Source organism: Thioclava sp. SK-1 (assembly GCF_001705665.1).
Taxonomy (GTDB): Bacteria; Pseudomonadota; Alphaproteobacteria; order Rhodobacterales; family Rhodobacteraceae; genus Thioclava.
In genome coordinates this window covers 229,031-286,701 of the sequence record NZ_MDHA01000032.1, presented here as the reverse complement: position 1 = coordinate 286,701, position 57,671 = coordinate 229,031, and the positions used below count along the sequence as shown (strand labels likewise).

General features: G+C 57.0%; 52 protein-coding genes and 1 riboswitch (2 of these 53 running past the window's edge). Of the genes, 33 read left to right on the top strand and 19 right to left on the bottom strand.

All coding sequences use genetic code 11. From position 1 onward, the window contains the following. On the top strand, positions 1-919 hold the 3' portion of the coding sequence (locus BFP70_RS07520; RefSeq protein WP_369820193.1) for an NAD(P)/FAD-dependent oxidoreductase. 398 nt of this gene lie to the left of the window's left edge; the window shows 919 of its 1,317 coding nt (coding positions 399-1,317); the start codon falls outside the window, past its left edge; it ends in the stop codon at positions 917-919. Then, on the top strand, positions 916-2,310 hold the full coding sequence (locus BFP70_RS07515; RefSeq protein ID WP_066010734.1) for a VOC family protein: 1,395 nt from the start codon (positions 916-918) through the stop codon (positions 2,308-2,310). Before BFP70_RS07520 ends, BFP70_RS07515 begins: the two co-directional genes overlap by 4 nt. A gap of 60 nt (positions 2,311-2,370) precedes the next feature. Here BFP70_RS07515 and BFP70_RS07510 read toward each other — a convergent pair whose 3' ends face one another. The 5 genes from BFP70_RS07510 to cyoA form a co-directional block, all read right to left on the bottom strand. Next, on the bottom strand, positions 2,371-3,093 hold the full coding sequence (locus BFP70_RS07510) for an SURF1 family protein (protein WP_066010733.1): 723 nt from the start codon (positions 3,091-3,093) through the stop codon (positions 2,371-2,373). Between the two features lie 84 nt (positions 3,094-3,177). Further along, positions 3,178-3,588, bottom strand: a complete 411-nt coding sequence (cyoD, locus tag BFP70_RS07505; protein ID WP_066010732.1) for a cytochrome o ubiquinol oxidase subunit IV — start codon at positions 3,586-3,588, stop codon at positions 3,178-3,180. Then, entirely contained in the window at positions 3,588-4,217 is a 630-nt protein-coding gene (cyoC, locus tag BFP70_RS07500; protein ID WP_369820192.1) for a cytochrome o ubiquinol oxidase subunit III, read from the bottom strand. The genes cyoD and cyoC overlap by 1 nt, the downstream gene beginning before the upstream one ends. Continuing rightward, positions 4,214-6,211 (bottom strand): cytochrome o ubiquinol oxidase subunit I, encoded by a 1,998-nt coding sequence (gene cyoB, locus BFP70_RS07495; protein ID WP_066010731.1) that lies wholly within the window; start codon positions 6,209-6,211, stop codon positions 4,214-4,216. Before cyoB ends, cyoC begins: the two co-directional genes overlap by 4 nt. Continuing rightward, positions 6,211-7,284, bottom strand: a complete 1,074-nt coding sequence (cyoA, locus tag BFP70_RS07490) for a ubiquinol oxidase subunit II (RefSeq protein WP_255356633.1) — start codon at positions 7,282-7,284, stop codon at positions 6,211-6,213. Before cyoA ends, cyoB begins: the two co-directional genes overlap by 1 nt. A 724-nt stretch (positions 7,285-8,008) precedes the next feature. On the opposite strand from cyoA, the gene BFP70_RS07485 reads away from it, so the two are divergent. The 3 genes from BFP70_RS07485 (at position 8,009) to BFP70_RS07475 (ending at position 10,976) form a co-directional block, all read left to right on the top strand. Continuing rightward, a complete protein-coding gene (locus tag BFP70_RS07485) occupies positions 8,009-8,749 on the top strand; it encodes a siderophore-interacting protein (protein WP_066010729.1) in 741 nt (246 codons plus the stop codon). A gap of 151 nt (positions 8,750-8,900) precedes the next feature. Beyond that, positions 8,901-9,560, top strand: coding sequence for a response regulator transcription factor (locus tag BFP70_RS07480; protein ID WP_066010728.1), 660 nt, complete (start codon positions 8,901-8,903; stop codon positions 9,558-9,560). A 36-nt stretch (positions 9,561-9,596) separates the two neighbouring features. Further along, entirely contained in the window at positions 9,597-10,976 is a 1,380-nt protein-coding gene (locus tag BFP70_RS07475) for a HAMP domain-containing sensor histidine kinase (protein WP_176715512.1), read from the top strand. Here BFP70_RS07475 and BFP70_RS07470 read toward each other — a convergent pair. The 6 genes from BFP70_RS07470 to ectA form a co-directional block, all read right to left on the bottom strand. Continuing rightward, positions 10,973-12,034 carry a hybrid-cluster NAD(P)-dependent oxidoreductase gene (locus tag BFP70_RS07470; protein WP_066010726.1) on the bottom strand — a complete coding sequence of 354 codons (1,062 nt, stop codon included), beginning with the start codon at positions 12,032-12,034 and terminating at the stop codon, positions 10,973-10,975. The two genes, BFP70_RS07475 and BFP70_RS07470, sit on opposite strands and share 4 nt — an antisense overlap. A gap of 4 nt (positions 12,035-12,038) precedes the next feature. After that, positions 12,039-13,274: an aromatic ring-hydroxylating dioxygenase subunit alpha gene (locus tag BFP70_RS07465; RefSeq protein WP_066010725.1), complete on the bottom strand. Its 1,236-nt coding sequence runs from the start codon at positions 13,272-13,274 to the stop codon at positions 12,039-12,041. Between the two features lie 258 nt (positions 13,275-13,532). After that, the gene (locus BFP70_RS07460; protein WP_255356632.1) at positions 13,533-14,966 is read right to left on the bottom strand and encodes an aspartate kinase; all 1,434 of its coding nucleotides are present in this window, start codon (positions 14,964-14,966) and stop codon (positions 13,533-13,535) included. Positions 14,967-14,973: 7 nt separating this feature from the next. Continuing rightward, a complete protein-coding gene (locus BFP70_RS07455; RefSeq protein WP_066010724.1) occupies positions 14,974-15,381 on the bottom strand; it encodes an ectoine synthase in 408 nt (135 codons plus the stop codon). A gap of 86 nt (positions 15,382-15,467) precedes the next feature. Next, positions 15,468-16,736 (bottom strand): diaminobutyrate--2-oxoglutarate transaminase, encoded by a 1,269-nt coding sequence (ectB, locus tag BFP70_RS07450; RefSeq protein WP_066010723.1) that lies wholly within the window; start codon positions 16,734-16,736, stop codon positions 15,468-15,470. Positions 16,737-16,830: 94 nt separating this feature from the next. Continuing rightward, positions 16,831-17,403 carry a diaminobutyrate acetyltransferase gene (gene ectA / locus BFP70_RS07445; protein ID WP_066010722.1) on the bottom strand — a complete coding sequence of 191 codons (573 nt, stop codon included), beginning with the start codon at positions 17,401-17,403 and terminating at the stop codon, positions 16,831-16,833. A gap of 258 nt (positions 17,404-17,661) precedes the next feature. On the opposite strand from ectA, the gene BFP70_RS07440 reads away from it, so the two are divergent. The 8 genes from BFP70_RS07440 to BFP70_RS07405 all read left to right on the top strand — a co-directional run bounded on the left by BFP70_RS07440 (position 17,662) and on the right by BFP70_RS07405 (position 25,301). After that, positions 17,662-18,123, top strand: a complete 462-nt coding sequence (locus tag BFP70_RS07440) for a MarR family winged helix-turn-helix transcriptional regulator (RefSeq protein ID WP_066010949.1) — start codon at positions 17,662-17,664, stop codon at positions 18,121-18,123. A gap of 202 nt (positions 18,124-18,325) precedes the next feature. Next, positions 18,326-19,510, top strand: a complete 1,185-nt coding sequence (locus BFP70_RS07435; protein ID WP_066010721.1) for a M24 family metallopeptidase — start codon at positions 18,326-18,328, stop codon at positions 19,508-19,510. Then, entirely contained in the window at positions 19,510-20,664 is a 1,155-nt protein-coding gene (gene argE / locus BFP70_RS07430) for an acetylornithine deacetylase (RefSeq protein WP_066010720.1), read from the top strand. Before BFP70_RS07435 ends, argE begins: the two co-directional genes overlap by 1 nt. Positions 20,665-20,757: 93 nt before the next feature. Beyond that, on the top strand, positions 20,758-20,895 hold the full coding sequence (locus BFP70_RS07425) for an entericidin A/B family lipoprotein (protein WP_066010719.1): 138 nt from the start codon (positions 20,758-20,760) through the stop codon (positions 20,893-20,895). 180 nt (positions 20,896-21,075) lie between these two features. Further along, complete coding sequence (gene metG, locus BFP70_RS07420; RefSeq protein WP_066010718.1) at positions 21,076-22,788, top strand: methionine--tRNA ligase; 1,713 nt, start codon at positions 21,076-21,078, stop codon at positions 22,786-22,788. A 139-nt stretch (positions 22,789-22,927) separates the two neighbouring features. Further along, on the top strand, positions 22,928-23,962 hold the full coding sequence (gene queG / locus BFP70_RS07415; protein WP_066010717.1) for a tRNA epoxyqueuosine(34) reductase QueG: 1,035 nt from the start codon (positions 22,928-22,930) through the stop codon (positions 23,960-23,962). 129 nt (positions 23,963-24,091) lie between these two features. After that, positions 24,092-25,039 carry a DMT family transporter gene (locus tag BFP70_RS07410; RefSeq protein ID WP_066010716.1) on the top strand — a complete coding sequence of 316 codons (948 nt, stop codon included), beginning with the start codon at positions 24,092-24,094 and terminating at the stop codon, positions 25,037-25,039. A gap of 70 nt (positions 25,040-25,109) precedes the next feature. After that, positions 25,110-25,301: a hypothetical protein gene (locus BFP70_RS07405; RefSeq protein WP_066010715.1), complete on the top strand. Its 192-nt coding sequence runs from the start codon at positions 25,110-25,112 to the stop codon at positions 25,299-25,301. A 68-nt stretch (positions 25,302-25,369) separates the two neighbouring features. On the opposite strand, the gene BFP70_RS07400 is transcribed toward BFP70_RS07405, so the two are convergent. Beyond that, positions 25,370-26,239, bottom strand: coding sequence for a branched-chain amino acid aminotransferase (locus tag BFP70_RS07400; RefSeq protein ID WP_066010714.1), 870 nt, complete (start codon positions 26,237-26,239; stop codon positions 25,370-25,372). A gap of 153 nt (positions 26,240-26,392) precedes the next feature. Between BFP70_RS07400 and BFP70_RS07395 the strand changes: the two genes are divergently transcribed. The 6 genes from BFP70_RS07395 to BFP70_RS07370 all read left to right on the top strand — a co-directional run bounded on the left by BFP70_RS07395 (position 26,393) and on the right by BFP70_RS07370 (position 31,476). Beyond that, positions 26,393-26,893, top strand: coding sequence for a MarR family winged helix-turn-helix transcriptional regulator (locus BFP70_RS07395; RefSeq protein WP_066010713.1), 501 nt, complete (start codon positions 26,393-26,395; stop codon positions 26,891-26,893). After that, a complete protein-coding gene (locus tag BFP70_RS07390) occupies positions 26,893-27,603 on the top strand; it encodes a response regulator (RefSeq protein WP_066010712.1) in 711 nt (236 codons plus the stop codon). The genes BFP70_RS07395 and BFP70_RS07390 overlap by 1 nt, the downstream gene beginning before the upstream one ends. A gap of 296 nt (positions 27,604-27,899) precedes the next feature. After that, a complete protein-coding gene (gene petA / locus BFP70_RS07385; protein ID WP_066010711.1) occupies positions 27,900-28,460 on the top strand; it encodes a ubiquinol-cytochrome c reductase iron-sulfur subunit in 561 nt (186 codons plus the stop codon). Between the two features lie 11 nt (positions 28,461-28,471). After that, on the top strand, positions 28,472-29,785 hold the full coding sequence (petB, locus tag BFP70_RS07380; RefSeq protein WP_066010710.1) for a cytochrome b: 1,314 nt from the start codon (positions 28,472-28,474) through the stop codon (positions 29,783-29,785). Positions 29,786-29,802: 17 nt separating this feature from the next. Continuing rightward, entirely contained in the window at positions 29,803-30,582 is a 780-nt protein-coding gene (locus tag BFP70_RS07375; RefSeq protein WP_066010709.1) for a cytochrome c1, read from the top strand. Between the two features lie 147 nt (positions 30,583-30,729). Further along, positions 30,730-31,476, top strand: a complete 747-nt coding sequence (locus tag BFP70_RS07370) for an NYN domain-containing protein (RefSeq protein WP_141693127.1) — start codon at positions 30,730-30,732, stop codon at positions 31,474-31,476. Here BFP70_RS07370 and BFP70_RS07365 read toward each other — a convergent pair. Together BFP70_RS07365 and BFP70_RS07360 are read right to left on the bottom strand one after the other, a co-directional pair. Beyond that, a complete protein-coding gene (locus BFP70_RS07365; RefSeq protein ID WP_066010707.1) occupies positions 31,473-32,123 on the bottom strand; it encodes a TetR/AcrR family transcriptional regulator in 651 nt (216 codons plus the stop codon). The two genes, BFP70_RS07370 and BFP70_RS07365, sit on opposite strands and share 4 nt — an antisense overlap. Before the next feature lie 57 nt (positions 32,124-32,180). After that, entirely contained in the window at positions 32,181-32,792 is a 612-nt protein-coding gene (locus tag BFP70_RS07360) for a glutathione S-transferase family protein (protein ID WP_255356631.1), read from the bottom strand. A 91-nt stretch (positions 32,793-32,883) separates the two neighbouring features. Here BFP70_RS07360 and BFP70_RS07355 point away from each other — a divergent pair, with 91 nt between their 5' ends. Next, complete coding sequence (locus BFP70_RS07355) at positions 32,884-33,594, top strand: YafY family protein (RefSeq protein WP_066010705.1); 711 nt, start codon at positions 32,884-32,886, stop codon at positions 33,592-33,594. On the opposite strand, the gene aroC is transcribed toward BFP70_RS07355, so the two are convergent. Then, positions 33,591-34,691, bottom strand: coding sequence for a chorismate synthase (gene aroC, locus BFP70_RS07350; protein ID WP_066010704.1), 1,101 nt, complete (start codon positions 34,689-34,691; stop codon positions 33,591-33,593). The genes BFP70_RS07355 and aroC overlap by 4 nt on opposite strands. A 198-nt stretch (positions 34,692-34,889) precedes the next feature. Between aroC and BFP70_RS07345 the strand changes: the two genes are divergently transcribed. The 4 genes from BFP70_RS07345 (at position 34,890) to BFP70_RS07330 (ending at position 39,609) form a co-directional block, all read left to right on the top strand. Continuing rightward, complete coding sequence (locus BFP70_RS07345) at positions 34,890-36,206, top strand: dicarboxylate/amino acid:cation symporter (RefSeq protein ID WP_083217410.1); 1,317 nt, start codon at positions 34,890-34,892, stop codon at positions 36,204-36,206. Between the two features lie 82 nt (positions 36,207-36,288). Further along, positions 36,289-36,391, top strand: a riboswitch (TPP riboswitch). A 35-nt stretch (positions 36,392-36,426) separates the two neighbouring features. After that, a complete protein-coding gene (gene thiB, locus BFP70_RS07340; RefSeq protein WP_066010702.1) occupies positions 36,427-37,416 on the top strand; it encodes a thiamine ABC transporter substrate binding subunit in 990 nt (329 codons plus the stop codon). Continuing rightward, positions 37,392-38,930 (top strand): thiamine/thiamine pyrophosphate ABC transporter permease ThiP, encoded by a 1,539-nt coding sequence (locus BFP70_RS07335; RefSeq protein WP_066010701.1) that lies wholly within the window; start codon positions 37,392-37,394, stop codon positions 38,928-38,930. The genes thiB and BFP70_RS07335 overlap by 25 nt, the downstream gene beginning before the upstream one ends. Beyond that, positions 38,914-39,609: an ATP-binding cassette domain-containing protein gene (locus BFP70_RS07330; RefSeq protein WP_066010700.1), complete on the top strand. Its 696-nt coding sequence runs from the start codon at positions 38,914-38,916 to the stop codon at positions 39,607-39,609. Before BFP70_RS07335 ends, BFP70_RS07330 begins: the two co-directional genes overlap by 17 nt. Positions 39,610-39,722: 113 nt before the next feature. On the opposite strand, the gene BFP70_RS07325 is transcribed toward BFP70_RS07330, so the two are convergent. Next, complete coding sequence (locus tag BFP70_RS07325) at positions 39,723-40,055, bottom strand: hypothetical protein (RefSeq protein WP_066010699.1); 333 nt, start codon at positions 40,053-40,055, stop codon at positions 39,723-39,725. Positions 40,056-40,404: 349 nt separating this feature from the next. Here BFP70_RS07325 and BFP70_RS07320 point away from each other — a divergent pair, with 349 nt between their 5' ends. The 3 genes from BFP70_RS07320 to BFP70_RS07310 all read left to right on the top strand — a co-directional run bounded on the left by BFP70_RS07320 (position 40,405) and on the right by BFP70_RS07310 (position 47,899). Next, positions 40,405-41,598 carry an efflux RND transporter periplasmic adaptor subunit gene (locus BFP70_RS07320; RefSeq protein ID WP_066010698.1) on the top strand — a complete coding sequence of 398 codons (1,194 nt, stop codon included), beginning with the start codon at positions 40,405-40,407 and terminating at the stop codon, positions 41,596-41,598. Between the two features lie 10 nt (positions 41,599-41,608). Then, positions 41,609-44,677 carry an efflux RND transporter permease subunit gene (locus BFP70_RS07315; protein ID WP_066010697.1) on the top strand — a complete coding sequence of 1,023 codons (3,069 nt, stop codon included), beginning with the start codon at positions 41,609-41,611 and terminating at the stop codon, positions 44,675-44,677. A gap of 282 nt (positions 44,678-44,959) precedes the next feature. Further along, positions 44,960-47,899 (top strand): methyl-accepting chemotaxis protein, encoded by a 2,940-nt coding sequence (locus tag BFP70_RS07310; RefSeq protein ID WP_066010696.1) that lies wholly within the window; start codon positions 44,960-44,962, stop codon positions 47,897-47,899. A 70-nt stretch (positions 47,900-47,969) separates the two neighbouring features. Here BFP70_RS07310 and BFP70_RS07305 read toward each other — a convergent pair whose 3' ends face one another. From BFP70_RS07305 to BFP70_RS07295, 3 genes are read right to left on the bottom strand one after another with little or no spacing between them, the layout of a single operon-like run. Continuing rightward, positions 47,970-48,998: an ABC transporter substrate-binding protein gene (locus BFP70_RS07305; protein ID WP_066010695.1), complete on the bottom strand. Its 1,029-nt coding sequence runs from the start codon at positions 48,996-48,998 to the stop codon at positions 47,970-47,972. Further along, positions 48,995-50,437 carry a sensor histidine kinase gene (locus BFP70_RS07300; protein ID WP_255356630.1) on the bottom strand — a complete coding sequence of 481 codons (1,443 nt, stop codon included), beginning with the start codon at positions 50,435-50,437 and terminating at the stop codon, positions 48,995-48,997. The genes BFP70_RS07305 and BFP70_RS07300 overlap by 4 nt, the downstream gene beginning before the upstream one ends. Next, positions 50,430-51,101 carry a response regulator transcription factor gene (locus tag BFP70_RS07295; RefSeq protein ID WP_066010693.1) on the bottom strand — a complete coding sequence of 224 codons (672 nt, stop codon included), beginning with the start codon at positions 51,099-51,101 and terminating at the stop codon, positions 50,430-50,432. Before BFP70_RS07295 ends, BFP70_RS07300 begins: the two co-directional genes overlap by 8 nt. 179 nt (positions 51,102-51,280) lie before the next feature. Between BFP70_RS07295 and BFP70_RS07290 the strand changes: the two genes are divergently transcribed. The 6 genes from BFP70_RS07290 to BFP70_RS07265 all read left to right on the top strand — a co-directional run. Then, positions 51,281-52,267, top strand: a complete 987-nt coding sequence (locus BFP70_RS07290; RefSeq protein WP_066010692.1) for a tripartite tricarboxylate transporter substrate binding protein — start codon at positions 51,281-51,283, stop codon at positions 52,265-52,267. A 109-nt stretch (positions 52,268-52,376) separates the two neighbouring features. Next, on the top strand, positions 52,377-52,808 hold the full coding sequence (locus tag BFP70_RS07285) for a tripartite tricarboxylate transporter TctB family protein (RefSeq protein ID WP_066010691.1): 432 nt from the start codon (positions 52,377-52,379) through the stop codon (positions 52,806-52,808). A gap of 12 nt (positions 52,809-52,820) precedes the next feature. Continuing rightward, a complete protein-coding gene (locus tag BFP70_RS07280; RefSeq protein WP_066010690.1) occupies positions 52,821-54,353 on the top strand; it encodes a tripartite tricarboxylate transporter permease in 1,533 nt (510 codons plus the stop codon). Positions 54,354-54,482: 129 nt separating this feature from the next. Then, entirely contained in the window at positions 54,483-55,799 is a 1,317-nt protein-coding gene (locus BFP70_RS07275; RefSeq protein ID WP_066010948.1) for a 3-deoxy-D-manno-octulosonic acid transferase, read from the top strand. A 147-nt stretch (positions 55,800-55,946) separates the two neighbouring features. Next, positions 55,947-56,447 (top strand): DUF1178 family protein, encoded by a 501-nt coding sequence (locus BFP70_RS07270; protein ID WP_066010689.1) that lies wholly within the window; start codon positions 55,947-55,949, stop codon positions 56,445-56,447. Positions 56,448-56,565: 118 nt separating this feature from the next. Next, a protein-coding gene (locus BFP70_RS07265; protein WP_066010688.1) for an aspartate kinase crosses the window boundary here: on the top strand, positions 56,566-57,671 show its 5' portion. Its footprint extends 154 nt past the window's final position; the window shows 1,106 of its 1,260 coding nt (coding positions 1-1,106); its start codon is at positions 56,566-56,568; its stop codon lies off the right edge, out of view.

The window sequence follows — 57,671 nt, the reverse complement described above, 5'->3', positions numbered from 1 at the left end:
CCATGCGCCCGCCGCAGTGGTCGAGCTGCACGACCGGCAACGCCAGTCTGCCCAGACAGGGCGGCAACTGGAAATCCTGTCGGCCGCGCAAACCCGGCAGATCACCGGATCGCAGCTGTTTCACAGTGGCTTATACGACCCTGGCGCAGGCACCATCCAACCGCTTGCATATGTCCGTGGTCTGGCGCGTGCAGCGCAGCGTAGGGGTGCATATATTTTTCAACATAGCCCCGTAACCCGCTTTAAATCCGGGCGCGACGGTTGGCGGCTGACCGTGCGCGGACATCAGCTGCGCGCCGATAAGTTGTTGATCGCAACCAATGCCTATCACGAAGGATTCGACGATCCACAGCCACCGAAATTTGTTCCCATAAGCTATAGCCAATTCGCCACCGCCCCGTTGTCCGCGGACCTGCTTCAGACGGTTTTGCCCACACTGGCGGGATGTTGGGATACAGCTCTGGTGATGTCCTCGTTCCGGTTGGATCAGGCAGGGCGGCTGATTTTGGGAGCGATTGGCAATTTGCACGGGGCCTGCGGGCGCATTCATCATGACTGGGCGCGGCGCAAATTGGCGCAGATTTTTCCACAACTGGCGGGGCAACGGTTCCAGCACAACTGGCGGGGCACCATCGCCATGACCCGCGACCACCTGCCGAAGATTCTGTCGATTGGCCACAACGCTTACCGTGTGTTTGGCTACTCTGGGCGCGGCATCTGCCCCGGAACGTTGTTTGGCACAGCATTGGCCGAAGCGCTGCTGATCGATAGCACCGCACCCCTGCCCCTGCTGCCCACCCGTAGCCATACCGAACCCTATGCCCGGCTGCGCGGCCGCTACTATGAGACGGGCGCAACTGCAATTCACGCCCTTAGCCCGGCGCCATGGTCGCGCCCCCCTCGATCGGAGCCCAAATGACCCACCTGTCCAGCGACGCGATCCGCAGCCTGTTTTCGGCTGCAATGTCGGAAATGTATCGCCAAGAAGTGCCGCAATATGGCACGCTGATCGACCTTGTGCGCGATGTGAATGACGCAACCTTGGCCGCCAATCCCGCCTTGCGCGCGCAGATCTCTGCCGCTGATGAGATGGCACGACTGGATGTCGAACGCCACGGCGCTATCCGCCTTGGCACCCCGCAAGAGCTGTTCTTAATCCGCCAGATGTTTGCAGTGATGGGGCTGCATCCCGTCGGCTATTATGATCTGTCGGTCGCAGGACTGCCTGTGCATTCCACCGCGTTTCGCCCGATTGACAGCGCCGCGTTACGGGCCAATCCGTTTCGTGTCTTTACGTCATTAATCCGGCTGGAACTGTTGGAGGATCAAGACCTTGCTGCGCAGGCTGCACAGATCTTAGCCAAGCGCGACATCATCACCCCCCGCGCCAAAGAGCTGATTGGGATCGCGCAGGCACAAGGCGGGCTAAACAAGGAACAGGCGCATGATTTTGTCGCTCAGGCGCTGGAGACATTTCGGTGGCACGCCCATGCCACCGTCAGCGCCGACACCTATCACCGCTTGCATGACGCCCACCGCCTGATCGCAGATGTGGTCAGCTTTGCCGGGCCCCATATTAATCACCTGACCCCACGCACCTTGGATATTGACGCGGTCCAGCGGATGATGCCTGAACGCGGCATCACACCCAAGGCAGTGATCGAAGGGCCGCCCAAACGCAGCGTGGATATTTTGCTGCGCCAGACCTCATTCAAGGCGCTAGAAGAAACGATCGTCTTCAAAGGCGCGGCGCAATCGGGCACGCATACTGCCCGCTTTGGCGAAATTGAACAGCGTGGTGTCGCGCTGAAACCTGCAGGCCGGGCGCTGTATGATCGCTGTTTGGCGCAGACGCGCGCAACTGCCGCGGTCGGGGCCAAGGGCGAGAATGCAGATCAATATCGTGCAACGCTTGAGCAGATTTTTGCGCCTATGGCCGATGATCTGTTACAGATGTGGCGTGAGGATCTGGCCTTTGTGCATTTCCGTGCAGGACCGCGTCCCGCCGATAAAATGTCAGACATTGATGCCTTGATTGATGCCGGTCATCTGCTTCTGGATCCGCAAATCTATGAAGATTTTCTGCCCGTATCCGCAGCCGGTATTTTCCAATCCAACCTTGGATCCGACGCACAATCCACCTTTGCGCAATCCGCCAATCGCGATGCATTTGAAGCAGCATTAGGCGCCAGCGTTATTGATGAAATGCAATTGTATCAAGCATCCGAGACACGCAGCCTGAATGACGCATTACGCGCATTGGGACAAAGCCATTTGCTGACCACCCAAGATCATTATGCAACCACATAAAACGAGGCAGGCCACGGCATCTTACGCCGTGGCCTGTCATCGCCGCTGAAGTGACCAGGTTTATTCAGCGCGGTTGCGTTCATGACGCAGGAACAACGCCCAGCCCAGCACCACCAACAAAGCAAGGGCAAACCACGTCAGCGCATAGCTTAAATGAGAGTTACGAAAGCTGACCACGGTTTTCCCGCCACGCGGCCAAGATTGCGGGTCGACCAATTCCTGATCGACGAAATACGGCGCAGCCTGCGTGAAGCCCAGCGTTTGCGTGATCGAAGTGATGTCGCGACGATACCATGTCTGTTCTTCGGGCCGATTGTCTTGGCTGAACAACCAGGCTTGATCCTCGGACAGGCGCAGCAATCCATTGACGGTCTGCAGGCCTGAGGGCGCGGTGCGCGTCGCGGGGTCTTTGAACTCTTCCGGAACCACGCCGCGATTGACCATGACGATGGTGCCATCGTCACGCTTCAACGGCGTCATGATCCAATAGGACGGACCGTATTCCGAGGGCACATAGATCTGCACCTCTTGATCATTTAAAAACTCACCTGACAATGTAACATGGCGGTATTCCGAATTGTCACGGGTGATGCCGGGCCAATCCTGCAGGCCCGGGGCCGCCACGACGGGCGCATCAACCCGCGCATCTACGCGGGCAATAAGATCGGTTTTCCATGCCAGACGTTTCACCTGCCATATGCCAAGGCTGGCAAAGCCCGCCACGCCAATCAGGGCGACAAGCGTCACGATTATGGTCAAAGGCCAGCGGATCGAACGGGTCATAGGAACCTCATACAAAGCGAAAGGGCCGGCACGGTGGCCGACCCCCTTTAGATGCAGCAGGGGCGTTAACCGCCCATGCCAATATCAGTGGTCGGCAGTGCCGTGGTTCATCGCATCCATCGCGTCTTGTGCGCCGGTGATGCCCTGTACTTCGGACATGTTCCCCATATCGGGCATCGGCATCATGTTGGCGTTCATATTGTGCATAACCCACAACGAACCCGCCAGAACGATGACCAAGATTACCACAGCAAATGCAGTGGCCGCGAAGGTCCAACCATTCTCGCTTTCACGCGTGACATGCAAGAAATAGACCAGATGGACGATGATTTGCACCGCACCAAGGCCCACGATGATCCCGACCAATGTAACGGGGTTCATATCGACCTCGGCCATCACCAGCCAGAACGGGATCACGGTCAGCACAACAGCGAACACGAAACCGATCATCAACTGGCTCATGGTGCCATGCGAATTTTCTGCGTGTGCCGACATCAGACCAACCTCACCAGATAAACAAAGGAGAAGACGCCGATCCAGACCAGGTCAAGGAAGTGCCAGAACATGGACAGCGTTGACAGACGGCGCATATTGGCCTCGATCAGGCCATGCATCTTCAGCTGCACGATCAAAGTGCCCAGCCAAATGATACCGCCGGTGACGTGCAGACCGTGCGTGCCCACCAGCGCGAAAAACGCCGACAAGAAGCCCGAACGGTCCGGTCCTGCCCCGATATGGATCAGGTGATGGAATTCATACAGTTCCATCCCGATAAAGCCCAAACCGAACAGGCCCGTTACCAAAAGCCAGGTGATCGTTGCATCCAGCTTTTGCTTTTGCGCCTGCAACATCGCAATGCCGAAGGTCACGGACGAAATCAGCAGTAGCGCGGTTTCAATCGCCACAAAGCCCGGTTCAAACAGATCTTTGGGCGCAGGACCGCCCGCATAGTTACCGCCAAGAACCGCATAAACCGCGAACAGGCACCCAAAGATGATGCAGTCCGACATAAGGTAGATCCAAAAGCCGATTGGTGTCGGGCTTTCGTGGTGGTGATCGGGGTGATGGGCGGGGCCGGCTGGCCCCTCCACTTTCCCGGTCACAGGGGTGTCGATCATCGTCATACCGATGCTCCCTTGCCTTCGATTTCCGCAATCTCATCCGTTGGGACATAGTAATCGCGGTTGTAATTGAACGTATGCGCGATCCCCAGACCGATGGCCGCAAGGAAGGTGATGATGGCAAGCCACCACATGTACCAAACCATGGCGAAACCAAAGACCAGACAGACTGCAGAGATAATCGCACCCATGCCGGTATATTTCGGCATATGGATCGGCGTGTAGAGCGTGGAGAAGGTGAAACCACGGCGTTTCATTTCCCAGAACTCATCCCGGCCATGCACAGTAATTTCCTGCGGGAAATTATAGTATTGTGGCGGCGATTGCGTGGCCCATTCCAAGGTACGCGCATCCCAAGGATCATTGCCTACAGCCAGCGATTTACGTTTGTAGATCGAATAGCCAAAGCAAATGAATGTGCAAGCGATGCCTGCCGCGATCAACAACGCGCCAAATGCGGCGGTGATGAAATAGGGCTGCCACGCTGGATCCGAATAGCTGGCAACACGACGCGTCGCACCGATCAGACCCAATGCATACAGTGGCATGAAGGCAAAGTAGAAGCCAACGAACCAGAACCAGAACGACGCTTTACCCCAGCCGTCATGCAGCTTGAAGCCAAACGCCTTGGGCCACCAATAGGCGACGGCCGCATAGACGCCGAACACCACACCACCAATGATCACATTGTGGAAGTGCGCGATCAAGAACAACGAGTTATGCAGCTGGAAGTCCACCGGCGGAACCGCCAGCAAAACGCCTGTCATACCACCGATGGTGAAAGTCACGATCGACCCGATCACCCAAAGCATCGGCAGTTCAAACCGCACCCGGCCATTATACATGGTGAACAGCCAGTTGAAGATCTTCACGCCCGTCGGCACCGCGATGATCATCGTAGTGATACCGAAGAATGTGTTGACGTTCGCGCCAGATCCCATCGTGAAGAAGTGGTGCAACCACACAACGAAGGACAAGACCATGATGCACGCGGTTGCCCAAACCATTGTTTTGTAACCAAACAAGGGCTTGCCCGAGAAGGTCGCAACGATTTCCGAGAACACACCAAAGATTGGCAAGATCAGGATGTACACTTCCGGGTGACCCCAGATCCAGATCAGGTTCACATACATCATGGCATTGCCGCCAAGATCATTGGTGAAGAAATGGGTGCCCAAGTAGCGGTCCATCGTCAACAGTGCCAGCGTCGCGGTCAAAACCGGGAAGGCTGCAACGATCAAGACGTTGGTGCACAATGCGGTCCAGGTGAACACCGGCATATCAAACAGTTTCATACCGCGAGCGCGCATCTTAAAGATGGTTGCAACAAGGTTGATGCCCGAAAGCGTGGTGCCGATACCTGCGATCTGCAACGCCCAAAGATAGTAATCCATCCCCGGCCCGGTCGAGAAGCTTGGTCCCGACAGCGGCGGGAAGGCCAACCAGCCAACACGCGCAAATTCACCAATGAACAATGAGATATTGATCAGCAGTGCGCCGGCAACCGTCATCCAGAACGAGAAGTTGTTCAAGAATGGGAACGCCACGTCACGCGCGCCGATTTGCATCGGCATCACATAGTTCATGATCCCGGTGACAAACGGCATTGCCACAAAGAAGATCATGATGACGCCATGCGCCGTAAAGACCTGATCAAAGTGGTGCGGCGGCAGATAGCCTTCGGCGCCGCCTGCGGCCAGCGCCTGCTGTGCCCGCATCATCAGCGCATCGGCAAAGCCGCGCACCATCATCACGAAGCCCAGAACCATATACATGATCCCGATCTTCTTATGGTCAATTGATGTGACCCAATTCGTCCACAACGGTCCCCATGCCTTGAAATAGGTCATCAAGGCAAGGAAGATCAGCCCGCCAAGCGCCACGCCCGCAAAGGTCGCGACGAGGATCGGCTCGTGATAGGGGATCCAATCGAGCGTAAGACGCCCGAAGATCGGCGAGAAGGTCTCTGCCGGTTGGGTAGCTCCTTCGGTAGCCATTAGATTGTTTTCTCCTCAGTCTGACCGCAGACGTATTTCATGTCGAACGGGTAATCGCGCTGTGCCGGATCAAGTGCCGACATATGCTGCGTGTCATCGGGTTCAGAGTGCAATTGCGGCGCGGGCAGATCCAATGGATTGCCGAAACCATCAATCGAACGCTGACGATCATATTCATACAGGTCTTTATCGCCAATGCCGGCCAAGCCGCCACCACCCATTTTATCTTGCATCATCATATCCGCCATGCAGACCTTACCGGCCTCGACGCACATGCCGACGATACGATCAAACAGGCCATCATCAACGGATGCATAGTAGCTGATCGGCGCATCAATGACGGGCTTCTCCAGCTGCAGATAGGCTTCGGCGCTTAGGTCATCACCTTCAGCACGCACTTTCGCAACCCAGGAGTCGAAATCGGTCGCCGTCATGGATTCTGTATTGAACACCATTTTGTCAAAACCCGGACCCGAGTAGTGACCCGAACGCGACGCGAATGTGCCAGTCTCATCTGCGATAAGATGCAGTTTGGTTTCCATTCCGGTCATCGAATAGATCATGCCGCCCAATGCAGGCACCCAGAACGTATTCATCACGGTTGAGGAAGACAGCGAGATGTTGATCGGACGTCCTTCCGGGATCGCCAGCTCGTTGACCGAGGCCACGCCCAGCTCTGGATAGATGAACAACCATTTCCAATCCAAGGACACGGCCTGAACTTCCAACGGTTGCGCATCCGTCAGATGCTCTAGCGAACGATAGGGGTCCAAACGGTGGGTATAGACCGCTGTGAACCAGCCAAGCGCGACCACGATTGCAATCGGAACGCCCCAGACCCAGATTTCAAGTTTGGTCGAATGCGACCATTCCGGGGTATAATCCGATGTGTCTTCACGGTCGGCGCGATATTTGATCGGGAAATAGACGGCCATCACCAGAACGGGGATGATGACGATCAGCATCAATAGCGTGGAGATAATCAGCAGATCGCGCTGTTCAGCGCCTACCCATCCCTTGGGGACGAGCACATCATACTGACATCCCGCAAGCGAGACTGCGGCGAGCAGCATCAGGGGGAGTTTCAGTCGTTTCAACACGTTTGCCTCTTGCAGCGCTTGAAGCCATGGCACTGCCATAGCTGGGGGGAAGGTTCCGCCGGTCACGCTGAGACACTTTTACATCTGCCCGCACGCGCGACGTCATGGGCTTTCACAATGGGTCGGCATTAGAAAACGACTAGTAGAGTCGCTATGCGACATTCCGCCACAGACTGCGACATCGTCACCGATCGTGACGCGGGCGCACCGCCGGGCGCGCGCATCAATCCGCGACAATTCCATCAGCAAATTTTCGCCGATCACGCCGGGCTGACATTTCAATCACATATATGAAATGTAACAAAAATCTGTCATCTGGGTGGTGAAATCAGAGGTCAGAATGACGACATCTGCACATCGGCATTGCGGCAGATTTGGGGGGTGAATTGCCCGCTGACGCTGCGACATTATCACGCCCCGTCACACCCGCGCGAGGCGCGCGTCATGACGGGGTTGCATCAGGCGCATAGCCACATGCCTATCAGTTTTGCTTAATACACCGCGACTTATGGCCCACGGCGCACAGAACACTGTGCTGTGATGCAGGGCATCCGGGGCGGGCGCAGGGGTTGATTTCTCCCTTTACCTGATAAAGTTTATCAACAATGATTTTGACCACCGTCGACATCTTTGGTGTGCCCAAACCTGTCTGACGTCGCCGTCAAGGCCAATGTTGTGGCCGATAAAGGACATATCTATGAACGACCTTACCCCCACCATCGAACGCCACCGCCATGAGCTGGTCCGGCGCAATCTGACCGTGACATCGGCCACCAAAATCACGCCCAATATGCTGCGATTGGTGTTTTCTGGGGATGAATTAGCCGGATTTACCTCCCTTTTCGCGGGCGACCATTTCAAGTTATTCATCGAAGACAGCGCGGGAGAGCCAGTGGCGCGCGATTATACGCCGCGCCATTTTGACCCGGCCCGAAATGAGCTGACAGTGGATTTCGCCCTGCACGAGGCCGGACCAGCCACCCAATGGGCGCTGAATGCCGCCCCCGGCACCCCGGTGAAAATCGCCGGTCCGCGCGGTTCTCAGGTGATAACCGGGCCAATTGAACGCTGGGTGATGATTGGCGATGAAACCGCCCTGCCCGCGATCGGCCGCCAAGTCGAGGAACTGCCCGCTGACATGCCTATCACCACAATCGTGGCTGTACCTGATCGCAGTGATGCGCAAGGCTTCACGACCAAGGCCGATCATGTGGCGATTTGGGTGCCACGCGCCGATCCCACCGATCCCGCCCCTTTGATTAACGCATTGGAAGGGCTGACCCTACCGCCCAAAACATTCGTTTGGGTGGCTGCGGAATCTGCTGTTGCACGCGCCTTGCGCGACCATCTGACCGGGCGCGGCCATCCCCTCCCGTGGTTAAAAGCCGCCGGATATTGGGTTGCGGGCGAAGCGGACTCCAATGCCAAAGACCTGTAAAGCGTCGCCTGTTTTTCAGCCTTCAGCTTAACATCAGGTTGACCCGTATACTCGGGCGGTGGCCGCAACCTTTGGCAACCGCCCGACAACAGGCTATGTCTGAAACTGGGTGCCCCATTGGCAGCGGAATGTCAGACATAAAGGACAGATCATGCGGATATTGTTGATCGAAGACGATGCCACCTTGGGCGCAGCCGTGGCCGATCAAATCCGTGCCGATGGTCACAGCGCCGATTGGGTCACGCTGCTTGATGATGCACGCGCCGCCATACAAGCTTCTGATTTCCAATTAATTTTGCTGGATCTGATGTTGCCAGACGGGCGCGGCATCCCGTTCCTGCGCGACTTGCGTGCCAGCGGCAACAAAGTTCCCGTGATCATTTTGACCGCGCTGGATCAGGTCAGCGACCGGATCGCAGGGTTGAACGCCGGGGCCGATGATTATCTGGTGAAACCTTTTGATCTTGATGAACTGTCAGCCCGGATCGGATCGCTTGCACGGCGTGCAATGGGCGATCCCAACCCCGTGCTGACGCTGGGAACGTTGCAAATCGACCGCACCGCGAAATCCTTGCAGCGCGCCGGCAAGCCGATCACGTTGACCGCCCGCGAGTGGGCCCTGTTCGAGGCCTTCTTGAACCGCCCCGGACAATTGCTGTCGAAATCACAGCTTGAAGAGGCGCTATACAGTTTTGATGATGAGATCGGCTCCAACACTATAGAGGTGCATGTCAGCCATATCCGCAAGAAGTTGGGCAAGGCCGTGATCGTGACCGAACGCGGCATGGGCTACCGTTTGGGCGCGGCCTAAGTGATGGCGCAATGGTGGCCCCGCATCCGACAATCTTTGACGTGGCGCATCGCCGCGCTTGTCGGTCTGGCCGTCACATTGCTATGGCTTGTCGCGGCCCTTGTCACGGTGGCGATTTTCAGCCGCGAAATGAACCGGGTTTTCGACAATGATCTGAAAGCCACAGCGCAACGTATCTTGCCCATTGTTTTGCGCGACCGCTCGCGCGACATGCCTTTGGGCAAGCTGGGCGGTGGCGACCGGCGCGATGATGATTTCCGCCGCCGCGATCCCCGCCAATTGGTAGAGCGGCTGGACCGTAAGCGCGACACAGTCGAATTTGTAATCCGCGACGCCAGCGGCGCAGAACTTCTGGCCTCGGCCAACAGCGCAGGGGTGGATTTTCCGCCGCCGCAAAAGCACGGCTTCACCCAAGATCGCAATTACCGGTATTTCTGTGACCGGGCGCCCAATCTTGGGATTACGATCACTGTGGCAGAGCCGCTGAACCAGCGCCGCTCTGAGCTGCATGAAGTCATGTTGGGCATGTCAGCGCCGCTGTTGGTGGTTGTTCCGCTTAGCTTTTTTGCCATTCTATTCGCCGTGCGCCGCAGCTTGCGCCCCGTGGGACGCCTAAGCGGGGATCTGGCGCGGCGCGGGCCGCAGCGGCTGGATGCGCTGTCAAAAGATGGGATGGTCAATGAGCTGCGCCCAATCATCGGGGCAATCAACGGGCTGATGGGTCGTCTGGATGCAGCGTTTGAATCAGAGCGCAGCTTTGCCGCCAATGCCGCACATGAAATGCGCACACCCGTTGCAGGGGCTATCGCGCAGGCACAAAGACTGCGCACCGAGACCCAGGATCCCAAGGCCGCCGCCCGCGCCGCAGATATCGAAGCAACCTTAAAACGCCTGTCGCGCCTGTCAGAAAAGTTGATGCAAATGGCCCGGGCCGAGGGCGCACGTCTGCGGATCAACGATCAATTTGACCTGCGGATGGTGCTGGGCATGGTGATTGATGATTTCACCCGCCTGCCGGGCGGTGCGCAAATCGAACTATCGCTGCCAGACACGCCCGTTTTGTCGGATCTGGATCCTGATGCCTTTGGAATTTTGGCCCGCAACCTGACGGAAAACGCCCTGCGCCATGGCACGGCCGATCAGCGCGTGGACGTAGGGCTGACACCGGACGGGAAGCTGATCGTGCGCAATGACTGCGCGCCACTTTCCCCTGAAGTGCTTAGCCGGGTTTCTGACCGATTTGCCCGGGGCGATGGGGCGGGCGATGGCACCGGTCTGGGGCTGGCCATTGCACATGTGATCGCAGAACGAGCCGAGGCGGAATTGGAGCTGCGTTCCCCCCTACCCGGGACTGACCGCGGGTTTGAGGCCTGCTTTGACGCAAGCCCCCTGCCCCCCTGCCGCGACAACGTCTAGATTTCGACCGTCACATGCCCGCGCGGATGTGAGCAGCAGGCAAGAATATAGCCGTCATCGATATCCTCATCGGTGATGCCGCCATTATGGACCATATGGACATCACCGGCGGTCTTTTTGACCTTGCATGTGCCGCACACACCAAAGGTGCAGCCCGACGGAATGTTCAACCCTGCCCCGCGTGCCACCGACAAAAGCGTATCGGTTTCCGCGCATTTCGCGGTGACACCGGACAGCGCAAATTCAACCTCTGCTGTGCTATCCTCATCTAAAACGACATCTTCAGGGATCTCACGCGCATCTTCGACAGGGGCGTGGAAGCTTTCCTGATGATAGCGATCCATATCAAAGCCCAAGCCCGCCAACGCTTCGCGGACAGCTTGCATGAATGGCTCAGGCCCGCAGCAAAATACCTCCCGGTCCAGATAATCCGGTGCCATCAAACCCAGCATCAACTGGTTGAAATGGCCTTGGTATCCAGTCCACGGCACCAATTTATCAGGCCCTTCGACAACCCATTTCAGATCAATCCCCGAAATGCGGCTAGCCATATGTTCCAACCGCTCGCGGAAGATGATCTCGGACGGGCGACGGGCACAGTTCACAAAAACAATGTCGCAATCGCGGCCCAGATCATAGAGATGTGTCGTCATCGACATCATCGGCGTAATCCCCGAGCCTGCGGACACAAACAGATATTTTCGTGCCGGATAATTTACCATCGAAAAACTGCCCGCCGGTCCGATCGCGCGCAGCCGCATCCCCGGCCCCAGATGATCCAACAACCAACGAGAGCCCAGGGACCCGTCTTGTGCCTTTACCGTTACGGTAATCGACATCGGTCGCGACGGGGATGAGGAAATCGTATAGGTTCGGTGCAGCGGCCCACCGGCCACCGGCAATTCCAATGTCAGGAACTGACCGGGTTGAAAACTGAACAACGCACCCGAAGGAGATTGAAAACAAAAGGTTTTCACATTTGGCGCTTCTGGAATGACAGAGACACATTCCAGCTCTTCTTTGCCATCCCAATACCGTGTCGCAGTCAGTCCATCCATGTAATCACTCCGCTGCGATTTTATCAGTGCCAAGGCGGCGACCGATGGTGTCGCAATACCAGTTTGCAAATTGGATCACGCCATCTTCATGCGTGGGAGAATAGGGGCCGGGCTGATAAGCGGGGCTATTGATCCCTTGTTGATTGTCTTCGACCACCTGCCGGTCTTCATCATTGGTGTGTTCCCATACGGTGGTCAGGTTCTTCAGATCGTAATCCACCCCTTCAACCGCATCTTTATGCACCAGCCATGTTGTCGTAACCTGAGTTTGCGTGGCGCTGATCGGCGTGACGCGGAAGGTGATCGAATGATCGGTCAGAAAATGGTTCCATGTGGTCGGGTAATGGAATTGCAACAGCGTGCCTGCATCCAGATATGGCACCCGGCCCAACCGTTTTTGCACAGCAATCTTGCCATCCATCGTATAGCTTTGCGCCCCATCCAGCAGCGGCATCCGCGCGACACGATACTGACCATCCTGCGCCATTTTAAACCGGGACGGCGCGCCGCCTGCCTCCATCCGGGTGAAATGTGCCTCAACCTTATCAGGAAAAGTGCCATCGGCGCTGACACCTGTGATCGACGGATCTTCGGGATAGGTCCGGCATAAAGACGGGTGATTGCCCGCACAGTGATAGCATTCGCGGTTGTTTTCCCACACCAGCTTCCAATTGCCGTTTTCGACAATGGTGGATTGATGCGCCACCTTGGCGTTTTCCAGATCATGCACCTCCAGATACGGGTGCACGGTTTGAGCGAAATCGTCAAAATCAGGTGGCACATCGGCCAGGCAAATATAGACCAGCCCGGCAACCTGACGACAATGCACGGTCTTCAGCCCATGTTTGGAGGCGTCAAACTCTGGCCCCATATCACGCGCCCACAACAAGCGCCCGTCCAGCTCATAGGTCCATTGATGATAGGGGCAGACCAGCTTGGCAACCTGCCCACCCGAAGCCTTGCACAGAACCGACCCGCGATGGCGACATGTGTTGTGAAACGCACGGATTTCATTGTCTTGTCCACGGACCAGAATTACCCGATAGGCGCCGACCTGATGCGTGGCATAAGCGCCCTTTTTGACCAATTGTGCCGCCGGAATCGCAAACAGCCACTCGCGGTAGAAGATTTGCTCCAGATCCATCTGAAAAATCGCGTCGCTGGTATAAAACGCCTGCTCAAGCGAATGTCCGGGTGTGCGCCGGATCAAAAGCTCTTGCACAGAGGGAGGATTTTGCATCGCTTGGGTCTCCATACCGTGCGGATGTCGCCGGTTGCCACAGGGTCTTTGCCCAAGTCTTAGATCGATTCCGCACGCGCGAAGTCGTGAATGCGACACCTGACAAGCCGGTTTGCGACATGTATCGCAAAAACCCAGCCGCCAATGGCAGCTTCCCCCCCAAACACGCAAACGCCCCCACTTTCGTGGAGGCGTTTTAAAGACCAGCGTCAAAAAATGACGCGCACCATCTTCATATACTGCTTAGTTTTTCAGCACTTATGCCGCGCTTTGAATGGACGGCTGTGTTGCAGAGACGAATTCACCATGCAGCGCGGTGATAACCGGCTTCAGATCGTCACGCTCCAAGATGAACAGCACATCGACATTGCGCGGACCTTGGGTGGCCCCCAGCGCCTCACGACCAGAGGCCGCGATCGCGTTCAAGCCGCGTGACAAGGCTGACAGGCCATGCAGATCACGCCCGATTACCGATGCCATTGCCAATGGACGCGCCGACACTTTGGCCGCCGGATAGATCTTGTTTAGATCCTTCTCAACACGGCGCATGACCTTCAACGAACTATCGACATAATGCGTGATCGTATTGGCATTCGACACTTTGGAAATGATGCGGACCTCATGTCGGGTCAGCACCTCAAGGATCGCGGCGTCATAGCCTTTGACCCCGACCATGTCCTGCTCAAACAATTCCAGCGCGATAATGTCCAGTCCGGTCACGATCTCAACACGTGGCGTCTGTGCCGGTTTGTCATCAATCAGCGTGCCCGGATCATTGGGTTCAAACGCATTGGTCACCCGCAGCGGGATCTCATTTTGGCGCAGGACCTTGGCTGCCTTTGGGTGGATGGCTTCCATTCCCATATTCGACAACTGATCGGCCACATCATAATTCGTATGACCCAACTTACGCACTGCATCCTGCCCCACAAGGTTCGGGTCTGCCGAAGACAGATGGAATTCCTTATGGATGATCGCCTCGCTTGCACCTGTCAGCGCGGCAAGCCGTGAAAAAGTGACCTCAGAATATCCACGATCAAACTCTTTCATCAGCCCTTCGGTGCATTGGGCGTAGCCAGTCACGATCGGCATTTCGGTCGTAAGGTCGATCCCGGTCAGGCCTTCGGTCAGCCGCTGGTCAAGATCGGGATGCCCCTCATCGCGCCAGCCAGACAGATCGACAAACCGTGCATCAACTCCAGAACGATTGAGCATCAAGGTGGTGACAAAGGCCGAATGCGCTTCGCCCAGACCTGACAGCATTTCACGCATTGCCAGCATGTGATCGGACAGCCGGAAATGACCATAAGAGCACAAGCGGCCCAAATCGATCAGGCAATTGCGCGACCCATCAATGCGATCTTTCACAAAAGATGCGGCCTGCGCCAGGTCCGCCGGATGTTCCAGCACCTTCTCATGTGCTGCGACCATCGCTGTGGCGACCGTGTCCAGCGCCTCCAGCCAGCCATGATCGTTATCGGCATTGGCAAAACGTGCGTAAACGCCAGACTCGCCTGTTTTCTTATGTTCCAACAAAAGGTTTGTGATACCCGAAAATGCCGAAACGACAAAAATCCGGCCATAGATCTCGGCACCTTTGCGATCCCCGATGAACAGCGTATCACGCAGTTCGTGCACGCGGCTCATTGAGGTGCCGCCGATTTTCTCGACGGTATGTTTGGGATGGCTCACCAATGGATTAGGCCTCCGACAGTTCATCTGCGGGCGCATAAGAGCCGTCTTCACGGTGCACTTCTTTCCCGGTGACTGGCGGGTTAAAGCAGCATGCCATGACAAGATCCGCGCCATCATCTGCGATCAGACGGTGGCGGTCATTCAAATTAAGCGCGTACATCACGCCGGGCTTGATTTCATGGGTGACGTTATTATTGTCCAGCTCGATGATGCGGCCCGTCCCGGACATGCAATACACGCTTTCAAAGTGGTGCTTGTAGTGGAATTCATGCTCTGAACCGGCTTCCAGCGTAGTGATGTGGAAGGAAAAGTTCATATTGTCATCAGCCAAAAGCATCCGCACCGAGGTCCAGCGTTCATTGGAAACCGAACGGTCGGTGTTCTTCAGCTCATTAAAATCACGAACGATCATAAGATTAGTCCCTATCAGCAAATAAGACCGCACGGGCGGGCCACATGCGCAGCCCCTCCCGGGTCATTTGGTTGGTATTTCGGCAATTACGCGGAGGTGACTTCGCGTGCAGCTTCGATCAAGATGTTCAAACCTTCGCGGAAGGTCTTTTCATCGGTGGTCAGCGGTGCAAGCACCTTGACGACCTGATCTTCATTGCCTGATGTTTCGATCACAAGACCCTTGGCAAAGCAGCGTTTGCAGATGGCCGACGCCAACTCTCCCGTGCCCACATCCACGCCTTGCATAATACCGCGACCTTTCAGGAAGGCACCGTCCACCATATTCGCGACGTCTTGCAGTGCTGTGGTCAAGATCACAGCCTTATCGGCCAATGACCGCTGAAACGTGTCATCGGACCAGAATTTCTTGATCGCGACGGTTGCCGTCAGGAAGGCATGTGTGTTGCCACGGAACGTGCCGTTATGCTCTGCCGGGCCCATCACGTCATATTCCGGGCGCACCAGCAACACAGCCATCGGCAAGCCAAAACCAGAGACCGATTTCGCCATTGTCACAATATCGGGGTTCACACCCATCTCTTCAAACGAGAAGAACGTGCCGGTTCGTCCGCAGCCTGCCTGAATATCATCAAGGATTAACAATGCACCGTGCTTCTTGGCCAGTTTAGCCACGCCGCGCACGAATTCCGGCGATGCAGCGTTTAGACCGCCTTCGCCCTGAACCGTTTCCAACATAATCGCCGCGGGCGGATCGATACCGCCCGAAGGATCTGTCAGCATCTGGTCCAACAGCGCAACAGCGTCGACACCGGCAGCATAGTTTTCAAACGGCACGCGCGACACGCCTTGTGTCAGCATCCCTGCCCCACCGCGGTGATACCCATTGCCAGTCGCCGCCAACGCGCCCATGGTTACGCCGTGGAAGCCATTGGTAAAGGCGATGACATTTTGACGACCTGTTGCCTTGCGCGCAATTTTCAAAGCCGCTTCAACCGCATTGGCGCCGGTCGGCCCCATGAACATCACCTTATGGTCCATGTTGCGCGGCTTGAGGATATGCTCCTCCATCGCGGCCAGGAAATCAGCCTTAGTATCGGTGTGTAAATCAAGCGCGTGGCCCATTTTGTCACCCATCAGGTGATCAACCAGCGCCTGCTTCATGTCGGGATCATTGTGGCCGTAGTTCAGCGACGAACAGCCGGCCAGAAAATCAATATAGCGATTTCCCGCAGCATCAAACAGTTCGGACCCGGACGCTTTGGTGAAAATGGTGTCGAAACCACGGCAATAGGAGCGTGCTTCGGATTCGCGGCGAACAAAAATAGATTTATCGTTTGCAGTGTCAAACGGCATGAAAAAACCTCGTGGGGTTTGGGATTTCGATATGAAAGGGAGGTCAGCGGACCGACAGTATCGGACCGCTGAGTGAAGCCATCACGGCACGCGGTTATGCGGCGGCGCGGTCTTCTTCGCGATTTGGTTCTACGTCGGCACCCGATCCGTAGCAGATCGTTACCATATGTTCCGTTGAAGCATGCCCATCGAAGTGATCATCCTTGTGGAAATGGGCCTCCGATGTCAAATCACCACCTGTTGAGCGCGCGAAGGACCGGAACAGGCCCCAGCTTGCTTCGTTCGATTTGGTGATCGTTGTCTTCATCTTTGTGCAGGCTTCGGCCTCAGGACGGTTCAACAGATGCTTCAGCATCCGCTTACCCAAACCAAGGCCACGGGCCGCGGGTGAAACCGCAACCTGCCAAACAAAGAATGTCTCAGGGCATGAAGGTGTGATGTAGCCGGAAACCCAGCCGATTGGCTGGCCGTCGCGCTCCACCAACACGCAGGTGTCGGCAAAATGATCGCACTGCAACAGGTTGCAATACATCGAATTTTCGTCAAGCGGCTTGCACTGCTTGATCAACGACCAGATTTCCGCACCGTCCTGAGAGGTCGGCTTGCGGAAAGTGATGTCCGGTGTAATGGCGAGTTCAACTGGCGACACGGTAGAAAGCCCTTTCATTTGCTTCGATAGGCTAAATAATGCAGTTGCAGAAAGTTTTCAACCTTCAAAGTATTTTTCTTCAATTTTTTTGAGGATTGGGAAATATATCCAATATTTCTTGCATATTTCCTTACCACCGCTTAATTAAATGCTTCGATAAATCAACGAAACAACCTAAGGATCTGTCGATTGCCGCACCCAAACACATCTGCGATACTAAGCCATACAAAGTTTTCAGGTGATAAAGGTGCACAGGTGACCGACAAGCGTATCGATATGAGTTTGATTGCATTACGCCGAATCCTTCGTGCGACTGAGCTTTTCGGCCGTGACCTTGCGAAATCAGCCGGCCTGACGCCGGTTCAATTCCGCGTGCTTCAGGTGGTTGCCGAAAAGGGCTGGGCCACCGCGAAGGGTATTTCCACCCAGATGGGGGTAAGCCAAGCGACCGTCACATCCCTGGTCGACAAGCTGGTGGATAAGAAAGTGGTTTTGCGCCAGCGCTCAGAAATTGACCGCCGCCAGACCGACATTGTACTGACCGACCTTGGCCGCGCCGCACTTGAAGAAGCCCCAGATGCGCTGCAACAGCGGTTCGTGCGCAAGTTTGAAGGCCTGCAAGATTGGGAACAGGCACAGTTGATCGCGTCCCTTGAACGCGTAGCGGGCATGTTGGATGCGGCGCAGATCGACGCGGCACCCGTGCTGCATGCCGGTGACATTGTTACCCGTGCGTAAGCCTTTTTCGCGCCCCAGATTCTGGGCGCGAAAAGACTAAATTTTAAGCGACACCTCGAAAACTCTAGCCCTGCTAATCAGTTACGCAGCCATTCTTTGGGCTTTGCGTTTGACTGGACTGGGTTCAATGTGACCCTATGTCTGCGCGGCCACCGTATTCGCCGAAGACTGTGCGCACCGCAATTTGACCTTTGGAGGATGAATGCCGATCGCCAACGCCCCCTTTACCCATGATGAATATCAACGCCGGATCAGATTGGTGCGCCGCGCCATGATGGAACGCCGGATTGACGTTCTGTATGTGACCAACCCATCAAACCAATATTGGCTGACAGGCTATGACGGTTGGTCGTTTTACACCCATCAGGGCGTCATCTTGACGATGGAGGGTGATCCGATCTGGTGGGGCCGTCACATGGATGCCAATGGGGCCCGACGCACTGTCTGGATGCAAGACGACCATATCCTCGCCTATCCAGATCGTATGGTGCAATCGGATGTCTTCCACCCGATGGAAGATCTGGCATCGCATCTGCGGATCATGGGGCTGGCAGACAAGCGCATCGGCGTTGAGATGGAGACCTATTTCTATTCGGCCAAGGCCCATGCCGTTCTGACCGAAGGGCTGCCCGATGCCGCCTTAATCGACGCTAGTGTTTTGGTAAATTGGCAGCGCCTGATCAAATCGGATCAAGAGCTGGCCTTCATGCGCCGCGCCGCGCGGATTTCGGAACTGGTGATCACCCGCGCGATCGAGCTGGTCGAGCCGGGCTATCACAAGCATGATTTGGTCGGTGAACTCTATAAAACGGCTGTTCAGGGCGAAGATGATTCATGGGGGGATTATCCCGCCATCGTGCCAATGCTGCCATCTGGGGCCGACGCCTCTGCGCCCCATCTGACCTGGAACGGCGAGGCATTTCAGGCCGATCAGATGACATTTGTCGAACAATCTGGCTGTTATCGCCGCTATCACGCGCCGCTTTGCCGCTCTATTTATCTTGGCAAGCCACCGCAGCATATGATTGATGCCGCCGATGCCCTGACCGAAGGGCTGAACGCGGGAATTGAAGTCGCGCGCGCTGGCAATCGGGCGTGCGATATCTCACGTGCATTGGATGCCGAATTGCTGAAAGTCGGGATTGAGCGCCCGGCGCGCTGTGGCTATGCGGTTGGCTGCTCTTACCCGCCCGACTGGGGCGAACATACCGTTAGCCTGCGCGGGTTTGATGAAACCGTGCTGGAGCCGGGGATGACATTCCACTTTATGCCCGGGCTGTGGATGGATGACTGGGGGATGGAAACCACCGAGACCATCTTGATCCGTGAAGACGGCGCAGCAGAGCCATTGTGCAACATCGACCGCAAGCTGTTTGTGAAAGACTGATGCGCGATCTGGAGCATGCCACGGCGATTCTAAACGACCTGATCGCCTTCCCCACGGTATCAGCCGATAGCAATCTGGACGTGATCACCTACATCGCTGCGCGGCTGCGTGATGGCGGCGCAACGGTGGAGGTTTTGTACGATCCATCAGGCACCAAGGCCAATCTTTGGGCAACGCTTGGACCTGATGTGCCCGGTGGTCTTGTTTTGTCGGGCCATTCTGACGTGGTGCCGGTGACGGATCAGGACTGGTCCACCGATCCGTTCACAATGACACAACGCGACGGTGCCCTATACGGGCGCGGTGCCTGCGACATGAAGGGCTTTATCGCATGCTGTCTGGCGAAGCTGCCGGAATTGGCACGCGCCGCCCATAGCCGACCTGTGCATTTCGCCTTCACATACGATGAGGAGGTCGGCTGCCTTGGCGGTCGCGCCCTTACCGCCGAATTGAAGCGACGTGACACCCGCCCGGCACTGTGTCTGATCGGGGAGCCCACGATGATGCAGGTGATAGAGGGCAACAAGGGTTGCTGCGAATATTCTGTGCATTTTGAGGGCCTTGAAGGCCATAGCTCGAACCCCGACAAAGGTGTGAATGCCGTGGAATATGCGGCGCGCTATATTTCGCGCCTGCTAGAACTGCGCCAGGCACTGATCGCACGCGCCCCCGCGCAGGGCCGGTTTGATCCGCCCTACACAACACTGAACATCGGCGCGTTGCATGGCGGCGTGGCCCATAATGTCATCGCCAACCACGCGCGTCTGGATTGGGAAATGCGCCCGATCAATCGCGCAGATCAAGATTTCGTCCAATCACAGATCACGGCCTATACCGCCACATTACAGGCACAGATGAAGGCGGTCAGCGCCACGACAGGGATCTCGACCGAGGTCATCGGAGAGGTGATCGGCCTGGAACCAATGGACCAGAACGCCGCCCGCGACCTGATCTTTCAGCTCACCGGACATAATGCAGCCGGTTGCGTGCCCTTCAATACAGAGGCAGGGCTGTTTCAGGATATGGGACTGGATGTAGTGATCTGCGGCCCGGGTGACATCGCGCAGGCGCACAAACCCGATGAATTTGTCACATTGGATCAGATGGCCCAATGTTTGGCGATGTTTGATGCGCTGGCAGCGCGCGGAATTTAGCGCAACCTCGAAAGTTTTATACATTGTCACGACATTATCGGGAACCGGGGCGGCGTTGGCGTGTTGGCATGTCATAAGACATAGGAGATGTTGATGTCCAAACTCGTAGCCCCTGCCTTCGCTTTGATCGCCGTTTTGGGTCTTGCCGCATGCCAAACCGTTGAGGGCTTCGGCCGCGACGTCAGCACAGCCGGCAGCACAATCGCCTACGAGGCCAATGACGCGCGATAAGCTTTGCGCGGGTTCAAAACCACCCGCACAGTATAAAAATATAGGCCCGGATACGCTATCCGGGCCTTTTGCCATCATCTGCCCTCTGGCCATGCCGCCCCAGCCGCGTTAAACCGCGCCAACCCCGGTGGCCCTTGACCGTCACCAATTTAGCGGGACGGATGGCACAAGGACAGCACCATGGCGCGGCATCTTATTACTTCGGCAATTCCCTATATCAACGGGATCAAGCATCTTGGAAACCTGATCGGCTCGCAACTGCCGGCGGATCTTTTTGCCCGGTATCAGCGCGCGCGCGGCAATGAGGTGATGTTCATTTGCGCCACCGACGAACATGGCACTCCCGCAGAACTGGCAGCGCAAAAGGCAGGTACGCCGGTTGCACAATATTGCGCCCAGATGCACGAGGTTCAGGCCCGTATCGCGGAAGGGTTCGGCCTGTCCTTTGATCACTTTGGGCGGTCCTCAAGTGAGCAGAACAAGGTTCTGACCCAGCACTTCGCCAAAGCGCTTGCGGCTCAAGGGCTGATCAGGGAGGTCAGCGAAAAGCTGATGTACTCCAATGCCGATGGCCGCTTCCTACCTGACCGCTATATTGAGGGCACCTGTCCCAATTGCGGCTTTGAAGACGCCCGTGGCGACCAATGTGACAATTGCACCAAACAGTTGGATCCGGTGGATCTGATCAATCCGCGCTCGGTGATCTCGGGCTCGACCGATCTGGAAATGCGTGAAACCAAGCATCTGTTCCTGTGCCAGTCGCAGATGAAAGATCAGCTGGACGCATGGATTGACAGCAAAACCGATTGGCCGGTGCTGACCACATCAATCGCGAAAAAATGGCTTCACGATGGCGATGGTTTGCAAGACCGTGGTATCACGCGCGACCTGAACTGGGGCGTGCCCGCACAATTTGACGGCGCGCCTTGGTCGGATATGGATGGCAAGGTTTTCTATGTGTGGTTCGACGCCCCGATCGAATATATCGCCGGGACACAAGAATGGGCTGACGCACATGGTGGCGATTGGGAACGCTGGTGGCGCACAGATCGCGGCGCTCAGGACGTGACCTATACCCAGTTCATGGGCAAGGATAATGTGCCCTTCCACACCCTGTCTTTCCCCGCCACAATCCTGGGCTCCAATGAGCCATGGAAGCTGGTAGATTACATCAAAAGCTTCAACTACTTGAACTATGATGGCGGTCAGTTCTCAACCTCACGCGGTCGCGGCGTGTTTATGGATCAGGCACTCGATCTGCTGCCAGCGGATTACTGGCGCTGGTGGCTGCTGTCGCATGCGCCGGAATCGGCAGATGCTGAATTTACATGGGAAAACTTCCAGGTCTCGGCCAACAAAGATCTGGCAGATGTGCTGGGAAATTTTGTTAGCCGGATCACCAAATTCACCCGCTCGAAATTCGGTGAGGCGGTCCCGCAAGGCGGCACATGGGGTGCGCCAGAAGCGGCCCTGATCGCAGAGCTGACAACACGTGTCGCGGATTATGAACGCCTGATGGAGGCAAAAGAGGTCCGCAAAGCCGCTGCAGAGCTGCGGGCAATCTGGGTCGCGGGGAATGAATATCTGCAGTCGTCTGCGCCTTGGACTGTGTTCAAAACCGATCCGGTTCAGGCCGGGGCGATTGCACGTCTGGCGCTGAACCTTGTGCGGGTCTATGCTGTCTTGTCGGCACCTTTCATCCCCACCGCCGCCAAGGCGATGCTGGACGGGATGCAGACCAGCGATGACACATGGCCCAGCGACATGGAGGCCGCCCTGAACGCCCTGCCCCAGGGGCATGCGTTCGTCGTCCCCGAAGTGCTGTTCCGCAAGATCACCGATGACGAACGCGATGAATGGCAGGCGCGCTTCGCAGGCAAGCGCGACGCATAACGCCTACGCCCCATGCCCGCGCATGGTATCGATGTGCTGACGGAGGGGGCGACCGCCCCCGACCGCGCCGGGCGGGGCTCGATGCCCCGGCTGGCGCGCGGCCCCTGAAAACGAAACCAAACGGCGGGAGCGTTGAACCATGGACCTGAAAGCTCAGCTGACCCAGCACGCTCTGGCCGAAGGGTTTTCGGCCATCCGCATCACCCGCCCCGATGCCATTCCCGAGGTCGCACAGCGCCTGGCGCAATTCGTCGATGCCGGGATGCATGGACAGATGGCATGGATGGCCGAACGGATGCATTGGCGTGGCGCGCCCGATGCCCTGTGGCCAGAGGCACGCTCGGTCATTATGCTGGCCGAAACCTACACGCCCGATCACGATCCGCTACAGGTTTTAACCCAGCCAGAGCGTGGCGCTGTCTCCGTCTACGCGCAAGGAAAGGATTATCATGATCTGGTCAAGAAACGGCTTAAACGCGTGGGCCGCTGGCTGCTGGACACGGTAAAAGACGGCGCGCCCCAGATCAAAGTCTTTGTCGACACTGCTCCGGTGATGGAAAAGCCGCTGGCACAGGCTGCTGGTTTGGGGTGGCAAGGCAAACACACAAATCTTTTGTCGCGCGATCTGGGCTCTTGGTTCTTTCTTGGCGCAATTTTTACCACGATAGAGCTGACAATTGACCCGCCTCAACACAGCCATTGCGGATCATGCCGCGCCTGTCTGGATGCCTGCCCGACAGATGCGTTTCCTGCACCATATCAACTGGATGCACGGCGCTGTATTTCCTATCTGACGATTGAACATAAAGGCCCGGTGGATCTGGATCTGCGCAGTAAGATGGGCAATCGGATCTATGGGTGCGATGATTGTCTGGCCGCCTGCCCGTGGAATAAATTCGCCCAAGCCGCGTTAGAGCTGCGCTACCACGGCCCGCATGGTGCTCCTGATCTGGCAGATCTGGCGACCTTGGATGACGCTGCATTTCGCGCCCGCTACTCAGGATCCCCGATCAAGCGGATCGGACGCGACCGTATGGTGCGCAACGTTTTATATGCCATAGGCAATTCCGGGCTGGCACATCTGCGCCCTGTCGCGCAAACCCTGTGTGATGACCCGGATCCAACCGTTGCAGACGCTGCGCAATGGGCCGCCCGGCGCCTGCCCCACAGCTGACAGCGCCATTAACAACATCCTGTGCAGTTTATGCCGTAGCCCGCCTGTGCCACGCAATATTCTACCGAACGCTGTCAGCGCGTGTAAAACCGCTTGCCGCGCCCAAGCCGATACCCAAAAGTGCCGCGCATGGCACATACACCCCCTACCTCTATCGTCGATTCGCCTGCGACCGGTATCTTGCTAAAGATCGGTTCAGTTCTGGCCTTTATCGTGATGTCTTCCCTGATCAAAGCCACGGCAGATGACATACCGGCAGGCGAATCCGTGTTCTTCCGCTCTGCCTTTGCCCTTCCGGTGATCGTTGTCTGGCTGGCATGGCGACGGGAATTGGGCATAGGATTTTCCGTTGCCAACCCGATGGGCCATGTGTTTCGCGGCGTCGTCGGCACGATGGCGATGGGGCTTAGCTTTGCCGGATTGGGCCTATTGCCCCTGCCCGAGCTGACTGCAATCAGCTATGCAACGCCGCTGCTGGTCGTTGTCTTTGCGGCCATGTTCTTGGGCGAAGAGGTCCGGCTGTTCCGTCTGTCCTGTGTCGCATTGGGGCTGGCGGGGGTGTTGGTTGTGTTGTCTCCACGGCTGAATTCCCCGTTAGGGGCCAGCGATCAAGAGGCATTGGGTGCCATCATCGTATTGATGGCCGCGCTATGCGCCGCCTTGGCACAGGTGTTCATCCGCAAGTTGGTCAAGACCGAGCGCACCTCTGCCATCGTCTTTTGGTTTTCGATCACGTCTTCTGCGCTGGCACTTGTCACCATCCCCTTCGGCTGGGTCATGCCAAACCCCACACAGGCGGCCTTTTTAATCGCCTCTGGCCTTCTGGGCGGGCTTGGACAAATTTTGCTGACATCGTCCTATCGCTTTGCAGATGCCTCCATCGTGGCCCCATTTGACTATGCATCAATGATCTTCGCCCTTGGGATCGGCTATTTTATCTTTGATGAGGTGCCAAGTGTGATCATGCTTGCCGGTGCCTGCCTGATCATCACCGCAGGGGTCTTAATTATCTGGCGCGAACAAAAGCTTGGCTTACAGCGGTCACGACAAAGACGGGCGCAAACACCGCAGGGCTAAGCCCCCTCGTAGAATCACGCATTTCGCGCTATAATTGGATCTCGTCACTGTCACACACCGGAGGAAGATCATGCCACGTCACATTCTCGATCATTCCATGCCACAGGCAGACGGGGCCCGATTGCGCCACTTTCTGGATCTGACCCAGAAAGAGGGGATCAGTCGCGCTACGGAAATCCTGACAAAACGCGCAAGGGCACGACAGCCGGCCCGCAAAGTGCAAGAATTTCTGCGCATTGAACGGCAAGAACATCTGACATAAGCCGCACAAAATGCAAAAGGCGCGCAAAACGCGCGCCTTTCGACAAAGCTCTGATGCTGTGATCTCGTTTAGGCGCGTACAAGCGCCTCATAGTCTTTTGCGATCTCGCGGGTCATCGCCCCTACGTCAAAGGTGATATCCCCGATCTGGCCTACCGGTGTGACCTCGGCCGCAGTGCCGGTCAGGAAACATTCCGAAAATGACGCCAATTCCAGCGGTTCGATCCGGCGTTCATGCACGGTGATGCCTTTATCACGCAGCATTTCAATGATCGTCTGACGTGTTAGACCGTTTAAGAAGCAATCTGCCTTGGGCGTGTGCACCTCACCATCCTTGATGAAAAACACATTTGCACCTGTGGCTTCTGCAACATAGCCGCGCCAATCAAGGAACAACGCATCGGAACAGCCCTTTGCCTCTGCCGCATGTTTGGACATGGTGCAGATCATATACAGGCCCGCAGCCTTAGCCGCGACCGGGATGGTCATGGGGTCGGGACGGCGCCATTTGGCGATGTCCAGCTTCGCCCCATCCCATTTGGCATCGCCGTAATAGCTGCCCCATTCCCACGCGACCACGGCCATACGCACAGGGTTACGCGCGGCTGAGACACCCATATCAAAGCCCGCGCCACGCCATGCCACAACGCGCACATAAGCATCGGTCCAGCCATTAGCCTTCAAAACCGCATATTTGGCTGCGTCGATTTCTTCGGGCGTATAGGGAATTTCCATATCTAACAGCCGACCGGATTCGATCAGGCGTTTGGAATGTTCTAAGGATTTAAAAATTTTACCATTGTAGCACCGCTCACCTTCAAAGACGGAGGAAGCATAGTGCATCGCGTGGGTGAGAATGTGGACATTCGCATCACGCCAATCCACCAACGTCCCATCCATCCAGATCTTACCATCGCGATCGTCATATGCCCCGGTCATTTTGCTCTCCTATTCCGGCAGTAATTTTTCATAAATTGCGTAAATCAGGTCCGATTTGGACATATAATTGCGCAAAAACTAAGCTTCGCTAACAATTGATTCTTGGAAAGTCAACATGACTGACATAAGCTCACGGAAAATGTGAGGTGACTTATGGCAGAAGGTGGCGCTCAGGGTGGGGAGACCCTGCTGTTCCTGACGGATGAACAACTGCGCAAAGGAATTGAGGCGATGTTTTTCGCCTACCGGGCATTTACGTCAGATCCCGACAAAATTCTTGAGAATCATAGCTATGGTCGGGCCCATCACCGGGCATTGCATTTCATCAATCGCCAGCCTGGGTTGACGGTGTCATCGCTGCTCACGGTGCTGGGGGTGACGAAACAATCCCTTAACCGTGTGCTGAGAACATTGATCGAAGACGGGCTGGTGCAAAACCGGGTTGGCAAGAAAGACAAACGCGAACGGCACCTGTATCTGACCGATATCGGAGAGGCACTGGAACGTGAATTGTCCGAAGCACAGCGCAATCGGATGCGCGACGCCTACCGCACTGCCGGACCACAAGCTGTGGCCGGGTTTCGGCAGGTGCTCGACGCGATGATGGATGGCGAATTGCAACGCCAGTTTAAGACGATCAAGGATGCACCTTAATGGCCATCGACCCCTCTGCCCCGCATTTGCTAATTGTCGATGACGATGAACGCATTCGTGGATTGCTGCATAAGTTTTTAGTCCGAAACGACTTTTTGGTGACGGCGGCGCGTGATGCCGCCCATGCACGCCGGTTATTGGCAGGGTTGGATTTCAACCTGATCGTGTTGGATGTGATGATGCCCGGCGAAGATGGGCTGTCGTTGACGCGCGATCTGCGCAAAACCCTCAAGACGCCGATCTTGTTGCTGACGGCGCGTGGCGAAACCCGTGAACGGATCGAGGGGCTTGAAGCGGGCGCCGATGACTATCTGGCAAAACCGTTTGAGCCGCGCGAATTATTGCTGCGCATCAATGCAATTTTGCGCCGTGTCCCGGCGGAAGCCAAACTGGGACCCAAATTTTTGCATTTGGGTGCGCTGCGCTATGATCAGGAACGCGGAGAGCTGTGGCAAGGCGATGAGACCGTGCGCCTGACTGCGACAGAGGCCGCGTTGATGCGAATTTTCGCAACCCACACTGGCGAAGTCGTGTCCCGCAGCGATCTGGTCGAGGAAATGGGCCGTGCACCAACCGGCGAAGATGGCAGCGGGGATCGCGCGATTGATGTGCAAATTACGCGTTTGCGACGAAAATTAGAGCAGGACCCACGCGAACCACGATATCTGCAGACTGTTCGCGGGCTTGGCTATATGCTCACCCCGGACTAAGGCAAACTTGCCTCAACTGTTTTGTCTAAATTGTGTAAATATCGCATAGGTTTATACATTCAACCACACGCAGCGGCAAAACCCATCACATATCTGCGACATATTGCCCGTAGAACAGACTAAAGTTGATGCAATCGCCCATGAATATTGACTCTTTGGCAGGGGTTGGGCGCTATGTAACGCTAGACTGAAAAGATTGTGATTGCTAAAGGTCGCGCTAGGGTCGCAACATTCGTGATGCAACCCGCCTTACGGAGGGGGCCTTACCATTTAGGCTCGGGAAGGGAGAAGAATTCGTGTCCCACGCAGAAGATAACGCAGGCACTCGGAGGGATTTCCTCTATTACGCAACAGCTGGAACCGGTGCCGTTGTCGCCGGCGCGGCGGTTTGGCCGGCGGTCAATCAGATGAATGCATCTGCTGACGTCAAAGCCTTGTCGTCGATTTATGTGGATGTCGCGGATGTATCCGTCGGCACCCAGCTGACAGTGAAATGGCGCGGCAAGCCCGTGTTCATTCGCCGCCGCTCGGAAGAGGAGATCGAGGCGGCCCGCGCAGTAGAGCTGAATGACCTAATCGATAGATCAGCGGAAAATGCCAACAAGCCAAATGCAGATGCATCAGATTCCAACCGGACCCTGGACGAGGCTGGTGAGTGGTTGGTGATGCTGGGGGTCTGCACCCACCTGGGTTGCGTGCCAATTGGGGATGGCGCCGGGGATTTCGGCGGCTGGTTCTGCCCGTGCCACGGCTCGCATTACGACACATCTGGTCGTATCCGCAAAGGTCCGGCACCGCGCAACCTTGATATTCCGGTGGCCCAGTTCACCGATGATACCACGATCTTACTGGGCTGAGGGAGGAACTCATGGCCGGAATTCCACACGACCATTACGAGCCCAAAACGGGCGCCGAAAAATGGCTTGATAGCCGCCTGCCAATTGTCGGGCTGATCTATAACACCATTATGATCCCCACCCCGAAGAACCTGAACTGGTGGTGGATTTGGGGTATCGTCCTTGCCTTCTGCCTGGTGATGCAAATCGCAACAGGCATTATTTTGGTGATGCATTACACGCCGCATGTCGATCTGGCTTTTGCCTCGGTTGAGCATATCATGCGCGATGTGAATGGCGGTTATTTTATCCGTTATCTGCATGGGAACGGCGCATCGCTGTTCTTCTTTGCCGTCTATATCCACATCTTCCGCGGCCTGTATTACGGGTCATATAAAGCCCCGCGTGAAGTCACGTGGATTGTCGGCATCGTGATCTACATCTTGATGATGGGCACCGCGTTCATGGGATATGTTCTACCTTGGGGGCAGATGTCCTTCTGGGGGGCCACCGTTATCACCGGCCTGTTCGGTGCGATTCCCGGTATTGGTGGCGCAATTCAGGCATGGCTGCTGGGCGGGCCTGCCGTCGACAATGCGACGTTGAATCGGTTCTTTTCGCTACACTATTTGCTGCCCTTCGTGATTGCAGCCTTGGTGATCATCCATATCTGGGCTTTTCACACCACGGGCAATAACAACCCAACCGGTGTTGAGGTGCGTCGCGGATCGAAAGCCGAAGCAAAGAAAGACACATTGCCCTTCTGGCCCTATTTTGTGATCAAAGATCTGTTCGCATTAGTGTTGGTATTGGCGATCTTCTTTGCGGTTGTCGCCTTCATGCCAAACTATCTGGGTCACCCGGACAACTACATCGAGGCAAACCCGCTGGCAACACCGGCGCATATCGTTCCAGAATGGTATTTCCTGCCCTTCTACGCCATCTTGCGTGCCTTCACCGGCGATGTCTGGGTTGTGATGTTGGTCAACTGGCTGACCTTCGGTATCGTTGATGCCAAATTCTTCGGTGTTATCGCAATGTTCGGTGCGATCGCTGCAATGGCATTGGCGCCGTGGCTGGACACCTCAAAAATCCGTTCGGGACAGTTCCGTCCCGCGTTCAAATGGTATTTCTGGCTACTCGCAGTCGATTTCGTTGTCTTGATGTGGGTCGGCGCGATGCCGACAGACGGGATCTACCCATATATCTCGTTGATTGGGGCAACCTATTGGTTCGGCTATTTCTTCGTCATTCTGCCACTTTTGGGTGTGTTTGAAAAACCGCTCCCTATGCCGGCAACAATCGAAGAAGATTTCAACAACCACTACGGCAAACCGGCCGAGTGAGCGTGAGGGACCGATCCATGAAAAAATTTCTGATCACAGCCATCTCTGCGCTCGGCATCGCAACCGGTGCGTTCGCAGCAGGTGACGAAGGCCATGTCGAAGACATCGCCTTCTCGTTTGAGGGGCCCTTTGGCACCTATGACCAGCAGCAATTGCGGCGCGGATTTCAGGTCTATCGGGAGGTTTGTTCCTCCTGCCACGGGCTGAAATTTGTTCCACTGCGCACCCTGGCGGATGAAGATGGCCTGGGCATGAACCCTGATTGGGTGCGTGCCTATGCTGCGGAAATGTCTATCTATGACGCCGAGCTGGACGATGAACGCCCCCGCAAAGAAACCGACCATTTCCCCACAGTCACTGCTGCAAATGCACCTGACCTGTCCTTGATGGCGAAGGCGCGCGCTGGCTTCCACGGTCCGTATGGCACGGGGATCAGCCAGTTCGTCAATGGTATCGGCGGGCCAGAGTATATTTACTCGCTGCTCACCGGATATACTGGCGAGGAAAAGGAAATGGCAGGGGCCTTCTTCTACGAAAACCATACGTTCCCCGGTGGCTGGATCTCGATGAACCCGCCATTGTCGGACGATCTGATCGAATATGAGGACGGCACGCCGGCCACAGTCCATCAGATGGCAGAAGATGTCTCCGCCTTTTTAATGTGGACAGCAGAGCCAAAACTGATGCCACGTAAACAATGGGGTTTTGTCGCCGTGCTGCTCTTGGCACTTTTCACCACCCTGTTGTATCTGACAAACAAGCGCATCTGGGCCCCACACAAAGGCTCGCATAGCTAAGGCGTCGCAGCGGGCGCACCCGCCTGAGGCCTGTTAAGGCCGAGGCTATCTCTTAAACGCGCCCTTCCGGGCGCGTTTTCCTTTTGCTTAATCGGCGCTAGGTTAGGTGCACTGACACCCGTAAGAAGCCCCATGAAAGAGGACATGATGCCAGACAATGACCGCGCTCCCAGATTATGCGTCCTGATTGACGCAGATAACGTGCCCCATGCGCATGCCGAAGCTATTTTTGAAGAAATTTCAGGCTTGGGCGAGGCCTCCGTCAGAAGGATTTATGGGGATTGGTCAGCGCAACGCCTCAACGGTTGGGCCAAAAAAGCCAATTCCCTTGGCCTTGTCGCAGATCAACAATTTGCCAATACCAAGGGGAAGAACGCGTCTGACATCGCTTTGGTGATCGCCGCGATGGATTTCTTATTGTCAGGCCGGTTTGATGGTTTTGTCCTCGTTTCATCCGACAGTGACTTTACACGCCTTGCCCAACGCATCCGCGAACAGGGGCTGGACGTCTTTGGTATTGGTGAAAAGAAAACACCGGAGGCCTTCCGGAACGCCTGCAAACGTTTCATCTATGTCGAAAACCTCGGCAATGACAGCGCGCCCAAAACCATTCTCCATGCGCCAGCCGATACCCCCCCTACCGATCGGACACCCCCCGCAAAGCTTCCCCCGAAAGACGCAATACCCCTGATTGTCGCTGCGATGAAACGCATCGGGTTAGAGGAAGAATGGTATTCCTTAGGTCAACTTGGCCAGTTCATCATTCAGGCAAATGCCGATTTCGACACGCGCACCTATGGCAGCGCCAAACTATCAGATTTACTGCGTGATACTGGCCGATTTGAGGTGAAGAAAAGCGATACAAATCATCTGATTGTCCGCGACCTCGCCTAATCGCTCAGTGCTTTCGCGCCATAGCGGGCCATGAACATATCGACCGCGCCCGTAATGGTGCGCTCGATTTGAGTATGCGAGCAACACGGCGGCATGCCGCATAGCAGCCGGACGTGCAGCCCGGCCTTACACAGCTCACAGAATTGTTCAGCTGCGAATTCGAAATCTTCAATCCGGAACTCGCCACGCGCTGTTGCTTGGCGCAGATATTCCGCCAGCCTGTCACGCGCCATCGCTGGCCCTGAATTATAGAAATCATGCCCCAAGGACGGGAACCGAGCCGCCTCGGCAACACATATGCGAAACATATCAAGGCCAAATGACGATGACAAATATCCAGTGATTTGTTCCGCCGCATAGCGCAGCACCTGCTCTGGGGGTGCGGTGCTTTTACTGATCTCGGCCATTGCCTCATCAGCCTGACGCGCGCATTCGCCTGTCGCCACTTGTAGAAACAACAAACGCTTATCCGGCACATAACTGTATAAAGTGGCCTTGGACACTTTGGCTTCACGGGCAATATCATCGACCGATGCCCCCTCGAACCCATCACGCATGAAAATTGTTCGGGCACCTTCAAGCACCTGTTCAAATTTTCGGCCTTTGCGAATTTGCGACGCATCCGCTGTGCAGGTTTTTTGGGTCATTGTGCCTCCTGAACCGCCCATAGCATAAACAGGACAGTTCAGAAGTCGCAAGAGGGCTTAGTGATGCGGCGACATCAGCTCTTTGTCATATTGCGCGGTTTTCGCAAAGCTGGGGCGCTCACTGAGCCTGCGCACCCAGGCTTTAATTTTAGCGTCATCAGGGCAAAAATCCGGAAAAAACATAAAGGGTGATGCCATCAGTATATCCGCAGCTGATATCTGCCCCAGAAGATAGTCTTTATCTGCCAGACCTTCCGAGATGTTTCGGCTCATCTCACTGAAATTACCGAAAGAACTCTTCAAAGCATCGTTTTCCATTTGCGTGAATTTGGCGACCAGAACCGGCTCCACAACACCTTGGTAATAGCATAGCCAAGATAAAAAGCGGCCATAATCTGGATCACCGAAGTTCCGCCCCAACCCAGCTTGCGGGAAACATTGGCAAAGATAGATCACGATGGCTGCACGTTCGCGCACAGTGTCATCGCCCGCTGTGAGGAAAGGCACCTTACCCTCGGGATGGGGGTTGCGCGAATCGCGTTTCGTATCGGCGTTGCCAGGGCGCTGTATGGTGACGGGCTGAATAGTAACGGCGTCAATTGCATCCAATTCATGCAGCAATGTGACCATGGTCGAAGACCGCGAATATGGGGCGTGATACAAAATCATCATTCGTTCCTTTGCTGTCGGGGGTTTCGCCTTCACGCTATGATTGGCACAGTGCTGCTGACAAAATCTGTCAGCATATTAGGGGTCCAATTTGGCAAAATCAGATCGCTTGTTGCGCGTGCTAAACGCCTTGCGACATTACCGCCCCCCTGTCACTGCCGAATTATTGGCGCAGGCCACCGGCGTATCGCGGCGGACATTATATCGGGATATCCAAGCATTACGCGCGGCAGGTGCCCTGATTGATGGAGAGGCAGGCGTGGGCTATTTTTTGACCGAAGATCCGGCACTGCCCCCGCAAAATCTGACCCGTCTGGAAATTGAGGCGTTGACATTGGGGCTGGCAGAGCTGCGCCACCTGGGCGATCCAGAGCTTGCCCTTGCGGGGGAAAGCGCACTGGCCAAAATCACCGCGACCCTTGGCCAAAGCCGCGCACAACATGCCGCGCATGCCATCGTTTCTTCCTATCGGTTCAAAACGAACCTGCCCGATAGCGCGGCGGACATGACGTTGCTGCGTCATGCATGTTGGGAAGAAACCAGCCTGAATATCCATTACACTGATCGCAACGGCGCCAGCACCCAGCGCGAGATTTACCCGCTTAGCATTGTTTATCTGGACCATAAACGGATGCTGCTGGCCTGGTGCTGCCTAAGGCAGGAGTTCCGAAAATTCATCGTCGCGCGGATCCAATCCGCCGTTGCCGGGACAAGCAGCTTTCGGCCCCGCAGGGTTGCGTTGCTACGCGACTATTTGAACACGATGCGCCCTACCCGGGCAAATGACCCGTCGCACCGTTAGCCGATCTGGCCGCGCATACCACCTGTTTGTCCACGGTCCATCAGCAGATGGTCCAGAATAACACAGGCCACCATTGCCTCTGCGACCGGTACGGCACGAATTCCCACGCAGGGGTCATGGCGGCCTTTGGTGACAACTTCCACGGCCTCACCTGACATATTGATTGAACGCCGCGGGGTCAGCATGGACGAGGTCGGCTTGACCGAAAACCGCACAACGACCGGCTGACCGGTGGTGATCCCACCCAAAATCCCACCTGCGTGATTGGTCAGATATTCCGGGCCTTGAGGCCCCATGATAATCTCATCCGCGTTTTCCACACCGGTCAGGTTGGCGGCATCCATCCCCTCACCGATCTCAACACCTTTGACGGCGTTGATGGACATAATCGCTGCTGCCAATTCGGTGTCGATCTTCGCATAGATCGGTGCGCCCAGCCCCACAGGCACCCCGGTGGCGACCACTTCAATTTTCGCCCCGACAGAGCTGTGCTGTTTACGGATGGCCTGCAGGTAATCGGCCCATTCCGCCACAACATCCGCATCGGGAATGAAGAATGGGTTTTGCAAGATCTGCGCCGCATCAAACCGGCTGCGATCAATATGTTTCGCACCCATCTGAACCATATAGCCGGTGATAGACAATTCCGGCACCAGCTGCGCCAAGACCGCCTGCGCAACGCCACCAGCGGCCACCCGGGCGGCCGTCTCACGCGCCGAAGACCGCCCGCCACCGCGATAATCACGCGTGCCATATTTCTGATGATAGGTGATATCTGCATGGCCGGGGCGGAACTGCCGCGCGATCTCACCGTAATCTTTGCTGCGTTGATCGGTGTTTTCAATCATCAGCTGGATCGGCGTGCCGGTCGACTTGCCTTCAAACACACCCGACAGGATCTTGACCCGATCTGGCTCTTTGCGCTGTGTGGTTTCCTTTGATTGCCCCGGACGGCGGCGATCCATAAAGACCTGAATGAAATCTTCGGTGATCTCAATCCCCGGGGGGCAGCCATCCACAGTGGCGCCCAGCGCCGGCCCATGGCTTTCACCCCAGGTGGTGACACGGAACAAATGACCGAATGTGTTGTAGGACATATTTTACGTTCCCCCGGGCGACGATAAGTGTTGCCACGATGTAGCAATTGCGCACTCCAGAGGCAATATTTCATATTTTGTAGGGATATACGCGCCTTCACAGCTTTTTGACTGCCGCTTCTGCCCTATCCTTATCAAACTTAATAAAACCGTCACCATAGGGGGAGACAGATTATGGCCGAACCAACACGGCAAAAAATGTCATTAACGACGCAAATCATGATCGCAATGGTTGGCGGTGTGATCCTTGGCGTGATCTTCAATCAGATCGGGTCAGACTTTATTGCAAATTACATTACCGGCGGCGTGCTTGCGATGCTGGGCACGATGTTCGTCAACGCCTTGAAAATGCTGGTCGTCCCGCTTGTCTTCTTTTCCCTGATATGTGGTGTGACGGGGATCGGGGATATTCGCATTCTGGGCCGTGTCGGCGGCAAAAGCTTTGTGCTGTATTTGATGACCACGGCCATTGCGATTGCACTGGCGATTTTGATCGCGCAGATCATTGCTCCGGGCCAAGGGTTTGTAATGGAGGGGGTTGATACCTCTGGCGTCACCGCAAAAGAGGCACCCACGGTGTGGAATGTCTTTGCGGCAATTGTTCCAACCAACCCTGTGGCCGCCTTTGCCAATGGCGAGATGCTGCAAATCATCTTTTACACGATCGTCTTAGGCGTTGCGGTCTTGATGCTTGGCGAAGCTTCGGCCCCTTTCGTTGCGGGCTGCGAATATATGAATGATGTGATGATGAAAATCGTCGCCATCGTTATGGCATTTGCCCCAATTGGGGTGTTCTGCCTGATCACCAAGACATTTGCGGAACAGGGTATCGACCTTTTCATCCCCGTGTTGGCCTATGTGGTCACTTTGGTGGGGGCGTTGCTGCTGCATCTGTTCATTACATTGATGATCATCTTGAAAGTCTTCTCGGGGTTGAACCCGATTACCTTTTTGAAAAAAATTCGCCCAGCGCAGATTTTTGCCTTTTCCACCGCCTCGTCCAACGCAACAATCCCTGTGACATTGCGCTGCGTAACGCAGCGCATGGGGGCAAATAACTCGGTCGCAAGCTTCTGTGTTCCATTCGGTGCAACGATCAACATGGATGGCACCGCGATCATGCAAGGTGTGGCCACCGTCTTCTTATCCAATGTCTATGGAATTGATCTGGGCGTCGGCGGTTATCTGACCGTAATTGCGATGGCTGTTTTGGCCTCTATTGGCACCGCGGGTGTTCCCGGTGTGGGTCTGGTGATGTTGACCATGGTGCTTGGGCAGGTTGGCCTGCCGATTGAAGGCATCGCACTCATTTTGGGCGTGGATCGTCTGATGGATATGATCCGCACGGCGGTCAATATTTCGGGTGATGCCGTTGTGTCGGTGATCGTGGCCAAGGGCGAAGGCAAGCTGGATATGGCTGTCTATAACGATCCGGCAGCGGGCGAAGTTGGCGATGATCTGGGCATCGATCCCAATGCCGAAACGCAGCTGGCCGCACAGCATTGCAACCACTGATAGCGTCTGCAGTGTATCTGATATCGGCCTAACCTGGGCGGCGCGCAAAACCTTGCAGCGCCGCCCCATTGTCATTACACCTGTCGCAACCTCGGGGAGCCAATGACCTTGGCTGAGATGCGCTATGCGAACCCGTTGAACCTGAACCGGTTAAGACCGGCGGAGGGAAGGTAACGGGTGCTCTGCCCGCCTGACCCCGCCCGTCAGCGAAGGAGCGACCATGAAGACCTCTCTGATGCTTGCGGGCCTGCTTGCGGCCACGGCCACTTCGGCTTTGGCACAAGACAAGCCTGTGCTCACTGTTTATGCGCCCGATTATTTCACCAGCGACTGGGGCCCCGGCCCAAAGATCGAAGCCGGGTTTGAAGATATCTGCAACTGTGATCTGCAATTCATTGCGGGCGATCTTCTACCACGGCTTTTGTTGGAGGGGGACCGGACCGAGGCTGACGCCGTGATCGGGCTGAACACCGATGTCACAGCCCGCGCCCGTGCCACCGGCCTGTTTGCCCCGCATGGCCAAGATACTTCAACTTTGTCCCTGCCCATCGCGTGGACGGATGATACGTTTCTGCCCTTCAACTGGGGCGAAACCGCCTTTGTCTATGACACTACGAAATTGGCCAACCCGCCACAGTCCTTTCAGGCTTTGCTGGATGCGCCAGACGATCTGAAAATTGCGATCCAGGATCCGCGTTCATCGATTTCCGGGCTGGCGTTGTTGCTGTGGGTTAAAGCGATCTACGGCGATGAAGCACAGGCGGCATGGGAAAAGCTTGCGCCTAAGGTGCTGACCGTCACGCCCGGCTGGTCGGAAAGCTACGGCCTGTTCACCGATGGCGAGGTCGACATGGTGATGTCCTACACCACCTCCCCCGCCTATCATATCATTGCTGAGGATGACACTACCAAAGCCGCCGCGATCTTCCCCGAAGGCCATTACTTTATGACCGAGCTAGCCGCACAGCTGAACACCACCGATCAGCCGCAGTTGGCGCAGGCGTTCATGGACTACATTTTGTCGGATGCATTTCAGGGCATGATTGCCACCGCCAATTGGTCCTATCCGGCAATCATCAAACCCGGCTTCTTGCCACCACAGTTTGCGGATCTGCCCCGCCCCGCCAAGACATTGTTCTATTCTGAACAAGAGGCAGAGGAGATCCGTCAAGAGGCGCTGGACGAATGGCTGACCGCATTCGGTCGCTAATCCCCGCAGCGCTGGCGGCAGCGTTGCTGGCAGCGCTGGTTTTGGGAACGTTGACAGCCGTGACGATACGCGCAGGCGGGCTTGGCGGGCTTAGCGCGCGCGACCTGTCGGCAATCTGGTTCACCCTGTGGCAGGCGGCCCTGTCCGCGCTGCTGTCTTGTGCTTGTGCCGTGCCCCTTGCGCGGGCTTTATCGCGCAGGCGGTTTCCCGGCCGCAAACTGCTGATTGCCCTGTTGGGCGCGCCGTTTATCTTGCCCGTCATCGCCGCCGTCATGGGGTTGATCGCGATCTTTGGCCGCTCTGGTTCGGTCAATGATCTGCTACAATGGCTCGGCCTGCCGACGCTCAGCATCTACGGTGCCCATGGCGTGATTTTGGCACATGTGTTTTTCAATTTGCCGCTGGCCACACGGATGGTTTTACATGGCTGGCAGGCGATACCATCCGAACGCATGCGCCTTGCCGCCAGTTTAAACTTTCCCGCTGCAAGCATTCGCCGGCACCTGGAATATCCAATGTTGCGCAGCACCCTGCCCGGCGCATTTTTGGCAATCTTTCTTGTATGTCTGACCAGCTTTGCGGTTGCCCTGACACTTGGAGGCGGGCCCCGCGCCACAACGGTTGAGCTGGCGATATATCAGGCCTTCCGTTTCGATTTTGACCTTGCCCGCGCCGCTGCGCTTGCCTTGGTGCAGGTTGCGATCTGCATTGCCGCGCTGCTGGTCAGCCGGGTGATCTCGGTCGCGCCCAATTTCGGCGCAGGTCTTGACCGCCCCTCAATCCTTGGGCTTGCACCGCGCACTATCTGGCCTGATGCGCTGTGTATCTCCGCCGCAAGCCTGTTCTTGCTGACACCGATCGCGGTGGTCATGATGCGCGGCGTCAGCGGCCTTGCCGGGCTGCCGACAACGATCTGGCAGGCCACAACAACGTCGCTATGGCTTGCCCTGGCCTCCACGGCGCTGACACTGGCAATAGCTTTGCCACTGGCACTCGCCGCGCCGCGCCACCGCTGGGCAGAGGCCGCAGGAATGCTCCCCCTTACGGCCTCTGCACTGGTCACGGGCACCGGTTTGTTCTTGATCGCACGCCCCTATGTGAACCCGACGCAGCTGGCGTTGCCTGTCACATTGATATCCAACGCAGCGCTATGTGTTCCCTTTGCACTACGCATATTGATCCCCCAGGTCCGCGGATTGCAGATGGATTATGATCGGCTTGCCGCATCGCTGGACCTACACGGAATTACCCGATTGCGCTATGTCACGGTGCCCCGATTGGCCCGCCCCATAGGATTCAGCGCCGGGCTGGCTGCGGCTTTTTCAATGGGGGATCTGGGTGTGATCACATTATTTTCCGATGGCCAGACACAAACACTGCCCCTCGCCCTATATCAGCTGATGGGCGCCTATCGGCTTGATCAGGCCGCAAGCGCAGCAACCCTGCTGATCACCCTCAGCTTTGGCCTTTTTATGGCCTTTGACCGGATGGGACATTATGCTGACCCTCGATAACCTGATACTACGACAAAACGATTTCACGCTCCGCGCCAATATCTCTCTTGCTCATGGATCCAGCACCGCAATCATCGGCCCATCAGGCGCGGGCAAATCCACGCTGCTTTCCGCAATCGCTGGCTTCCTTGCACCCAGCGCAGGGCGGATTTCGTGGCAAGGACAGGACATCACAACCTGCGCCCCCGGCAAGCGCCCACTCTCCATCTTGTTCCAAGATCAAAACCTGTTCCCGCATCTGACTATCGCACAGAATCTCGGCCTAGGCCTCTCCCCCCGATTGCGGCTCAGCGATAAAGATCGTGACACGATCGCCCAAGCCCTCGCTGACACGGGGTTGACCGCCTATGCCCAACGCAAACCGCCGCAGCTATCGGGCGGACAACAAAGCCGCGCCGCGCTTGCCCGCACCCTCTTGCGCAATAAGCCGATCCTGTTGCTGGACGAGGCTTTTGCAGCCCTCGGCCCGGCGTTAAAATCTGAAATGCTTGATTTAACGGGAAAACTGACCACCGATGCAAAGCTCACCACTGTAATGGTCACCCATGACCCCGATGACGCAGCCGCATTTTGCCCAAATACGATTGCTGTTACCGATGGGGTCGCGCATCCGCCCTGCCCAACGCAGTCACTGCTTGCGTCGCCCCCCCCCGCGCTCAGGGCCTATTTGGGCGCGTGACTTTCATCTTGCTATAAATATCCAATGCACCCGGTCAACACGGCAGCGCCACCTCAAGTCAGGCGCATTACCTGACCCGCAGCGCATCTCGACGCTGCGGATCATACCATGCCCTAATCGCGTGGTGCCATCATCACCGGGCCAAGATTGGGACCAAGCGCAGTCAAACGGCGCAAATTTCCAGAAGTATGACGGTCAACTTCCGCCAATCCCGCCTGCATGATCCGGTCCGGGCTTTGCCCCGAAAGCATTGCATTGGTCGCGGCCTCGGTCATCTCCATCACGGCTTGCTGCTTTTCTTGCACCATCCGCAGCATCTCATCAGGGGCCGCATGCCACAGCCCAGCCATACCGGCCAAACGCATTGCTATGACGCCTTGCGCGGCAAAGCTCACACGCGCTGCATCCATACTAAGTTCAATAGAGGACATCGGATCGATAAACATGACTCGCACCTTCTTCATAGTTACAGCAGCTACATCACCCGACGGGCAATACCGATAAGATAAGCGACAAAGATCAATAAAGTTTCCCCGAACGTCAACTTAGACCTTTGGACTGCACCCGGCTTTCGCCCGCAACCCACGGGGATCGCCACACAATCGCAATATTGCACAGAACATGGTTTTCTATGTGCGTGCCTTGCCAACAAGCAGTTCGGTTCATAAGCTTGCTTATAGCGAACGAATGCCGGAATAGTGCAAGCTAAAGCTGAACCGTTCAGTTTACATCACATCCGCGTGTCAGGCCTCCCCTATATGACGCGCCCTCTCTGACACGTCTGTAGGAGACACCATGATCAAACGCCTCCTCATTGCCATTGTCCTACTTGCCCTTGTTGGTGGCGGGATCGTCGGCTTTAACCTGTTCCGCGACAAAATGATCGCACAGTTCTTTGCCGGGATGACCCCTCCCCCTGTTGCCGTCTCGGTCACGCCGGCCAAAGCTGTCACGTGGCAGCCGGGCATTGAAACCATCGGCACCGCACTGGCCTCGCAGGGGACCGATCTGGCCGCCGAAGCCGCAGGCATCGTGCGCGAAATCAAATTCAGCGCCAATGACAGCGTTGAAAAAGGCCAGCTTTTGGTGCAGATCGACGACCGTCAGGAACGCGCCGATCTGGCCGCCGCCCAGGCCGGGTTGGAATTGGCACAAACCGCGCTGACCCGCGCGCAGGCCCTTCGTGATCGCGGTGTTTCCGCCGTTTCCGCGTTGGATGAGGCCACCGCCGCCTCCAGCGAAGCAAATGCCACGGTAGAAAAACTCCGCGCGGCATTGGAAACGAAACAATTGACCGCACCGTTTTCGGGCACCGTTGGTATCCCACAGGTCGAAGCCGGGCAATTTGTAACCGCCGGCACCACCTATGCGACGTTGCAAAACCAGACAGAAATGCGCGTTGATTTCACCTTGTCAGAACAACAGGCCGCACAGGCCCATGCAGGCATGCCGGTCCAAATCTATTCCGAAGACGGCGCGTTGGAACTGTCTGGCGCGATCACCGGGATCGAGCCAAAAATCGACCCCAATTCACGTCTGGTCACATTGCGGGCAGAAATTCCCAATGATGACGGCGATCTGACACCGGGCCAATTCGTTCGTGTTCGCGTCATCTTGCCAACTGAAAGCGGTGTGATTGCTTTGCCGCAAACGGCTGTGGCCTCCAGCCTCTATGGTGACAGCGTCTATGTGGTCACCGAAGAGACCCCCGACGGCGCAGATGAACCCAAGATGATCGCACGGCAGGTGTTTGTGACTCTGGGCCGGCGATCGGGCGGTATGATTGAAATCGTCAAAGGTGTTTCAGACGGCGATCAAGTGGTCGATGCGGGCCAAAACCGTCTTAGCCCCGGGGCCACCGTCAAAATCGACAACAGCTTGCAGCTGACCCCCGAAATCGGCGCCTCAATTTCTGAACCGATGACTGAAACGCCCGATGATGCGCCATCAGAGCCCGCCTCTGACGCCGCAACCGCGCCGAAGCCATAAGGGCCACCAGATGCATTTCACAGAACTATTCATCCGCCGACCCGTCTTATCAACGGTTCTCGGGGCCTTCATGCTGCTGCTGGGGATCCAGGCGTTCTTTAGCCTGCCGATCCGCGAATACCCGGAGGTTGAAGAAACCGTGGTGACGATCACCACGACCTATCCCGGCGCGGCGCCCGACCTGATCCAAGGGTTCATCACTGCGCCCATCTCAGCCGCTGTGGCAACCACAGAGAATATCGACTTTGTCACGTCCTCCTCGCGCCCGTCGGCCTCGGTGGTGTCCGTCAATATGAAACTTGGCGCAGATCCTGACGTGGCGCTGACCGAAGTGCTGGCCAAAGTGCAGCAGGTCCGGTCGGAACTGCCAAGCGAGGCGGAAGACCCGCAGATTGTCAAAGGCACGGGGCAAACCTTTGCTCTGATGTATCTGGCCGCGCTGAACCCTAATATGACGCAAGAGCAGCTGACCGAATATCTGGACCGGGTCATTCGCCCGCGGATGTCCACCATCCAAGGTGTGGCAGAAATTCAGATCATCGGCGGATCAAACTATGCCATGCGGGTCTGGATTGATCCTGACAAGCTGGCCGCACGGCAAGTAACCGCAACCGAAGTTCTGGCGGCCATTCAGGCGTCGAACTTCCTTGCGGCGCCGGGCGCCACCGAGAATGAATATGTTGCGCAATCCATCACGCTGCGTTCAACGCTGCAAACCCCGGACGCTTTCGGCGCGTTGCCGATCCGTGCCACGGGCGATGCCGTTGTGCGTTTGCGCGATGTGGCCGATGTGGAGCTCGCGTCGGATGAGGCGGGCGAAATCGTCAGTTTTAACGGACAAGCGGGCACGTTTATCGGAATCACCCAGACCCCGTCAGCCAACCCGCTGGACACGGCAGCTGCGGTGATCGACGAGCTTCCCGCGATCAACAACGCCCTTCCCGATGGCATGTCAATTGAGATGGTCTATGATTCCACTCAAACAATCTCTGCCTCTATCGTCGAAGTATTCAAAACCATCGAAGAAGCGGTGATCATCGTTGTGTTGGTGATCTTGCTGTTCTTGGGCTCGTTCCGTTCGGTTTTGATGCCAATCGTGACAATTCCACTGTCATTGGTGGGTGTTATGGCGGTTCTGCTGGCACTGGGGTATTCGATCAACCTGCTGACATTGCTGGCGATGGTTCTGGCCATCGGTCTGGTGGTGGATGATGCGATTGTTGTGGTGGAAAACATCCACCGCCATATCGAAGAGGGGCTGCAACCGATCCCAGCCGCCGTCAAAGGCATGCAAGAAATCACCGGGCCGGTGATCGCGATGACGATCACATTGGCGGCGGTTTTGGCGCCGCTTGCCTTTACAGGCGGCCTGACCGGGGCGCTGTTCACTGAATTTGCCTTTACGCTGGCAGGTGCGGTGATCTTATCGGGTATTATCGCATTGACGATCACGCCGATGATGTCGGGTCGGATTTTGAAATCCGGCCACAGTTCTGGCTTTCAGCGTTTTGTCGACCGGACATTTGACAAACTGGCCGGGTTTTATGCCCGCCGTGTCGATGGGTCGCTGTCCTATCGCCCGATCACATTGTTGGTCGTATTGGTTCTGGTGGGGGTCACCGGGTTCATGTTCACCAAAACCTCCAGCGAATTGGCGCCCGATGAAGATCAAGGCGTGTTATTCGCAATCATGAACGGGCCGAAATATGCCACGGATCGTTACACTTCGGCCTATATTGAACAAGTGTCACAGGCGACCAAGGATATTCCAGAGGTGGTTCAATCCTTCTCCATCGCCGGGTTTGGCGGCGATGATGCTCAGGGCATTCAAATCTGGCAACTTGCCGATTGGGCCGAACGTGATCGCGCACAATCCGAGGTGCAGACCGACATTCAGGCCGGGCTGGACAGCTCCACCGGGTTGAAGGGCTTTGCCTTTGCGCCCCCTACTTTGCCGGGGGCTGGCGGCGGTCTACCGATCTCTGTGGTCATCCAATCGGTGCATACGCCCGAACGTGTGGCCGAAGTGTCCGAAGCCATCCGGCTGAAGGCGCAGATGTCAGGCCGTTTCATCGTCGTGCAAAACTCCTTGTCCTTTGACGCGCCGGAATTGCGTGTCACGATTGACCGGGAACGTGCAGCTGCGCTGAACGTGCCTGTTTCGCAGATCGGGTCAACCTTGGGCCTGTTGGTTGGCGGTGGCGCCGTGGCGCAGTTTGACCGCGATTCCGACAGCTATGACATCATCACCCAGGTCCCACGCAAGTTCCGTGACAACCCCGAAGAGCTGGGCCGATATTTCGTCCGCGCCTCAACCGGGGATATGGTCCCGCTAAGTACGGTGGTCGATGTGTCCTCTGGCGTGCGCCCCGCTGCAATTGAGCAGTTCAATCAGCTGAACTCTGCCACGATCACGGCTCTGCCCCTGCCTGGCATTTCCACCGGCGAAGGTTTGGCCGAAATTCAGCGTATCGCAGCCGAAGAAATGCCAAGCGGGTTCTTCCTTGATTACTCTGGCCAGTCACGGCTGGAGGTCAATCAGGGCAACACCATCATCATCGCCTTTGCGGCGGCTGTTTTGGTGATCTATCTGGTCTTGGCGGCACAGTTCGAAAGCCTGCGTGACCCGTTCATCATTTTGATGTCGGTTCCGTTGACGATCTTTGGCGCGATCTTGCCACTGAACCTTGGACTTGGCACGTTAAATATCTACAGCCAAGTCGGGCTGATCACCCTGGTGGGGCTGATTACCAAACATGGTATTTTGATGGTGGAATTCGCCAATCAGCAACGCGAAGAACATGGGCTGACCCGGCGCGACGCAATCGTGACCGCTGCCAAAACCCGTCTGCGTCCGATCTTGATGACGACAGCGGCGATGGCGCTGGCAATGATCCCATTGGTCCTGGCAGAGGGCGCTGGGGCGGCGGCGCGTCAGGCGATGGGTCTGGTGATGTTCACCGGGTTGATCATCGGCACGCTCTTTACACTTTTCGTTGTGCCAATGTTCTATTCCTTCATCTCGCTTTCGGACAAAGCATGGCGTGAAGCGACTGAGAAACGAATCGCTGCGGGGTAGCGCCTGCAACCAAAACGTGCAATGAATTCAGGGGTCTCGCCATACGGGACCCCTGTTTCGTTTTAGGCCCATAAAAATTTTGCGCCTCCTCTAGGGCCAAAAAAACCAACATAGACAGGCTACAGAGGTCCGGTTTGTGAAATTTTACAGCCGTTATTTGAGCAAGATTAACATTGGTAGGAATTCGTTAGGCCTCTGCCCGCAATAGTCCCGAAGTCTGCCGATGTGATGCGTGTCATGTCGGGTTTTATGAGTTTCATGTTGCTTAGTTTGAGGACGCAGATGGCCATAGCGTTAAACCAAATCCGTATCGTCTATAAGCTGCCGGCGATTATCATCACACTGTCATTGGCGGCCGTCATTGCGACACTGGTGCCGGCCTATCTGCACATGAAGACCAGCGTCGAGGAGGCCGGGCATGCCCGCCTTCTTGACGCGACGCGGGCGCAGACCAGCGCACTTGAGACGCTGCTGAACAGCATCGACACCAATCTGGCGATCACCGCGCAAAGCCCGTTCACCGCACAGGCTCTGGCACAGTTTCATGCCGCGTTTGCTGAATTGTCAAATCCGATGCAGCAGCTGAAACAGGCCTATTTGGCTGCGGATAAAATATCGGCCAAGGCTGGCAACATCGCGCCCTATGATCAGGTTCATGCCACGTTGCATCCGGTGTTTGACGCGCTGCGGCATGAAATGGGCTATTCAGATATCGTCTTGATCGATGCGCAGGGCAACATCGTCTACACGGTCACGAAACAGGCAGATTTCGGCACCAACCTGACCAAGGGCCCGGTGGCAGAGACCGGGTTGGCGCAGGTTTGGGCCGACGCAATGGCAGCACCCGACACCGCCCCATTCGCAGATTTTGCCCGCTATGCGCCAGGCAATGACGCCCCCGCCGCCTTTATCGGCCAGGCGCTACGCGATCCATCGGGTCAGGTGATTGGCGTTTTGGCCTATCAGCTGCCAGTGACTGGGATTGCCGCGGTGATGGCCGAACATCCCGGCCTGGGGGACAGCGGCGAAGCGTTGCTGGTGGGTGCAGATGGGCTGATGCGCGTCGACAGCCCCAATGACACTATCGATAACATGCTGCGTACCCGCATCGACCTCAGCGCACTGGACGCACCCAGCGCTGATGGCACCATCGAATATACCGACCGTTTCGGTGCACAGGTTCTGGCCAAACGCGAAAATGTTGATTTTCACGGCACCGCCTGGACCGTCATCGATAAAATCAACCTTGACGAAATCAACGCACCCTTAGCGGATATGAGCCGCTACACGCTTTTGATTGCGCTGGCTGTCGCTGGGGTCGCCAGCCTAAGTGCAATCACGGTGTCACGGTCGATTACGCGTCCTTTGTCGGCGGTGGGCCGTGCAATGGAACAGATCGCCAACCGTGCCTTTGACACCGATGTGCCCGCCCGCAGCCGCGGCGATGAGATTGGCACCATCGCCACAACCTTGGATGCCTTCCGAGAACGGCTTGCGGGGGCGGAAAACGCCGCACATGAGGCCACATTCAAAAGCTCTGCGTTCAGCGAAAGCTCTTCTGCGATGCTGATGGTCAATGAAGACGACACGATACTATATATGAACGATGCCCTGATGCGGCTGTTTACAGTGGAAGCCGCCGCGATCCATGCGTTGACGGATGGGAGCACCCCGGCAGAGCTGATCGGCATGAACCTTGATCTGTTCTATGAATTGCCAGCCGAGGGACGTCAGGCATTGGCAGATCCATCCCGCAAACATTTTAGCGCCGTCTTGACGATGGGGCAGAACTTCTATGCACTGTCCTTCACCCCGGTGCATAATGCCGATGGTCACTATGTCGGCATGACGGTCGAATGGAAGAACCAAACCAAGGCTTTGCGCGATACGGCGACATTAACCGCCATTGATGTAACATCGGCGCGGGTTGATTTTGATGCCAAGGGCTGCGTGCAACATGCAAACCCTGTGGTGGCGCAAATGGCGGGCAAGTCGGCACAGGCCCTGACGGGGAAAAAAATCAGCGCATTGTTGACACCCGATGAAGAGGCCAATCTGGGCAGCATCATCCGCGAAGGCAAACGTTGGGCCGGGCGTATGACATTGACCGGAAAGACGGGTGAGGTCCACACGATCGAAGCCAGCCTGACACCGCTGAAAGACCCGTTTGGCCGTGCCGCAGGCGCGATTTTGATCGGCGCGGATGTCACGCAGGGGCAACGCGCCCTGGCCAAGGCCGATGCCACCCGCGCGGCCCATGTGAAAACCCAACAAGAGGTGGTCAACGGGTTGCGCAACGGTCTGGATGCGCTGGCCAACGGGGATTTATCCTATCGACTGACCACGCCATTTTCTGCTGATTACGAAGAGCTGCGCCGCAATTTTAACCAGACCGGGGAAACCTTGTCCTCTGCGATGGCCGAGATCATGGCAGCCGCCTTGCAAATTCAACAAGAAAGCGGCGATGTCGTCACCGCCGCATCAGAGCTGTCGGGGCGCACCGAAACGCAGGCCGCGACATTAGAGCAAACCGCCGCGGCATTGGATGAGCTGACAGCATCTGTCAAATCCGCCTCGGATGGGGCTGCCCAGGCTGCCAGCATTGTGGAACATGCCCGGCTAAATGCACAGCAATCGGAAACCGTTGTGCGCAGCGCCGTCAGTGCCATGCGAGAGATCGAAGGCAGCTCGTCCCAGATCTCCAAAATCACCACGGTGATTGATGATATCGCCTTTCAGACCAATCTGCTGGCCCTGAACGCTGGCGTCGAAGCCGCCCGTGCGGGTGAGGCAGGGCGCGGTTTCGCCGTAGTCGCATCTGAAGTGCGCGCCCTGGCCCAGCGATCCTCGGAAGCTGCGCGCGAAATCACCGGCCTGATCAGCGCCTCCAACACGCAGGTCACGCATGGCGCGGAAATGGTTGGGCGTGCCGGCGATGTGCTGGAAACCATCATGGGATCGGTGGCCGAAATCGCAGGCAAAGTGCAAGAGATCTCTCGGTCGGCCTCTGAACAGGCGATCGGGCTGGAAGAAATCAATATTGCCGTCAATCAGCTTGATCAGGTGACACAGCAAAACGCGGCCATGTTCGAGAACAGCTCGGCAGCCAGTATGAGCCTGTCGACCCAAACAGACCGGCTTACCAATTCGATGGCGCAGTTCCGCATTTCTGCGCCCGAATGCGAAGAGATATCCGCACAGGCCCCTGCCCAAGTGGCCTGATCTCTTCGCGAAATGGTCCTGCGCGGTCGGCTCACACTTTGCCGCGCAGGGCTATCTGATATGTCCTACATCAGGGCGCTTCTGAAAATGTCTGTCGCCATTGCGCAATAAACCGCGCCTGTTGATGTTGATCGCGCGCTACCAATAGGCTTGGCTCAATCCGGATCGGACGTTCCGCGCTTTCGGGCAGGCTGTTTTGATCGCTGTCACGCTGCACGATCAACCCGTTTTCGGTCAAGATCCGCTGTCCTTCCGCCGACAATAGAAAATCCAGCAACCGCGCCGCGAACCGTGGGCGCGGTGCACCTTTGGGGATCATAAAAGCACGTGACAAAAACAGCGTGTAATCTTCGGGCATGATGACGCCGATGCGACTGTCCAACCCATCGGGCACATAAGATCCCAGCACGTTATAGGCGATCAAATACTGCCCATCCGCCACGCCTTGCAAGATTTCCGCCGAACAACAAGTCGCCACAGCATCCGAGCGCGCGAACCCTTCCAGCAGGCTGCCGAATGTCGTGGCCTCTTGGCTGTCGGCAAATGCGAAAAGATAGCCAAGGCCAGAGGCCTCAATATCATAGGTGGCAATTTTACCGCGATAGGCGGGATCGCCACGCCGCATCAGATCCAGCAGCGCAAACCGTGTGTGGGGCGCATCATCGACCCCCACCATAGCCCGGTTATAGGCAATCACTGCGGCCTCATGCGTCAGACCCCACAGCTCATCTCGCCAATTGCGGCTGGCAGGCAGGCCCGCCGTCAGATCCGAGCGATAGCTTTGTGCGCAAGCGCTGTTCACCAATTCCACCAACTGATGCACCGCTGAAGAAAACACCGCATCCGCGCTGGCCGTGCCGGACTGGCACTCTGCCTGTGTTTTGGCGGTCAGCGCGTTAGAGCCCCATTGTTCATACCGCAATGTCAGATCGGGATTGGCCCTGACAAAGGCCTGCATCGCAGGCCGCATGATCGCCATATCGGTGGTGGAGCGCAGCACCATATGCAGCGGCCCATGACCATAGTCGCCCGATGCCTCCTGCGCGTGAACCGGGGCGGCAACCAGAAACGCCACGGCCAATGTGATGACTTTGATCAATTCGCCTCTCCTGACACCGCCGGTAAAATCAATGACACGCGGAAGCCACGCTCCCCACGGCCCAGCGCCATCTGCCCGCCAAAAGCCTCCGCGACAGAGCGGACAATGGACAAGCCCAACCCAGCAGAGCGTCCACGCGAGGCGGCCGAACGTTCAAACCGCCGCCCCATCCGCGCCAACAGATCCCCCTGCGGACCCGGGCCGGCATCTTCCACCCACAGCTCGGCATGATCAGCGCGCGCCGTAACACCGATGCGCACCGGGGCTTGGCCGTGGCGTAAGGCATTTGATAGCATATTCTTCGCCGCCTCCCCTAAGGAGATTTCATCCCCCATCACGATCACCTCATCGGGACCAATCACCAGCCCTACCTCGACCCCGGGGGCAAGCAGCTCATGATCGCGGCTTTCGATCACCTCTAACGCGATCATGCGCAGATCAATCGCCTCTGGCGGGGCGGAATCCGTGCGGTGGATCACCATTGCCCGCGATAACATTTGATCCAGCAAATTGCCCAGGGACCGGGTGCGCGCCACCAAACGCTCCAGCGCGATCTTGCGCTGTGCCTCGTCACCGTCTTGCACAGCCAGTTCCGCCTGGGCGCGAATGGCCGCCACAGGGGTGCGCAGCTGATGGGCCGTGTCCGAAATCAAGTTGCGCATCGCGTTGAATTGCCGGTCCAGGCGGGTCATGAAGCGGTTCATCGCCACGATCATCACCGCCACCTCTGATGGCACATTCGTCGCCATCGGCGTCAGATCATAGGGGTCGCGTGCCAACAGCCCATCGGCAATCTCGCGCAGCGGATGCAGGGCTGAACGGATCACCACATAAGCAATCGCCATCAATACCAGCCCCGCCAATGTCGCCGCGATCAGCGCATCGCGCGTAAGCCCCAGCGCCATCGCATTGCGCGCCGCGATCGTCTGCCCCACAGTCACAGTGACCGTGCCAGAATAATCGCGCTCTGCAAAGCGGCGCGGCAATGTGACAAACCGCGCCCGCTCCCCGTTCAGCATCGCGTCAAAAAACACCGCTTGGCCGGAAGCTTGCCGGCGCAGCGCTTGCGGGGGAAGCGCCACGTCATGCCCGGTCAGCAATGTACCATCGGGTCCGCGCAGCGCATAGGCGATCCGGTCGCGCGGCGCCAAGGCCAAAAGCGCAAAGGCCGAAACCGGCAGATCCGCTAGGGGCGCCCCATCCACCACGTCAATCGATTCCGCGATGTCGTTGGCCGCGCCCATCAGCAACCTGTCATAGGTCTGGCGCGCAGCGATGCGGCCATAGGTAAAGGCAGCCAAGGCAACCAATATCCCGCCCACCAACAACAACGACATTACCGCCACCACCACCCGCGACACAAGCGACGGCGCAAGCGGTGCAGGATGGGGCGGCGCAGGATGGGCCGGCATAGGATGAGGGGGGGGCGGCTTAGCCATCCAACACAATCCCATATCCAACGCCACGTCGTGTCTCGATGCTCAAGCCCGATCCGGCAAGCTTTTTGCGCAAGCGCCCGATATACAGCTCAATCGCATTGATCCCGACATCGGCATCGTTGAACGCGAACAGCCCGTCATACAACCGCTCTTTCTTCAGGATCTGGCCGGGATGGCGCATCAATATGCCCAGCAATGCGGCCTCGCGCCGGGTCAGGTCCAGCCGCGCCCCGTCCAGCTCTGCCCCGAGTGTAGAGGAAGAAAACGTCAGCTTCCCAAGCTGTAAGACATCGGTCTTTTGCTCCGCCTCGCGCCGGATCAATGCACGCAGCCGGGCTTCTAATTCCCGCTGGTCAAAGGGTTTCACCAGATAATCATCGGCCCCCAAATCCAATGCCGTGATCCTGTCATCCACTGAGAACAGCGCAGTCAGCATCAATACCGGCACCCGATTGCCCGCCGCGCGCACATCGCGCAGCAATCCCGTTCCCGACCCATCTGGCAGGTTGATATCCAAAATCAGCGCATCATAAAGTTGCACCGATAAGAAATCCTGCGCGGATGCCAATGTCTCGGCATGATCACAGGCCATACCGGCCTGCCCCAACCGCGTCACCACGGCCTGGGCCATATCTGTTGCATCTTCGACCAATAGAATACGCATAGAATCTTTCCCTCGGCATGGGCCAAGCGCCCAATCTGCGTGGCGACAGGTTAATGACAGCTTCGCACGATACCAACAGTGACAGCCCGTCCCCCGAGGAGACTGCATAGCGCAGTGGAGAGGACGGTGCCAACGCCGCTTTGCAAGAAAATCGGCTTGAAATTGTGGAGGATATACGAATGTTCAAGGCAAAAAGCCTAACCCTTGTTGCTGCGCTTTTGGGCGCGACCGCCTTTCCGGCGATGGCACAAGAATTCACCCCAGAAAATCCAGAATGCATCGCGCCTGCCAACCCCGGTGGTGGCTGGGATTTCACCTGCCGTCAGGTAGGAAAATCCATGCAAGACCTCGATCTGATCGATAAAACCATGCAGGTCGTGAACCTTGCAGGCGGCGGCGGTGGCGTGGCCTTTGCTGAGGTTGTAAATAAGCGCAGCGATGACAACGATCTGATCGTCGCGGCCTCTTCCGCGACCGCGACGCGCCTTGCACAGGGTGCCTACCCGGGCAACACGATGGATCAGGTGCGTTGGCTGGCATCGATCGGTGCAGATTACGGCGTGATCGCCGTGGCGGCTGACAGCGATGTAGAAACATTGCCGCAGCTGTTGGATATGATCAAGAATGACCCGACCGCCGTGTCGGTCGCCGGTGGCTCTGCTGTGGGTGGCTGGGATCACCTGAAGGTTTTGATCGCGGCCAATGCCTATGGTGTCGAAGATGTGCGCCGCGTGAAATACATCGCTTTTGATGGCGGCGGCGAGGCAGTCACCCAGCTTCTGGCCGGATCGGTTCAGGCCTTCACCGGCGATCTGTCCGAAGCCAAAGGCTTTGTCGACAGTGGCGACATCCGTGTGATCGCAGTTCTGTCACCAGAGCGCCTGGAAGGCGAATTCGCCAATATCCCAACGGCGAAAGAGCAAGGCGTTGACGCCATCGGTGCAAACTGGCGCGGCTTCTACGGCCCGGAAAACATGTCCGACGAAGCATATAACGCTTGGGCATCGAAAATCGGTGATCTTTACGCCTCTGATGAGTGGAAAGAGATCATGGCCGCAAATGGCCTCGCGCCGCTGGATCTGCAAGGCGCCGAGTTTGAGACATTCGTGTCCGATTCTGTTGAACAGATCCAATCGATTTCCCGCGAAATCGGCATCATCAAGTAAGCGCTCCTCCCCTTTCCTCGCTTACTTGACCGGAAGGGGGTGGTCCGGCCGACCGCCCCCTTTTGACTATGTTTCATCCTAAGCCCCACTTACCACCCAGGAGATCCCCATGAGTGATCGTATCTTTGGGGTGTTCGGCGTTCTTCTGGCTATCGGTTTTGCCTTCGCGGCATTGCACATCGAGGAAAGCTTTCTTTCCGATGCTGTCGGCCCGAAAGCCTTCCCGCTGATCATCGCCGTCATCCTAGGCCTCAGCTCTGCCGTCATCGCCTTCAAACCAGATCCCGAACCCGCTTGGCCCACCTTTGGCCGTATCGCAGAAATCGCCGCCGCTGTTGTGGTGATGATGCTTTACGCGCAGATGCTGCCTGTCGTCGGTTTCGTCATCGCCACCGCCTTTGCTGCTGCATTCCTTGCGTGGCGTTTGGGCTCGACGATCCTTGCGTCGGTTTTGACCGGTGTTGGCACATCCGTCGGTATCTATGTCATTTTCCACCTTGTGCTTGGCCTTTCGCTCGCGCGCGGCCCACTTGGGTTTTAACGGGGTATCACGATGGAAATGCTTTCAAATTTAGGTGACGGCTTTGTTGTCGCGCTGACATGGCAAAACATCGGGCTTGCGTTGTTAGGCTGTTTTCTGGGAACGATCATGGGCGCCCTGCCCGGTCTGGGCCCGTCAAACGGCGTAGCGATCTTGATCCCACTGGCCTTCACACTTGGCCTTGGCGCGACGCCATCGCTGATCTTGCTGACCTCCGTCTATTACGGTGCGATGTATGGCGGGCGAATTTCGTCAATCTTACTGAACATCCCGGGGGATGAACCCGCGATGATGACCTGTCTTGACGGCTATCCAATGGCCCAAAAGGGCATGGCCGGTCAGGCCTTGTCGATCTCGGGGATCGCGTCCTTTGTCGGATCGTTCTTTGCGACATGGGGTCTGATTTTGCTGGCGCCGCAGCTGGTAAAAATCGCGCTGCTATTTGGTCCGGCGGAGTATTTCGCGCTTTTCGCATTGGCGTTTATGACGCTGGGCGGCGTGTCCTCGACCAATCAGGCGAAATCGGCCTTTGCCGCCGCGTTGGGGCTTGGGCTTGCGATGATCGGTGTCGACACCCAAACCGGCGTGCCGCGTTTCACCTTTGGTGAGGTTCATCTGTATGACGGGCTTGATTTCTTGGTTGCCATCGTTGGTCTGTTCGCCCTGTCCGAAGTGTTCATCTTCTTGGAAGAACGTCACGGCTCGGCAGATGGGGCGGGCAAAAAGCTCAATATCGGTCGCCTTACGCCGCCAATGTCGATGGTGAAAGCCTGCACTCCGACAATGCTGCGGACCTCGTTCTTGGGCTTTATCGCGGGCGTGCTGCCCGGTGCTGGCGCGTCGCTTGGCTCTTTCATCAGCTATTCAATGGAAAAGCGGCTGATCGACAAAGACGGCACGTTCGGCAAGGGCGATCCGCGCGGTGTGGCCGCCCCAGAGGCGGGCAACAATGCCGCAGCCGGTGGTGCGCTGGTGCCGATGCTGGCGCTGGGTGTGCCCGGGTCGGGCACCACGGCTGTGCTATTGGCAGTTCTTTTGTCGCTCAATATCACGCCGGGACCGCTGTTGTTCCAAAACAACCCTGATGTTGTCTGGGGCCTGATCGCCGCGTTGTTCATTGCCAACTTTATGCTGCTGCTGATGAATATCCCAATGGTGGGCCTGTTCACCCGGGTGTTGCTGATCCCGCCGCGCATCTTGATGCCGGTCGTTGCGATGGTGTCCTTCGTGGGTATCTACGGGATCTCTGGCTCCAGCTTCGATCTGATGGTGATGATCGGATTTGGCGTGATGGGCTGGTTGCTGCGCAAGTTCGACGTGCCACTGGTGCCGATCATTTTGGGCACGCTGCTGGGCAATGCGATGGAAAACAATCTGCGCCGCGCAGTGACCATCGACAACGGAAACTGGATGACATTGTTTGACAGCCCGCTGTCGCTGGGCCTGTGGACGGTCGCGATCATCGGCTTCATCTTGCCGCTGTTTCTGGCCCGCAAGGTAAAGCCGCGGATGGCCAAGGATGACGAAGGCTCCCTGTCGGACTGATCTCGTTGCGTCACCATTCACATGATACCAACAGCCGCCCTCCCAGGGCGGCTGTTCGCGTCAACGCCCTTGCAAAAGACCCCACCACAGGGGCATTGAAAGACAAACGTCACAACCTGCCTGATGGTCATGCGCCTGTATCGCCTTTTGTTGTCCTTTGCCCTGCCGCTGATGGCCCTGCACTTGCTGTGGGGCTGGGCGCGCGGCGTGCAAAGCCGCGCCGGCCTTGCGGAGCGGCTGGGCGGCGGCACGGCGCCCAGCCCGAGCAAGGCCGCCCCCCCCGCAACGAAAGCATCTGCAGCCACTGATCCAAACGCCCACGCATCTACCGCGCCGCACGGCCCGCTGTGGCTTCACGCAGCGTCGAACGGCGAGCTGACCTCGGCGCGCCCGCTCATTGATCTTATCTTGGCGCAGCAGGGCAGCTCTTTACTGCTGACCACCAATACAGAAACGGGCCGGACCCTTGCCCAAAGCTGGGATCTCCCCAACACCATGGTCTGCCTTGCGCCGCTCGACCATCGTCTGATCCTGCGCCGTTTTCTTTCACGGCACCGTCCCTCCGCCCATGTCATGATCGAGAATGAGCTTTGGCCGAACCGCATCGTTGCCATGGCGCCCCGCCCGATCTTTGCAATCAGCGCGCGGCTCTCCGAAGGCTCCGCGCGCAATTGGTCGCGCCTTGGTATCGGGCCCGCCATGATGGGATGCTTCACTGCAGTTTCGGCACAAGATCCAGCATCACAAGACAGGTTTCGCGCGCTTGGCCTACCTGCCAGTCGTCTGATGCCGCCGTTCAACCTGAAAACAACCGTTATGGCACGACAGGCCAATGACCCGCTTGATTGGCCGCGCGCGCAAACCCTGCTTGCCGCCTCCACTCATGAGGGGGAGGACGCGCCACTCCTTGCAGCCTTTACCGCAGCCCGCCGCACCAACCCGGCGCTGCGACTGATCTTGGCGCCGCGCCATCCGCGCCGCGCCGATGACATCGCCAAGCTGATCACCGCCGCAGGTCTGGGCTATACCCGCCGCTCCCAGCGCAACGGGACCGATAAGCCAGTCTTTCTGGCCGATACTTTGGGCGAGATGGAAAACTGGTATGCCAGCGCGGGCATGTGTTTCACCGGTGGCTCCTTGGTGCCCAAAGGTGGGCACACCCCATTTGAACCGGCGGCCTATGGCTGTGCCATTTTACACGGCCCCCATGTTGCCAATGCCGCCCAGCCTTATGCGCTGCTGGATCAAGCAGGTGGCGCAGTAATGGTTCAAGATGCCGACAGCCTTAGCCGCGCCATCCAAAGCCTAAGCGCAGCACGTCAGGCAAAGATGGCCAAAGCCGCAGCGCGCGCGCTTGGCACACAAGATGCCTCCCTCCAGCTTGAGCAGATCTGCGCCGCGATCTTCTCGGCCTGGAACAGCTATATGGCCCGGACCTTGCGGTAAGCGCAGCCGCCGAAACCTTGCGTTTACCATCAGAATGTATCAGTTAGAGTGGATATCGCGGTGCCAACGCCCCGGGGACACACGGCGCCCACAGATCCATTGGCGCATAAAACCGGCACAATGGCACCGCCTTTCAGGGACGATGGAATGATCCGTTACACGCTGAAATGCGATAACGCGCATGAATTTGATGGCTGGTTCGCCTCTGCCGCTGCGTTTGACACACAGGCCGCCTCCGGGCAGGTCACTTGCAGCCTGTGCGGATCTGCAAATGTGCAAAAAACCTTGATGGCCCCTGCCGTGCGCGCCACGCGTCGCGATAGTGATGCACCCACCGCCCCGCGGCCGGATCCAACAGATGCCAGCGCCACCACAGATGCCGGACCCACCGCACCACCGGCTGCGGCCAAGCCGCTTAGCGCCCCGCAAAATGCGATGGAAACCGCCTTTGCACAGCTGCGCAAACATATTGAATCAAGTTCTGAAAATGTCGGCTCTGATTTCGCCAAGCAAGCTCGTGCCATGCATGAGGGCAGCGCGCCGGAACGTGCGATCCACGGCGAAGCCAAGCTGGATGACGCCCGCGCGCTGCTTGAAGATGGGGTGCCGATCATGCCATTGCCGTTTGCCACACGAAAACTCAACTGATCTTCCCATGCATCGCATGCGCAGGCCTATCGGACCTCTTGCGCCCGTGCGGCCCTTGCTTTAACCGAAACCCCGACGCCCGGCGATGGGTCCGGGAGCACGGAGCGAGGGAGAGGACATGCCGCTTCTCGTGATGAAATTCGGCGGCACTTCGGTGGCTGATCTTGACCGCATTGCAAATGCTGCGGCCAAAGTGAAACGCGAAGTCGAACGTGGCTATGACGTGATCGTCATTGTCTCGGCCATGTCGGGTAGAACGAATGAATTGGTCGGCTGGGTGGAATCCACCTCGCCAATGTATGACGCGCGTGAATATGACGCGGTTGTTTCATCAGGTGAAAATGTCACCGCCGGCTTGATGGCGATGCGTCTGCAAGAAATGGACGTGCCCGCGCGCAGCTGGCAGGGGTGGCAAGTCCCGATCAAGACAACCTCGGCGCATGGCGCGGCGCGGTTCGTCGACATTCCGCGCGACAATATTGATGCAAAATTCGCTGAGGGCATGAAGGTCGCGGTTGTCGCAGGCTTCCAGGGCCTGTCAGAAGAAAACCGCATCACCACATTGGGCCGTGGCGGCTCTGACACCACAGCGGTGGCTTTCGCGGCAGCCTTTGGTGCGGAACGCTGTGACATCTACACGGATGTTGATGGGATCTACACCACGGATCCGCGCGTGTCGGATAAGGCGCGCAAGCTTGACAAAATCGCCTTTGAGGAAATGCTGGAACTGGCGTCCTTGGGTGCGAAAGTGCTGCAAACCCGCTCGGTTGAGCTGGCGATGCGTAACAATGTGCGCCTGCGGGTGCTGTCCTCATTTGAGGATACCGACGAAACCTCCGGAACCTTGGTCTGCGGTGAGGATGAAATCATGGAATCAAAAGTCGTCTCAGGTGTCGCCTTTTCGCGCGACGAAGCGAAAATGACACTTGTCACCGTTGAAGACCGCCCCGGCATCGCCAGCGCGATTTTCGGCACGTTGGCGGATGCGGGTGTCAATGTGGACATGATTGTCCAAAATATCTCGGAACGCGATTATGAGGGCCACACAGAGGCGGTCACGGATATGACCTTCTCCTGCCCGATCAATCAGGTGTCGCGCGCCAAACAGGCGTTGGAGGCCGCAGCACAGGCAAACAAGCTGGGCTATGAGGATCTGATCGTCGACACCGAGGTCGCGAAGGTCTCGGTTGTGGGGATCGGCATGCGCAGCCACGCAGGTGTTGC

Excerpts from the sequence above, each read along its gene's own strand:
- BFP70_RS07515 (WP_066010734.1), top strand. The coding sequence starts at position 916 with ATGACCCACCTGTCCAGCGACGCGATCCGCAGCCTGTTTTCGGCTGCA.
- BFP70_RS07510 (WP_066010733.1), bottom strand. The coding sequence starts at position 3,093 with ATGACCCGTTCGATCCGCTGGCCTTTGACCATAATCGTGACGCTTGTC.
- cyoD (WP_066010732.1), bottom strand. The coding sequence starts at position 3,588 with ATGTCGGCACACGCAGAAAATTCGCATGGCACCATGAGCCAGTTGATG.
- cyoC (WP_369820192.1), bottom strand. The coding sequence starts at position 4,217 with ATGACGATGATCGACACCCCTGTGACCGGGAAAGTGGAGGGGCCAGCC.
- cyoB (WP_066010731.1), bottom strand. The coding sequence starts at position 6,211 with ATGGCTACCGAAGGAGCTACCCAACCGGCAGAGACCTTCTCGCCGATC.
- cyoA (WP_255356633.1), bottom strand. The coding sequence starts at position 7,284 with ATGCTGCTCGCCGCAGTCTCGCTTGCGGGATGTCAGTATGATGTGCTC.
- BFP70_RS07485 (WP_066010729.1), top strand. The coding sequence starts at position 8,009 with ATGAACGACCTTACCCCCACCATCGAACGCCACCGCCATGAGCTGGTC.
- BFP70_RS07480 (WP_066010728.1), top strand. The coding sequence starts at position 8,901 with ATGCGGATATTGTTGATCGAAGACGATGCCACCTTGGGCGCAGCCGTG.
- BFP70_RS07470 (WP_066010726.1), bottom strand. The coding sequence starts at position 12,034 with ATGGATGGACTGACTGCGACACGGTATTGGGATGGCAAAGAAGAGCTG.
- BFP70_RS07465 (WP_066010725.1), bottom strand. The coding sequence starts at position 13,274 with ATGCAAAATCCTCCCTCTGTGCAAGAGCTTTTGATCCGGCGCACACCC.
- BFP70_RS07455 (WP_066010724.1), bottom strand. The coding sequence starts at position 15,381 with ATGATCGTTCGTGATTTTAATGAGCTGAAGAACACCGACCGTTCGGTT.
- ectB (WP_066010723.1), bottom strand. The coding sequence starts at position 16,736 with ATGCCGTTTGACACTGCAAACGATAAATCTATTTTTGTTCGCCGCGAA.
- ectA (WP_066010722.1), bottom strand. The coding sequence starts at position 17,403 with ATGAAAGGGCTTTCTACCGTGTCGCCAGTTGAACTCGCCATTACACCG.
- BFP70_RS07440 (WP_066010949.1), top strand. The coding sequence starts at position 17,662 with ATGAGTTTGATTGCATTACGCCGAATCCTTCGTGCGACTGAGCTTTTC.
- BFP70_RS07435 (WP_066010721.1), top strand. The coding sequence starts at position 18,326 with ATGCCGATCGCCAACGCCCCCTTTACCCATGATGAATATCAACGCCGG.
- argE (WP_066010720.1), top strand. The coding sequence starts at position 19,510 with ATGCGCGATCTGGAGCATGCCACGGCGATTCTAAACGACCTGATCGCC.
- BFP70_RS07425 (WP_066010719.1), top strand. The coding sequence starts at position 20,758 with ATGTCCAAACTCGTAGCCCCTGCCTTCGCTTTGATCGCCGTTTTGGGT.
- metG (WP_066010718.1), top strand. The coding sequence starts at position 21,076 with ATGGCGCGGCATCTTATTACTTCGGCAATTCCCTATATCAACGGGATC.
- queG (WP_066010717.1), top strand. The coding sequence starts at position 22,928 with ATGGACCTGAAAGCTCAGCTGACCCAGCACGCTCTGGCCGAAGGGTTT.
- BFP70_RS07410 (WP_066010716.1), top strand. The coding sequence starts at position 24,092 with ATGGCACATACACCCCCTACCTCTATCGTCGATTCGCCTGCGACCGGT.
- BFP70_RS07405 (WP_066010715.1), top strand. The coding sequence starts at position 25,110 with ATGCCACGTCACATTCTCGATCATTCCATGCCACAGGCAGACGGGGCC.
- BFP70_RS07400 (WP_066010714.1), bottom strand. The coding sequence starts at position 26,239 with ATGACCGGGGCATATGACGATCGCGATGGTAAGATCTGGATGGATGGG.
- BFP70_RS07395 (WP_066010713.1), top strand. The coding sequence starts at position 26,393 with ATGGCAGAAGGTGGCGCTCAGGGTGGGGAGACCCTGCTGTTCCTGACG.
- BFP70_RS07390 (WP_066010712.1), top strand. The coding sequence starts at position 26,893 with ATGGCCATCGACCCCTCTGCCCCGCATTTGCTAATTGTCGATGACGAT.
- petB (WP_066010710.1), top strand. The coding sequence starts at position 28,472 with ATGGCCGGAATTCCACACGACCATTACGAGCCCAAAACGGGCGCCGAA.
- BFP70_RS07375 (WP_066010709.1), top strand. The coding sequence starts at position 29,803 with ATGAAAAAATTTCTGATCACAGCCATCTCTGCGCTCGGCATCGCAACC.
- BFP70_RS07370 (WP_141693127.1), top strand. The coding sequence starts at position 30,730 with ATGCCAGACAATGACCGCGCTCCCAGATTATGCGTCCTGATTGACGCA.
- BFP70_RS07365 (WP_066010707.1), bottom strand. The coding sequence starts at position 32,123 with ATGACCCAAAAAACCTGCACAGCGGATGCGTCGCAAATTCGCAAAGGC.
- BFP70_RS07360 (WP_255356631.1), bottom strand. The coding sequence starts at position 32,792 with ATGATTTTGTATCACGCCCCATATTCGCGGTCTTCGACCATGGTCACA.
- aroC (WP_066010704.1), bottom strand. The coding sequence starts at position 34,691 with ATGTCCTACAACACATTCGGTCATTTGTTCCGTGTCACCACCTGGGGT.
- BFP70_RS07345 (WP_083217410.1), top strand. The coding sequence starts at position 34,890 with ATGTCATTAACGACGCAAATCATGATCGCAATGGTTGGCGGTGTGATC.
- thiB (WP_066010702.1), top strand. The coding sequence starts at position 36,427 with ATGAAGACCTCTCTGATGCTTGCGGGCCTGCTTGCGGCCACGGCCACT.
- BFP70_RS07335 (WP_066010701.1), top strand. The coding sequence starts at position 37,392 with ATGGCTGACCGCATTCGGTCGCTAATCCCCGCAGCGCTGGCGGCAGCG.
- BFP70_RS07330 (WP_066010700.1), top strand. The coding sequence starts at position 38,914 with ATGCTGACCCTCGATAACCTGATACTACGACAAAACGATTTCACGCTC.
- BFP70_RS07325 (WP_066010699.1), bottom strand. The coding sequence starts at position 40,055 with ATGTTTATCGATCCGATGTCCTCTATTGAACTTAGTATGGATGCAGCG.
- BFP70_RS07320 (WP_066010698.1), top strand. The coding sequence starts at position 40,405 with ATGATCAAACGCCTCCTCATTGCCATTGTCCTACTTGCCCTTGTTGGT.
- BFP70_RS07315 (WP_066010697.1), top strand. The coding sequence starts at position 41,609 with ATGCATTTCACAGAACTATTCATCCGCCGACCCGTCTTATCAACGGTT.
- BFP70_RS07310 (WP_066010696.1), top strand. The coding sequence starts at position 44,960 with ATGGCCATAGCGTTAAACCAAATCCGTATCGTCTATAAGCTGCCGGCG.
- BFP70_RS07300 (WP_255356630.1), bottom strand. The coding sequence starts at position 50,437 with ATGGCTAAGCCGCCCCCCCCTCATCCTATGCCGGCCCATCCTGCGCCG.
- BFP70_RS07295 (WP_066010693.1), bottom strand. The coding sequence starts at position 51,101 with ATGCGTATTCTATTGGTCGAAGATGCAACAGATATGGCCCAGGCCGTG.
- BFP70_RS07290 (WP_066010692.1), top strand. The coding sequence starts at position 51,281 with ATGTTCAAGGCAAAAAGCCTAACCCTTGTTGCTGCGCTTTTGGGCGCG.
- BFP70_RS07285 (WP_066010691.1), top strand. The coding sequence starts at position 52,377 with ATGAGTGATCGTATCTTTGGGGTGTTCGGCGTTCTTCTGGCTATCGGT.
- BFP70_RS07280 (WP_066010690.1), top strand. The coding sequence starts at position 52,821 with ATGGAAATGCTTTCAAATTTAGGTGACGGCTTTGTTGTCGCGCTGACA.
- BFP70_RS07275 (WP_066010948.1), top strand. The coding sequence starts at position 54,483 with ATGCGCCTGTATCGCCTTTTGTTGTCCTTTGCCCTGCCGCTGATGGCC.
- BFP70_RS07270 (WP_066010689.1), top strand. The coding sequence starts at position 55,947 with ATGATCCGTTACACGCTGAAATGCGATAACGCGCATGAATTTGATGGC.